This window comes from Paenibacillus sp. P5_B5 (assembly GCF_056400365.1).
Window position 1 is genome coordinate 173,014 of the sequence record NZ_JBFULK010000002.1, and the last position, 57,671, is coordinate 230,684.

A 57,671-nucleotide genomic window follows, 5' to 3' on the forward strand; every position below is an offset into this window, starting at 1 on the left:
TTCGCAAGGCGTATAGTTAATTTTGATTAATAAAAGTAAATAATATTAAACACTGTCATGGTAGCACTAGGATGTAAACACTATAAAGTAAAAGAATAATAAACGAATCATGATCCTAATAATTTTATTACCCTATTGGAACCGTTACCATATAAACAGGAACACAAAAGGTCAACTAGGGGGAACGAAAAAGATGAAAAAGAAATTTTCTATGCTTCTGATTGTTATGCTCGTCATGTCAATCGCTTTAATCGGCTGCGGTAAGAAAGAAACCGAATCTGCTGATTCCACTGATAAAACAGGCAAAGCGACCACCGTTACACTCGGCTTCTGGGGAACGGCTCAGGATTTGAAAATTTATCAACAAGCAGCAAAAGACATCAAGGATGTGTATCCAAATATAAATCTTGAAATCAAGCAGTACCCAAGCAGTGAGCAGTTCTGGAGTACGCTTCCGGGTGAGATCGCAGCTGGCGTGGCGCCAGATTTAATCAAAACTACTAACGAAGGCGCACCAGAATATATTAATAAAGGCTTATTTGCTCCGATGGATGATTTGATTGAGCCTGCTGGCGTTGATTTGTCACTATATAATGGGCTTGACATCTATAAAGTAGACGGAAAGCAATACGGTCTGCCAATCAGTACAACACCGGCGATGTTCCTGATCAATGAGGGCAAGTGGAAAGAAGCGGGGCTTGGCGAGTATCCAAAAACATGGGAAGACGTTCAAGTTGCTGCGAAGAAATTGACATCAAAAGATCAACACGGCATTGTAATTAACCTTGATGCGTTTCATATTACCAACTATGTGAAGAGTTATGGCGGCGGTTGGGGTTATGGTAAAACGATCAACTCCCCAGAAAACGTCCAGGCACTAGAAAAGATTTTAGAAATGTATAAAGATGGTTCAGCTGTCACTCCGAAGTCGCTTGGATTTGGCTGGGACGGTGAAGTATTTGCCAACAAACAAGCTGCAATGAGTACAGGCGGTTTTTGGTACAAAGGTTATTTGAAAGATGCAAATCCGGATCTGAAATATGTAGCTGTCCCTGTTCCTGAAGGAAACGGTCATCATGGCAGCACAATGTCCTCTGAGGCTTATGTCATCCTAAAAGATGCGAAGAACAAAACAGAGACGATGCAAGCGATTTATTACTTGGCAGGGGAAAAAGTATTATCCGAATTTATGAAGGTAGGTTTCAACCCAGCTCTAAAATCGTTGACTCCTAAATACTTTGATGAGAACCCAGAGTTTAAAGCTGTTGAGCCTGCACTTGAGTACAGTACAGCTTTTGAATATCCGATTGAAACCAAGAAATTCACGGATGAGTTGGTGAAGCAGCTAGAAGATTCGGTTCTTGGCGGAAATAACAAATCGGCTCAGGAAATTCTTGACGGTCTTCAAGAGCAGTTCAAATAGTCTTTTTTGAGACAAGCTGTTTTCGCTTTGGATAAAGCGGAAACAGCTTTAAAAAACCCTATAATTATTATGTTTTGGGTACTTGAGGAGGGGTAACATGTCTAATTCCTTAAATGACAGCGCGTCTTTACAAGCAGATCGTCATAAGAAACAATCTTGGTTCCGATCTATTACTGATTCAGATAATAAGTTGGGATGGCTGTTCGTCCTGCCTTTTTTAATTTTGTGGGTATGGTGGTTTTTCATTCCTTTTATTGAGTCCTTTATTAGAAGCTTCCAGGACATGAACTTTGCAGCAATGGATCAGGCAAAATTTATTGGACTGGAAAACTATACACAGATTTTGCAAGATAAAGATTTTTTTCAGGCAGTTCTTCATTCTTTGGAAATTGTACTTATCGCCGTACCTGTTCAGACCATTCTGGGTCTCTTGATGGCTATGCTGGTAAATCAGAATCTCAAAGGAAAGGGCATATTCAGAACCATTTTCTTTATCCCGTATATTACTTCGCAAATTGCCATAACTACAGTATTTATGATGCTGTTTAAAAAAGGAACATTTGTGACGGAGTTTTTCGGTCTTTTTGGTTTCGGGAACGTAACTTGGTATGCTGACACACACTATGCTTTGATGTTTGTCATCATTTTGTTTATTTTCCAACAAGCCGGCTTCACTATGATCGTATACTTATCCGCACTTCAAGAAGTGCCTAAGGATTTATACGAAGCTGGTGATATTGACGGAGCCTCCAAATGGGCTAAATTCCGTTACATTACAGTACCATACTTGAAGCCGATTTCATTTTTCATCATATCTGTCTCAACAATTCTCGGATTTCAAATTTATGACCAAATTGCCGCAATCTCCAGATATGGTGCGCTAGGTTCACCTGCTGGAGCGACAAGCACAGTGGTCACCTACTTCTATCAGCACGGGATTCGTTACATGAACATCGGTTACGGAAGTGCGGCCGTCGTCATCTTCTTTTTCATTATCATGTTCATTACGTTCTTGCAAAAAAAATTCCTAGACGATAAGGAGTGAAAACCGTGAAAGCCAAAAAAAGCTTAACACTGTTCGTTAATTACACCATTATTATCGTGCTGGGTTGCATATTTATTCTTCCTTTTCTATATACCTTGTACACGTCGTTTGTGCCTATGAGTGGCGTAAATAAGTTGATCAGCATTTCCGACTGGACATTTGATAATTACAGAACGTACTTTACAAATGATGCTTATAACGTTCCGAGATGGTTTATAAATACCGTTATTATGACTGGGGCAGTCATTATCGGTAACATGATTATTAACCCATTAACCGGCTTTGCATTAGCAAAGCTAAATTTTAAAGGGAAAAAGCTGGTCTATTGGATCGTCGTCGCATCGATGATGGTTCCTTATCACATGATATTAATACCCGTTTATGTAAATATGGCTAAACTGGGATGGCTTAATACCTTTTGGGCCTTAACCATTCCGTTTCTATACCAGAGCTTGTATATTTTCATGCTTAGACAATTTTTCGTTTCCGTTCCCAATGATTTTATTGAAGCAGCCCGAATAGATGGCTTGTCGAAAATGGGTGCCTTCTGGCGAATTGTTTATCCTTTGGCACGTTCTCCATTAATTACCGTGTCCATTCTAACTTTTGCAGGAACCTGGAACAGCTACCTGATTCCAAGTACACTGGCGAATACACCTAAAATGTATGTCCTTGTTGTTGGTCTAAACAGTGTAAAAGATGCCGTTTTTGAGAATACACCGCTTATTATGGCAGGGGTTGTGTTATCTACTTTACCGATTCTCGTTTTCTTCTTCTTATTCCAGAAGCAATATATTGAAGGAATATCGAGTTCCGGTATTAAAGGATAAGGAGATGATGATATGGAGTGTGTAAATATAAGACAAGATTATCCAAGACCGCAATTTGAAAGATCCTCTTGGATCAATCTGAATGGTGAATGGGATTTTGCATTCGGCGATCAGGTGGCAGCATCTGGAGAACAAATGGGTCATGATTCGTTCACACACAAAATTCATGTGCCGTTTGCTTACCAAGCGGCTCTGAGCGGAATTGGTGAAACGCAATTTCATAACATCGTTTGGTATCGCAGAACGTTCGATTTTACTGAACAGATGGTGAATAAAAGAACCATTTTACATTTTGGTGCGGTCGATTATCGGGCTTGGGTATGGGTTAACGGTAAATGGGCTGGTTATCATGAAGGCGGGCATACGCCATTCAGTCTGGAGATTACTGGGCTGCTGAACCGTGAAAGTAACACGATTGTAGTTAAAGTGGAAGACTTCAATGAAGATATGTCGTTGCCTCGAGGCAAGCAATATTGGAAGCCGCAATCCGAGCATATTTTCTATACCGCAACTACAGGAATTTGGCAATCTGTATGGCTTGAATGCGTATCTTCAACTTATTTAAAGAATGTTAAATATACACCTGATATCGATCAGGATGAAATTCACATAGCATTAGATGTCGATGGGCTGGATGACAGTAAAGAGACGTCTGTTCAAGTTCACATTTCTTTTAACGGACGGAAGGTTTCCCAAGATATTTTCTTTATCAACAGCAGGGAAGAAGCAAGAAGCATTAAGCTGAGAAATATCAACAGTACTGAAGAAGGTATTTTATGGAGTCCAGAAAATCCTAATCTATACGATGTGGAATATGTCGTGTATGTAGATGGACAAGAAGTAGATCGGGTAAGCAGCTATTTTGGCATGCGGAAAATCTCTATTGAGAATGGACAGATTTTGCTGAATAACCGTCCGTATTATATGAAAATGGTGCTCGATCAAGGGTATTTTCCTGGAGGACTTCTTACGGCTCCGTCTGACGATATGCTACGGCGGGATGTTGAGCTTACCAAATCGATGGGCTTTAATGGTGCTCGCAAGCATCAGAAAATTGAGGATCCTCGCTATCTATATTGGTGTGATCGTTTGGGACTGCTTGTTTGGGGGGAAATGGCGAGCTCTTTCCAGTACTCCAATAACTATGTACGTCAAATGACACAAGAATGGCAGGAAGCGATTGAAAGAGATTATAACCATCCATGTATTGTTGCTTGGGTGCCGCTTAATGAAAGTTGGGGTTTTAGAAACATTAACGTCGATGCCAAACAGCAAGCACATTCTTTGACGATGTATCATTTAACCAAATCGCTTGATTCCACCCGTTTAGTAATGTCGAACGATGGCTGGGAGCATACTTGTTCGGATATTTGTACGATTCATGATTATGAGTATGATGAACAGGTATTGAATGACAGGTATGCAAATACGAAAGTAACAGAGCAAGCTCCTGCGACACGAACCGTTTACGCTACGGGCTTCGCTTATCATAATGAACCCATTATCGTTTCTGAGTTTGGTGGTATAGCTTTCAAGACACATGCTCAAGAAGGCTGGGGATACTCAGGGGCAGACAGCGAGGAAGATTTCTTGCGGCGAATAACAGCCGTTATTCGACCGCTCTTGCAATCGCCTGTTGTTCAGGGATATTGTTATACTCAATTTACAGATGTCGAGCAGGAAGTTAACGGCTTGCTTACTTATGATCGCCAGCCTAAAGTCCCGATCGAAGTGATTAAGGCAATCAATGAAGGACGGTTTTCCTGATTTGAGCATGAAGAAAGATAGATGATATGCGACGACCGTTTCTCGGTATTCTACCGGGGAGCGGTCGTTTTATTTAGTGATATAGAATTTATAACATTCGTCTAATAAATTCTAAGTATCACCTTAAGAAACGCTCCGTCTTTTAAAGACGGCGAAACCGTTTCTTCTTGGTCTTTATTCAAATTATTGTTTAACGCATAATATTTATTGACAAACGATAAATAAATCTCTAATATAAGGTATGAAATTACTATCCATGAAAGTTGAGGTTCCCAAAATGAATAGAAATGTGAGTGCCAAAGTAATTAACATCCTCGTAATAGCTGGTATAGCTATCACCCTGTTAGGGCTCTTAGCTACACCACTCGTGCTGACGGCTTTTCTTAAAAGTGCGTTCTTCATATTAGATCAAGGATTGGTAACGGCTATAACAAGTTGTATCTATCTATGCGCAGTTCCGTATCTGATTGCTTTATTTAATTTAAAGAAGATCTGCAGAATTGTTGTGAGAAACAATCCTTTTACATTTGATACAGCCAAGGCTTTAAAAATCATATCGATCTGCGCCTTTAGTGAGATCGTACTGTTTAATGGATGTTCCATTTACTTGGTGTACGCTCATGATGTGTTCTTATATGCGATGACTATTATGCCTATGATAATCGTTACCTTTATCTCTCTGGCTATTGGCTTTTTAGGCTTGACTTTATCGCAATTGTTTGAGCAAGCAACAAGAATTAAAGAGGAAAATGACCAAACTATATAATGAGGGATGATGGATGTGGCAATTATAGTAAATCTGGATGTGATGATGGCCAAAAGAAAGATTAGCTCCACTGAGCTATCGAATAGATTAGGCATAACGATGGCTAACCTGTCCATCTTGAAAACGAATAAAGCCAAAGCGATTCGTTTCTCAACCCTTGAAGCTGTGTGTCAAATCTTGAAATGTCAGCCTGGAGATATTTTAGAATATGTAGAAGATGAAGAAGATGAAGAAGATGAAAAAGATGAAAAAGATGAGGAGAAAGGTTAATAGCTTGAGCATATTGCATAAGTCATTGCGGAATTCTAGATAGTTCACTATAATATATGCACAACTTCATAAACTGGATGAAGGATACGGGAGACAGACGGCAGTCTGGCCGAAGGGGCAAAACTCTCAGGCGTTTGCATCAATTCTAAAAGAGTAGAATGCAAGCAGGACCGTATACGGACAGAACTCTGGAGAGACTCCGCTTGAAGCGGGGCACCGAAGGGGCAAGACGTGTCAAACGCACGTCCAAACTCTCAGGTAAAAGGACAGGGATTGCAGATGTGATGTATCATGATTCGTATTCGTGATATCTATTATTTGTGTTCTGCAAAAACGTCCCCAGAGTCAAATCCATCGATTTGACTCTTTTTTTGTCGCAATACGCACCAAGATGAAGCAGAAATGGGGAATAGGAAATGAATGTGTTGGAACAATGGTTAAAAAGTGTGGATCAATTTGTATGGGGGCCGCCGCTCCTTGTGTTGCTCGTGGGAACGGGAATCTATTTCACGATCCGTCTCGGTTTACTTCAAGTGATACGTTTACCGCTGGCCCTCAAACTCATATTCACCGCCAAGAACGAAGGGAAAGGTGATGTTACCAGCTTCGGCGCACTCGCAACGGCTCTGGCCGCAACAATTGGAACGGGAAACATCGTAGGCGTAGCGACCGCGATTCAAATGGGTGGACCGGGAGCTTTGTTCTGGATGTGGCTGGCTGCTTTCTTTGGCATGGCGACCAAATACGCCGAAGGGGTGCTGGCCGTAAAATACCGGAAGCTGGACGCGAATGGACAAGTAACCGGAGGCCCGATGATATATATTGAACAAGGTTTGGGCAAGAAGTTTAAACCGCTGGCTGTATTTTTTGCTGTAAGCGGGGTGTTGGTCGCATTATTCGGAATCGGCACTTTCCCGCAAGTCAACGCCATTGCATCATCCGCTAAGTCCAGTTTGGGCATTCCGGCTGCGGTAACTGCCATTGTGTTGACCGTGTTGACGGCATTGGTGACCCTAGGAGGGCTTAAAAATATCACAAGGGTGACGACGAAAATAGTTCCTATCATGGCTATCGTCTATGTATTAGCTACTGGTTTCGTTCTAATAGTCTTCGCTGACCAGATTCCGTCTGCATTGGCGCTCGTATTGCAGAGCGCGTTCACCCCGGCTGCGGCGGGCGGCGGTTTTCTCGGCGCTACGGTTATGATGGCCATCCGTAACGGCATTGCAAGAGGCGTCTTTTCCAATGAATCCGGACTAGGCAGCGCGCCCATTGCAGCAGCCGCGGCTAAGGTCAAATGGCCTGCGGAGCAAGGTCTGGTATCCATGACGGGTACGTTTATAGATACGATTGTGGTATGCACATTGACCGGCCTGACTCTGATTGTAACCGGTACGTGGAACGGAACCGCGGTTGGAGCGGAGATGACGCAAGCCGCTTTTGATGCGGCGATGCCTTTTGGATCCCTGATCCTGATGATCTGTCTCTCGTTGTTTGCATTCACTACAATTCTGGGCTGGAATTATTACGGCGAACGCTGCATTGTCTACTTGTTCGGCGTCCGATCCATTCTTCCTTACCGCATCGTGTTTCTCGTCCTGGTAGGGCTCGGCGCATTCATCCAACTGGAAGCGATCTGGCTTCTTGCGGATATCGTGAATGGACTGATGGCACTGCCAAACTTGATTGCCTTACTTGGTTTGTCAGGAGTCGTGGTGGCGGAAACGCGTCTATATTTAGCGCATTTGAAACAAAGTTAGTTGCACATATAAAGGGATATCATGTGACGAGCGAAATATTCGTCAATGATATCCCTTTTTGTGCCTTGTGATATCCAAGATAGCGACAAACCGTTATCAAGTCCAACGCCATTGTTATTAGTGTTGGGTTTTTATCTTATGGTTCTTCTGGACAGTCTATTTAACATGTAGTTAAATATATAGGGTAAGAAAGCTGGCAACAAGAAAGGACATGATGATGAAAAAACGATGTATAGACATTCTTACGATTATGGTCGGAGCGTTGATCTTTGCCTTGGCCATCAATCTGTTTGTTATTCCAAATGAGTTTGGCGAAGGCGGGGTTACAGGGATTACCATCATTTCTTACTACCTTTTTGGATGGTCGCCAGGACTCATAAGCCTGATTTTGAATTCCATTTTATTAATTATCGGTTATAAATTTTTGGACAAGACAACGACGGTGTATACGATTATTGCGGTTGTATTCAATTCGCTTTTTTTATACTTAACAGAGGGCTGGCATATTGCCTCCGATGAACTTATGATCAACGCCGTATTCGGAGGAGTATTTACGGGCGTAGGTATCGGTTTGATTATACGCGTTGGCGGAACGACGGCAGGAACGACCATTTTAGCTCGAATTATGAATAAGTTTTTGGACTGGAATATAAGCTATGCACTCCTGTTTTTTGACTTGATTGTTGCTTTCTCCTCTTATTTCGTCATTGGTGCGCAAAGTCTGATGTTTACAATCGTAATGCTCTACATAGGAACCAAAGTGATGGATTTCATTATTGAGGGAATTAGCTCTAAAAAAGCCGTTACGATCATATCCAAAGAGCAGGATATAATTGCCGAACAAGTCAATGTGGCCATGGATCGCGGTGTTACAGTATTGTATGGACATGGGCATTATACAAAAACGCCTAAAGAAATTCTGTATATTGTGATTAGCAAACAGGAAGTGAGCACGCTTAAGAAAATTGTCAGATCGATCGACAAAGAGGCATTCATCACCATTCATGATGTACGTGATGTATTCGGAGAAGGGTTCGTGGATATTTCTAAGTAAGTACGAGCCAGAAGAACCTCATTAACATGAGCATTAACGGCATGCTCCGTTTTCTGTATGATAAACTATGCTCGCACTTAACGAGAGAGGTTCATAGCTGATACCCTCTATAAAAAACTATGGATGAATGATGATTATCCATGTCCATAATGGCATGGATTTTTTTATTTTTATTTTTATCCTTTTAGTTTATCTCGGCATGACGGGTGCTAGCGGAGGCAAGGTCTTATTCGATAATATTAAAGCAGATGGTCTTATTACAGCTACGTTTTTATACTCACCGACAATGGTTGCTGACGCAGTAAAAATTGCTGCAATTATTGTATTTCCTCTTTTCTATAGAGGAGGGATAACGACATGTCTACGAATCCTTTCATGACGATGTGCAACATTGAGAAATCATTTAATGGTGTGCCTGTATTAAAGAATGTTACTTGTCACAAAACTGAACCCGATCTCGTTACATGTGCAAACGGGATAAGGAGAGGTTCAGATGGAGGAGTTAACTTGTGTAGTAGTTGGTGGAGGATATGCAGGCATTAATGCTGTTAAAGCAATTCGCAAAGCTTTTTCAGGGGAGTCAAGCACACGGCTGCGGCTTATTCTAATCGATAAGAACACTTATCACCTTCGCAAGGTACTGTTGTTTAAGCCAGCGACCAGGGATGAAGATATCACGATTCCTTTCACGAGCTTATTTTCCGAAGGGGTTGAATTCATACAGGCTGCGGTAACGAAGATCGAATCAGTAGAGCGAAAGCTGATCTATCAGGACACGGAAGGCAATGAGTATTCGATGAACTACGATGTTCTCGTCTTGGGAGCGGGGAGTATCGTACGACGGCCTGACCCTGCCCAAGGGGGGGTGGCTCTGGAAAGCTTGGACGCTGCAGTGAAAATCCGAGAAGCATGGCGCACGAATTTAATGAAAGCCGTTATAGAAACGAATGCACAAGAGCGACAGAGATTAATGACGATTGCTGTTGCTGGCGCAGGAATAAGCGGCATCGAGACATCAGCCGAGCTTGCCTATATCGTTCGCGAAGATGCTAGCGAATTTGGACTTGATCCGAATGCTGTGACAATATGTCTATTGAACTCCCATGCCAGGCTTTTTCAAGAGGGTCCTGTTAAGGTGGGGCATAAGCTGGAACGTTCACTTGCTCAATGTGGAGTCACAGTCTTGCATGGAAGAAAGGTATTACAAGAGAAAGATGGAATCTTAATCATGTCGGGTGGTGAAACGATGCCCGTAGGCCTATGTATCTGGACACTGGGGTTATTGCCCAGTCCAATGCTCCAGAGCATCGGGTTGCCGCTCACTCCCGAAGGACAGGTAATTGTAGATGCCAGTTATCGAGTTCAAGGTGCTCAGGGCGTGTACAGTATCGGTGATTGTGCGCGAATCGTAGATCCTGCAACCGGACGAACAGACGGGAAGACGTGTAAGGAAGCAAGTGCCCAAGCAGCAAGACTCGGAAAGATTATTTTGGCTGATTTATCAGGCAGTTCTGCGCCTTCGCACAAGGGTTATATGGATTTCTTCTGTTTTGGTTTAGGCCCAGAGCAAGGAATGGTATGGACTCGTCAGTGGGGATTAGACATCATTTTAACGGGGAAGTTGGGCTGGCGAATACGAAAAATGACATGGGATATAGCGAGTTTGTTAAAATGATTAATAGATAAGCAGCGGAAGAGGAAGTGGAGTAAATACATGCAAGAATTATACGAGCAGTATAAAGGACTGTTGTTTACACTTGCCTATCAACTGACTGGATCAACCTCTGACGCAGAGGATGCGGTGCAGGATGTATTCTTGAAAGTTTACGACATAAACTTGGACCGTTTGGTTGAGCCAAAAGCCTATTTGTGTAAAATGGTAACCAATCGATGTCTCGATTTGCTCAAATCGGCGCGCAAGAAGAGAGAGCAGTATTTTGGAACATGGCTCCCTGAGCCCATCCTGACTCCGAATGATGAGCCATATGAAACCGTTGTTCGTGGAGAACTGTTGTCGTATGCGATGCTCGTCCTGCTTGAAAAGCTGTCTCCTGCAGAGCGGGCTGTGTTCGTCCTTCGTGAGGCATTCTGCTTCGAATATTCCGTTATTGCTGAATTAGTTGATAAAAGCGAAGCCAATTGTCGCAAGCTAAACAGCCGGGCAAGAGGAAAAATGGGGATTTCTCCCGAAGAACCGATACATGCCGAAAAGGTGGGCGAAGGGTGGGTTCGTCGATTTCTGTCAGCTTTGGAACAAGGCAATGTGGATTCCGTCATGTCGCTTCTTGCTGAAGATGTTGTGTTGATCTCTGATGGAGGAGGCAAAGCAATTGCAGCTGTTCGACCGATTGAATCAAGTAATAGCGTCGCTCGATTCCTTCTCGGTCTTATCCAAAAAGCTCAACTCGAAGGAGGCTTTCAGATCGAGATGAAGGATATGAATGGCCAAAAGGGGCTTGTTGTCCATTCAAGTGAGGGCATTGATACTGCAGTACTCATGCATGTTGAGGATAATTTGGTTCGCAATCTTTACTTTGTTCGAAATCCGGATAAATTGAAGCTTCAAAGCTTTTAATATGAGGGCACCTGAGGGCATCTTTTCAGGTGCCCTTTAATTTCATAAACTTTGCGCAAATCCTAATCTCCACAAAAACTAACATTTTTGTGTTGTTTAAAGATCGCCTTCACCCCTTATCCAACTCCAAAGGCAAGAAAGCATATTTCCCATCTCTAACAATCTCACATTTACGAACTAGAATTGGATTCTTGAAAATTGGACCATCTACTACTGTAGTATGAAACTCTCCGCCTTCTCCGCAGGGATCAATACCTCGGGCTTCAAGCTCCTCCACGTATTCATGAGTTAAGGTTCGTCCTAAATCTTCTTCTCTCATTCCTAATGATAAGTTTACAGTTACGATGATCGTGGTAAATCCCAGGTTGATGAATTCTTCAACAACTTCACGATGATCCATTTCCCATAGAGGCATCCCGAGCTTCAACCCAGCATTTTGGGTCACCCGATCATGCCAGCAACCATGTGCAGGTACATCCAGATCTCCAGTTACCAGCACTTCTGCTCCCTGATTTTTAGCTTGTTCTAGAAGACGCATAAAGTTTTCTTCATAATCCGTCCAGCTTGTCGCTGCTGTATATACAGGTAAACCTATCGACTCCGCTTGGGCTTGTATGAGATCTGGAGTCATTCCATGGGATCTGGAACGCTTGCCTTCCTCTTCCAGCATCACGATTAATCCAACTGCTTCTCCAACTTTCATCGCTTTATATAATGCTAAAGTGCTATCCTTACCTCCGCTAAAAGAAGCTATAAATTTATGTCCACGCGCGCCATTCTTCCAATCCATATTTTCGGTCATGAAAAGCTGTCTCCCTCGTGAATTAAATTAGTATTTATTTTATTATTAAAAAGACAGGAGAAATACGCTTTAGTCTGTTTTAGGTTTTGTTATGTTTGGTATTAAGCAGAACTCGCTGTTCTTTACATCATTTTATATGGATATTTCTAGGAAAATAAATGGTTGTTTATGTTGTGACTTTTATCACATCTTGTCGAAGTGGAAGTGAGTATGATGAGATTGATGTTCTATATTTTTCCATTTACTAAATGAAGGAGATTTGGAATGAAAGCAGACATGGATACGATCTACCAATCGGCCTTAAGTCGTGGAATTACCCGTCGTGATTTTCTGAAAATGTGTGCATCTCTAGCAGCTGCTGTTGGACTGGATTATTCGCAAACGGCGACTGTTGTTCAAGCGATGGAAACCAAACCAAGAGTCCCTGTGATCTGGCTTCAGCTTCAAGATTGCACAGGCTGCTCAGAGTCATTTATTCGATCTTCCCATCCCAAAATTGAAAGCGTTCTCTTCGATATGATCTCGCTAGAATATACGGAAGCATTGTCTGCAGCATCAGGTCATCAGATTGAAGAGGCACGAAAACATGTAATCGAGAACTATCCCGGCGAATATATTTTGGCCGTTGAGGGCAGCATCCCGATGCATGACGAATACCTGATGGTAGGCGGAGTCTCCGCTAAGCAAACCTTACTCGAATCAGCCAAACATGCTAAAGCCATCTTGGCTTATGGAAGTTGTTCCTCTTGGGGAGGCATTCCCGCTGCTTATCCGAATCCGACGAATTCTAAGCCGATTACTGACATTATTAAAGATAAACCAATTATCCGTGTGCCGGGATGTCCTCCCATCGCGGAAGTGATGACGGGTGTAATCACGCACTTGATTACTTTTGGTACGGTTCCCGAACTGGATCATCACAGCCGTCCGAAAGCCTTCTATCGTCACCGGATTCATGATAAATGTAATCGCCGTGCATATTTCGATTCGGGGCTTTTTGCTGAGTCATTCGATGATGAAGGGGCAAAGCAGGGCTACTGCTTGTATAAGGTTGGCTGTAAGGGACCTACCACCTATAATTCTTGCGCCGAGATGCGTTGGAATGGCGGCGTGAGCTATCCTATTCAGTCGGGCAACCCTTGTATTGGGTGTTCCGAAGCTAATTTTTGGGATAACGGGCCGTTCTATACAAGGTTGGCGGAAATTCCAGGTACACAAACCACGATTAATCCAGAGCTAGTGGGAATGGCTGTTGTAGGAGCGGCAGCTGCAGGTATTGCCATTCATGCTGGTGTGACTGCAGTTAACAAGCATAAAGCGAAGAGCAAAGAAGGAGACGAATAAATGGCTGAACGTATAGTAATAGACCCGGTAACAAGAATTGAAGGACATCTGCGCATCGAAGCAGACATGGATAACGGAGTTATCAAAAACGCCCACAGCTCAGGTACCGCCATCCGCGGACTGGAGCTTATTGTTCAGGATCGTGACCCGCGGGATGTATGGGCATATGTCCAACGTATATGCGGCGTATGCACTTCCACGCATGCATTGGCGGCCATCCGCTCTGTAGAGGACGCACTCGGAATCAAAGTTCCAAGAAATGCGCACCTCATCCGTGATATTATGAACGCCGCAGTTATGCTGCATGACCATGTTGTGCATTTTTATCATTTGCATGCATTTGACTGGGTTGATGTACTAAATGCACTGGAAGCAGATCCGGCCAAAACAAGCAAGATTGCTCAGTCAATCTCGGATTGGCCTAAATCATCGCCAGGTTATTTTAAAGAAGTACAGATGAAGGTTAAGAAGATTGTGGACAGTGGTCAGCTAGGAATTTTTGCGAACGGATATTGGGGACATAAAATATATAAATTACCGCCAGAAGTGAATTTGCTTGCCGTCACGCATTACTTGGAGGCGCTGGATTGGCAGAAAGATATTGTGAAAATTCAAACCATTTTTGGAGGTAAAAATCCTCATCCGCACTATGTGGTTGGGGGCATGGCCACGCCTTTGGATATTAACAGCGATAACGGTATTCACGCAGAACGATTGTCTCATGTGTCGCAATTGATTGATGAAGCAATGGAATTTATCAACAAAGTCTATATTCCTGATGTCTTGGCGATTGCATCCTATTATAAGGATTGGACCTATGGAGGCGGCTTGAATAATTATTTGAGCTACGGGGACTTCTCGACCGGAGATATTTCAGATGTGGACATGTACCGGATGCCTCGTGGTGTTATTTTGAACGGCGATCTGAATCATATTTTGGATGTCAATCCCAAGGACCCTGAGCAGGTTAAAGAGTTTATCGATCACTCCTGGTATACGTACGATGGACAGGCTGCGGGCGGCAAGCACCCATGGGAGGGTGAAACGAACCTGAATTATACAGGACCTAAAGGCTCATATACAACGCTCGATACGGATCAGAAATACAGCTGGATTAAAGCGCCGAGATGGAAAGAACAGCCGATGGAAACAGGACCTCTAGCACGTATGATCATCGGATATGCAGCTAAGAAGGAAGAGTACGTGACATCGGTCGATAGCGCTCTGAACAAGCTGGGACTTCCGTTCTCGGCACTGCAATCCGCTTTAGGTCGCACACTAGCGCGCGCATTGGAAGCGGGTCTTGTGATTAAATGGATGCGAGATGATATGAATTCGTTGCTTAATAATATTAAGAATGGCGATCAGGTGACCTTCAACAAAACCAAATGGGAGCCCTCCACATGGCCTCAAAAATCGAAGGGCGTAGGCTGGATCGAAGCTCCACGCGGTGCGCTCGGACATTGGATTCGAATCGAAGATGGCAAGACCAAGAATTATCAAGCCGTCGTGCCGACAACCTGGAATGCTTCACCGCGTGATCATAAGAATCAAATCGGACCTTACGAAGCGGCATTAAGGGGAACGCCGATCGCAGATCCTAAGCACCCACTGGAAATTTTGCGGATTGTACATTCGTTTGACCCATGCTTAGCTTGTGCAGTGCATTTGACCGACTTGGAAAACGAACAAATGACTGAAATACGGATTGGTTAGGAGCTAACCTATGTCGATCTCTACTGAAAATAAACCACAAATGAAGGCGCATCCCAAATCCAAAATTGCTACGAAGGTAAGACGCCCGACTCTGGTTTACAATGATCAGAAAGCCTATGTCAAAGTGTATGTATGGGAGTTACCTGTTCGGGTGTTCCATTGGATTAATGCGGCCTTAATTATGCTGCTCATGATAACGGGTATTTATATAGGCAATCCTTTTCTAGGTTCATTGATTCAAGAAGAAGCTTATTATTCCTTCGTTATGGGCTGGGTACGGTACATTCATTTTTTTGCAGCTTTCGCGTTTACAGCCAATTTGCTTGTTCGTTGGTACTGGGTATTTAAAGGTAATCGGTACGCAACTTCCAACCCGGCCCAAGTACAGTTCTGGGTGGAAACCTGGGAAACGATGAAATATTATATGTTCATGAAAAATAATAAGCCGCACTATACGGGACATAATCCACTCGCCCAACTAAGCTATTGGATTTTTATTGGTGTAGGTTCCATACTTGCCATGATTACAGGATATTACTTACTGTTTGAGCCCCAGCCTGAATCGCTGCTTGGAAAATTATTTTCCTGGGTTCCTCTTATTTTTGGTAACAGCTTCACGATCCGCTCTTGGCATCATCTAGTTGCATGGGGGTTTATGGTTTTTATCGTCGTGCACATTTATATGGCTTTCCGGGAAGATTGGCTGGAACGAAACGGGACTATGAGTTCTATTTTTACGGGTTACAAATCAGAAAAGAAGAATACGGTGGAGACAGATGAAAAACATACAGATGGAAAACAATCAGATGAATGACACTAATCTAAGAACGGTTCCTAGGGCAGTTCCAATCACCATTCTAGGTATTGGAAATACGCTTTACAGCGATGAGGGCGTTGGGGTTCATGTGCTATCCCTGCTTGAGGAACGACTGAAATCATATGAGAATGTTGAGATATTCGAAGGGGCGACCGACGGAATGCGACTACTCGGACCCGTGGAAGATACCGACCATTTGTTAATTGTTGATGCGATGAATGGGGGCAAGGCGCCAGGAACGATTTATTCGGTCAAAAATGAAGCGATCCCAGCCTATTACGGGGTCAAAATGTCTGTCCATCAGGTTGGGTTTCAAGAGGTGCTTTTTGCTGCTAGAATCCGTGAGAGACTTCCGCGTCACATGGTTATGATTGGTGTTCAGCCAGCATCGCTGGAATTTGGCGTCGGGTTATCAGGGACAGTGGAGTCCTCGCTTGAGGAGCTCATGGACCAGATCGAGGCTCAAGTACGTGATTGGATGAAGGGCAATGAATAGACGGGATTTCTTCAAGGAAATGGGGGGCTCATTGTCCGAAACCTTCAAAGAGATCATTTCCCCCTTTATTGAACGGGATATCAAGAAGTTGGATCGAATTGCTGAAACGTTCAGCGATTATAAGTTCTATCCAGTAACTTACACAAGAGGGCAGGCTCTCTTTCAGGAGGTTATCGTTCAGTCGGAGCCTGTTATTCTGGTTCAGAACGATGATCAGCTTCTTGCGCTTAGTAAAAAATGTCCGGCATGTAGTCATTTGCTGCATTATCTAGGTTACCAGCCCGTGTTTAAATGTTTTAACTGCGATCAGGAGTACAATCTGGCATCACACCAAGCGTTCACGGTGTTTTCAACGAAGATGAAAGATGGGGTTTTGCATATTGGCATTCCTCGAGCAGGTGAGAAGTATGCATGAACTGGCACTCATGGGCGATATTTTGACGATCGTAGAAAATGACGCGAGGCAAAGAGATTTTCAAGCTATATCGAGTATTTCGTTAGTTGTCGGCAGATTCAGTGGTGCGATGCCGGATGCGCTTTCGATGGCTTTTGATATTTTCAAAGCGCAGCGCAGTACGATGCTGTTAGATGAGGCTACACTTACGATCTTGGAGGAAGAAGCTGTCGCACTCTGCCCTTTTTGCGAGATTACTTATGAACCGACACAACGAATTGCGGTATGTCCGCATTGCTCGATGCCGGGTGGGCAGCTCATTACGGGCCAGACATTCCAAGTACAGTCTTATGACGGGAGTTAATACAGATGCAAATTACATTGAATGAAGAAGTGTTAAAAGATAATAATACGGCGGCAGCGCATAACCGGGCACATTTTCAAAAGAATGGCACGCTCGTTATTAATATGATGAGTTCTCCTGGAGCCGGGAAAACAACGCTGCTGGAAGCTACTGTGAGAGGGCTGTCGGATCGCTACAGAATTGGTGTGATTGAAGGCGATCTAGCAACGGAGATGGATGCAGACCGGATCAGAGCAGTAGGCGCGCAGGCCGTACAAATCAATACGCATGGCGGATGCCATCTGGATGCACGCATGGTCGCTAAGACGCTTCCAGAGTTTCATTTGGATGAGCTAGATATTTTATTTATTGAAAATGTCGGGAATCTCGTATGCCCATCCGGTTACGATCTAGGTCAGCACCATAAGATTGCGGTATTAAGCATCCCGGAAGGTAACGATAAAATTCCGAAGTATCCAAATATGTTCATTCGGACGGAGCTTGTTCTGTTGAACAAAATCGATCTGCTGCCATACTTGGATTTCAGTGTTGAACAAGCAGTTACCGATTTGCAGGCTATCCATCCGGAGTCCGCTCTGCTGCAGCTATCAGCTAGAACGAACGAAGGAGTGGAGCAGTGGTTTAAGTGGATCGACGACGCCTATCAAGCCATGGAGAAACCATATTAATTGTTATCAGAGGCAGAGTCCAAGGCGTTGGATTCCGCCCTTTTCTGTTTCATTTGGCGAAGGAGTACGGCATCAAGGGAACTGTGCAAAACAATCGGGATGGTGTTAGGGTTATTGCCGAGAATGAAGCGGCTTCGAACCTGGAGCAATTTGTACAAGCGATACCTCTGCGTGCGCCTGAACTAGCCAAAATAGTAGAGCTAACGGTAACTTCGCTTCCGTTTACCCGGTATTCGAAGTTTGAAATTATAGAGACGCAGCAAAGCGGAGCTTCAGCCTCGATCGATCTACCGCCGGATTATGCGGTATGTGAGGAATGTCTGAAGGAAATGGCCGACCCACAGAATCGCAGGTATCGGTACCCGTTTATCAATTGTACGCAATGTGGTCCCAGATACAGTATTATCCGTGATCTGCCTTATGACCGAGCACTAACCACGATGAGCACATTTGCAATGTGCGAATGCTGTCAGCACGATTATGACAATGTCCACGATCGCCGCTTTCACGCACAGCCGACTGCTTGCGAGAAGTGCGGGCCTACGCTTAAGTTAACCGATATGAGCGGGCAGGAGCTGGCGAGCCAGGAGGCCGCAGTCGTTCTTACTAAGCAGTTGCTTAAAGATGGAGCTATCGTTGCGGTGAAAGGCATCGGCGGGTATCATTTGGCGTGCGATGCGCGAAATAGCGAGACTGTTAGCCGACTAAGACAAAGGAAAAGACGTCCGAAGCGCCCGTTCGCTGTTATGGCACGCTCGCTTGATAGTTGCGAGGAGGTCGGTATCCTTTCATCGGAAGAAAAGATGCTGCTGACTGCACCGGAAAGGCCTATCGTGGTGGTGCGTCAACGAGGCGCAAGCGACTTGGCTTCGGGGGTTGCACCAGATACGCGTACGGTTGGAGTGGCTTCGGACATAACACTAGATGTACGTACGAACTTCTTGGCTGCAGATATAGCGCCAGATATGTGCACGATCGGCTTAATGCTCCCCTATACACCGCTGCATCATTTGCTACTAGAGGACGAGGAGCTTGACTTTGTGGTCATGACTAGCGCGAATCCCTCTGGGCATCCCATTCTGTATCGGGATGATGAAGTGTTGACCTATTTGGCATCCGTAGCGGATTATATCTTAACCCATGACAGAGAGATCGTTCATCCCATCGAGGATTCCGTTGTACAGTGGAAGGATGGCGAGCTCGACTTTCTTCGTCGTGGGCGAGGGTATGTGCCTGATCCATATGAAACGCTGCATGATGTGGAAGGGATCGTCGCACTTGGCAGTCAGCAAAAAAATACGGTGACGTTCGGTCGTGGGAAACAGATGTTTGTAGGACCGCCGAATGGTGATTTGACCAATCTGGATATTGAGCGGCATGGACAGGAGGAATACGGACAGTTTGTAAAGCTGCTCGGGGTTTCCCCGCATACCGCTGCTATAGATATGCATCCCGGTTATACGACACGGGAGCTGGTGTCAGATGCAGAGGATATTCAATTCGTTTCGATTCAGCATCATCATGCACATCACGTGTCTTGCATGGAGGATAACGGCTTAACGGAGAATTGCTACGGATTGATTCTCGATGGGACGGGATACGGAACGGACAGAAGTATATGGGGCTTTGAGCTCTTGTACGGGAATGCCGTGGAGGTTGACCGGCTAGGGCATCTGAAGTATACGCCGCTTCCGGGCGGCGAAATATGCGTGAAGCAACCGTGGCGTAGTGCTGTTGCTATGGTGTTGTCACTGCTGCCTCAAAACGGTGATGCTTGGCTTCGGAGGCTGTACCCTGGAAAGGATCATGAAATCGACCTGATTCGGACGATGATAGAGAAGCAAATCAATGCCCCACTGGCAGGCACCTGCGGAAGATTGTTCGACGCGGTCAGTTCGCTGCTCGGACTGTGCCATGTATCCACCTATGACGGGGAGGCGGCGATTGTGTTGTCTGAACTTGCTTCCTTTTATAAGGGGGATGAGGTTCTTGTCTATCCTTATTCCATCAATAAAGTTGGAAGCCTGTTCGAAATCAATTGTTCTCGAATGCTGGAGGAGATTATCCAGAGCATCACCCAGGGGGTTGCCGCTTCAGAAATCGCCTTGCGGTTTCATGAAACGGTTGCGGATGCGGCTGTGAATCTGCTGCTGCATGCCCATGAAGAACAATTAGGTAGTAGTAAAGGGATAGTACCACTAAATAGTAGCAAAGAAGTGGTACTGTCAGGAGGCAGCTTCCACAATCGTTACCTGTCAGCGAAGATTAAAGCGAAGCTAGAACGAGAAGGCTTTGCGGTATTTGTACATAAAAGGGTGCCTTGCAGCGATAGTGGGATATCGCAAGGGCAGCTTATCATTGCCGCACAGCAGAAGAATAGAGATCAAAACTTGGGGAGTGAAGACCAGTGTGTGTAGGCGTGCCCGCGCAAGTCATTGAAATCAACGAATATTCCGCAATTGTGGATGTGATGGGATCGCAAATGAGTATTGGCATTATATTTGTTCCTGAGGTTCAGATCGGGGAATTCGTTATCGTCCACGCCGGACAAGCGATGTCCATCATTGAAGAATCGTTCGCACACGAAAGCTTGGAAGAATGGAGGAAGCTTGTTCATGCTAGAGATGTTGAAGGAGCTTCATAGCCCAAAGTTAAGCCAAGCGATTCTCGGTGAAGTAATCAAACTCTCCGAAGCGTTTCAAACGAAATATGGTCGTAAGCCTGTGTTCATGGAGGTGTGCGGCTCCCATACGATGGCGTTAGCCCGCACGGGATTGAAAAAAAGACTCCAAGAGTACGTCGGGCTCGTCTCTGGACCCGGATGCCCGGTATGTGTGACGGATCAGCAGTCCATTGACAGCATGATTGCGCTTGCCGAAGGTGATAACCGGATTATTTGTACATTTGGCGATATGATGCGGGTTCCTGGCAGCCGCAAGACGTTGATGGATGCGAAGACAGAAGGCAAAGATGTTCGTGTCGTTTATTCTCCGACAGATGCTATTGGTATCGCCTTACAGCATCCGGACCGTGAGGTTATTTTTCTAGGAATTGGCTTCGAGACGACGATTCCTATTTTGGCTATCGTTCTAAAAGAAGCTCAGGACAAGAAACTGACCAATTTCTCGATGTGGGTGACTACGAAGCTGATCGAGCCGATTATGCGCCATTTGCTGGATAGCGGGGAAGTGAAGTTAGACGGCTTCTTGCTCCCTGGGCATGTATCGATGGTGCTTGGTGCTGAAAGTTTTCACTATTTGCCCGAGGAGTATGGCATCTCTGGGGTTATCAGCGGCTTTGAGCCGGTACAGATGGCGAGCAGCATTTATCGTCTACTTGAGCTGACGCTCAAAGAGGAATCCGCTATTATCAATGATCTTACCAGTATTGTGGGCGATAAAGGGAATGCCGTAGCTCAGAGCTATATCGAAACGTACTTTACGAAGTGTGATGAGGAATGGAGAGGGATTGGGAGCATCCCAAACAGTGGTTTAGCTATTAGGGACGAATACCGCCATTTGGATGCCAAAACAAAGTTTGAAATTCCATTCATTGAAGTGCGCAAAACCAAATGTCGCTGCGGTGAAGTGATACGAGGTGTGATTAGCCCACCAGAATGCCGCTTATTTGGGTTAGCTTGTACACCTGTGCAGCCTATCGGCCCCTGCATGGTTTCTACAGAAGGCACATGTGCTGCTTATTACGCTTTTACGATGGAGGACTAACTCATGAAAGGCAGAATTACACTAGCCCATGGAGACGGCGGCGAGCTTGCGCATCGCTTGATCCAGGATATCTTTTTAACTGCTTTTGGGAGTGGCTCCGCACCGCTGATGGATGCTTCCATTCAAAGCATGTCCGCCCCTAAGCTTGCAATGACAACCGATAGTTTTGTGGTGAAGCCTATCTTCTTCCCTGGCGGCAATATCGGTAAGCTATCAGTTGCAGGAACGGTGAACGACTTGATCGTGAGCGGAGCAAGGCCTTTATATTTGACTTGCGGTTTTATTATTGAAGAAGGGTTTTCTCTGAAGGATTTGAAAATCATTGTGCAATCGATGGCTGAGGAAGCGGCAAAGTCGCAAGTTAAGATTATTGCTGGAGATACGAAGGTCGTGGAGCGGGGTGCATGTGATGGTATTTTCATCAATACCACAGGTATTGGCGCTGTCTATGAGGATGGGCAGCCGTCGCCAGATGACATGAAGGAAGGAGACAGCGTGATCGTCACGGGAAGCATAGGCGATCATGGTATCTCTATTCTCACAGCGAGGAATGAGCTGGGCTTGCGGACGGAAGTACTGTCCGACTGTGCTTCTCTGAGTGGCATGCTGGGAGACGCGCTGAGCGGCACGAAGGGTATCCGCATCATGAGGGATCCTACTCGTGGCGGCTTGGCGACTTCGCTGGTGGAGATTTGTGAGGATTTCAAAGTGACAATTGAATTGGACGAAGAGGAAATCCCTGTGCGTCCGGAAGTTCAAGGGGCTTGCGAGCTGCTAGGCTTTGAGCCGATCTATCTAGCTAATGAGGGAAAAGCGATCATTATCGTAGGCAAGGAAGAGGAAGCTCAATTGTTGGAACTGCTCCGTCGTCATCCCGAAGGAGTGAATGCGGCAGTCATTGGGCGTGTGACAGACACACGCAAGGGTCAGCTGCAACTAAGAACCGTATTTGGTTCAGCCCGGAGGCTGAATCGGTTATCGGGCATGCTGTTGCCGAGAATTTGTTAATCATCAATTAAGCCAATGCGGCTCGTTAGAGCGCAGCGTTGGCTTTTTTATTTACAGATATCTCGAAAGGGTTGTTAGCACAATTCAGTTATAATTAGGCTGCCTACTAAATAATACGCAGAATAACTCTTGAAGTGTACATACGTCACATGAAGGTTTGGTTTTTTTGTTTATAATACAAGATATTGACAAATATTATAGGCAGTTCCAATACAATTGTCGTATTTAGTGGAATCATTGCTGGATATCCAATATACTTGTCAGGGAACTTTCAATAACGAATGGAGGACATGAAATAATGTCTAATTTACCAAATTGCCCAAAATGTAATTCAGAATATACTTATGAAGATGGAGCGCTTTTGGTTTGCCCAGAATGTGGCCATGAGTGGGCTCTAGAATCAGATACCGACAATGGTGAAGATAACAAGGTTGTCAAAGATGCCAATGGGAATGTTTTAAACGATGGTGATACTGTAACAGTGATCAAAGATCTCAAAGTAAAAGGAAGCTCATCGACGCTGAAAATAGGTACAAAAGTAAAAAATATACGTTTGGTTGATGGAGATCATGATATTGATTGTAAAATTGATGGTTTTGGCGCTATGAAATTAAAATCGGAATTTGTTAAAAAGGTTTAAATGCGGTTTTAGTTGGGCAAAACCCAATACCTTCTATAATCAACATGTATGGATTAAGCTAGGCATTATGGCTAGCTTTTTTACTTATCCAGAATTAATTATCTGATTATTTAAATTACTAATTTGTTTGATTATAGTAAGATATAGACGACTATATATCGACAATAAGGAATGAAATAGATGAAATTTAAATATGAAACAACAAGGAATCTTGTTTTTTATACAATATTGCTAATCGTGGTTGTTTCGGCGGCAGTGATTTGGAACAGTTCTCATGAGAATATGGCATTTGATAGTGAAGCTGTTTATGAAATGAATGAGGGCTGGCAATACAGGGATAAGGATGGAACCGTAAGGACAGCTAATTTACCTACCGTGTTAGAAGCAGGTACCAATCAAAGTGTATCTATTTCTTATCAATTGCCGGATATAGACGGACTTAGGACATTAAGTATACGTACAAGCCTACAAAGCATTCAGGTTTATGTAGAGCGTGATTTGATTTATTCTTTTGGTATAGATGAAGAGAAAAGAATGTTTGGGCAGAACAGCGGCACGGCATGGAATATCATTGAACTCCCAGAGCATGCAGCGGGAAAACAAATCACCATCCAAATTACATCGCCCTATCAGTATATTGTTGGAATACTTCGCGAGGTATACGGGGGAACGAAATCCTCCATCCTCTTTCATATTATGAAACAACACGGAATTAGCTTACTGGCTGCAGGCATCATTCTTATCATTGGAGTCATACTGTTAGCTCTATATATCATCTTTAGAAAAGTCCTTGTTCGCGAAAAAGGAATCAAGTATTTGGGATGGTTCGCGATATTAATCGCGATCTGGTTGATTGGAGAAAGTAAGACGACGCAATTTTTCATTGGAAATCAGATGCTGGTTCTTTATATGAATTATGTAAGTCTGACGTTGTTTCCGATCCCCATTGTACAATATATTTGTTCGTTTCAAAACTTTAGATATAAGATACTGATGGAATGCTTCAATTGGATATTGTGTACCAATGCTATGGTGGTGATGCTACTACAGTTATTCAATGTGGTGGACTTCTTTTATACTGCTTTTGTGACTCATTTCTTACTTGTGAGTTGGTGTGTTGTGATTATGACGACGCTTATATTAGAACTGTTTAAGTATCATAATCATGAGGTCCGCTATTTCGCTATTTCGTTTGGAGGAATATGTGTTTCCTTCTTTTTGGAACTAATCTATTATTATTACTTAGGAGATGCTGCGATCGGGAAATTCTTCCTAGTGGGCATCCTATTCTTTATGCTGATTTTATCGGTACATGTGCTTAAAAAAGCGATACATATTATAGATCTCAGCAAACATGCAGATCATTATCGACGTTTGGCTAACACGGACTTGATGACGCATTGTAAGAATAGAACGGCTTATACGACCGATCTAAATGGTATTACGGATGGACAGGGAATGACCATTATTCTAGCCGATATAAATAATCTTAAGAAGATCAATGATATTCATGGACATCATTTGGGTGATGAGGCAATTATTAGCGCGGGTAAGTGCCTGCAGAAGGCGTTTCATCAGAACAGCACTTGTTATCGCATCGGTGGGGATGAATTTATTTGTATCCTGCATCATTGGGAGCAGTCAGCCGTGAAAGAAGGAATAGTAAGCTTTATTGAAGCATGTGAAGAAGAGAATGAACGCTTGGCTTTTGAATTCCAGGTAGCTGCTGGATATGCTATGTATGATGGTGACCAAGATGAACAGATTACCGATACGATCAAACGCGCGGATAAAAATATGTATTCTACAAAAGACGAAATGAAGGAATAGCCTGCTATAACTGATTTTAGTGTTGAGCCATAATTAGCTTGAATTAAGGAAGTAACCGAAAATATTTGGGGGATGAAGCATAATGACGAAATCGATCGTAGAAAAGCTGAAATTAGACAAGTACAAACAAGTAGCTATATTGAATGAACCTGAAGGAACAGATTATGTGGCAGAATTGACAGGCTATGATACTACGCTGAGCGATGGTGCGTATGATCTTATATTTGCTTTTGTGTTAGATATGGAATCATTAAAGGAACTGGTTAATCGTGTAATAGAACATCAACATCTGAATAAGAATGGCTATGTCTTTGCGGCGTACCCGAAAAAAGGAAACAAAGTTTACCCAACATTTATTCATCGGGATGACTTGCTAGGGGGTCTAGGCAGCGATGAGGATGGGTATATCGGGACAAGCAATATTAAATTTGCACGTATGGTAGGACTGGATGATGTCTTTACAGTTGTCGGGTTTAAAGAGGACGCTGCGGGTAAGAACAAGACTTCTTCCAAACCAAGTCAATGTGTAGATGATTATATTTCCCTCATTCCAAGTGTCGAGAAGGATTTGGAAGATGCGCCAGAGCTGCTAACCATTTACCAATCACTTACCCCTGGTTATCGCAAGGATTGGGCACGTTATGTCTATAGTGCTAAACAAGAGGAAACAAGAACCAAGCGTCGAGAAGAAATGAAGATGATTCTTCAGGCGGGTTATAAGAGTCGTGAGCTGTATCGCCAAGCTCAGACCTAGGGAGAACATAGGGTTAATGCAGGTTGTGAAGCTAAGTAAAAATGTTGACAACTGGATTATTTTAGCATAAGATAGCTGAAATTAGTTGAGTACATGCATATATTCTATTATTACTTAAAAGGAATACTGGGAGAGACGCTGAGAAACCCTGAACTCTGACAAGTGAAGGGTTTCTCAGTGTCTTTTTTATATGAATGTAGATAAAAATCCATATTAATAGTTTTATAATTTTGAAATATAAATATATTTTCTAATTAAATAAGTAAAGAAATAGTGGGGTAGAGCCGTGTCCAAAACCAAAAAAACAGTGTTCAAAGACAAGCTATTAGCAGCTCAGTGGGGCATAAGGCTTGCGTGGAAAATTGATAAGAAAATGTTTCTGATCTGGATGGTGCTTAGTATCGGTCTTGCTGTGTTACCTGCAGTGGCACTGGCATATAATCGAGACGTTATCGCGAATCTATCTGGATTTATCTCCTCGGGAACAGGTACATTCTCATCGGTGATACCTGATATTGTGGTGCTCGGAATTATTCTCACCGTGTCGGGACTTTCGACAAGACTGAATGACGACCTTTTGTACATGATGATGTATGATTCCTACTATTTGGGTCTGGAAGAGGTGATGATGGACAGCGCACAACGTGTTGATCTCACCGAGCTTGTGAAGAAAGAGGTCAACGATGACTACTACGCAGCTATTTCCCGCTGTGGCTCTCTCACCGACTTAACCAGTTCAGGTTGTGCACTTCTCGCGAGGCTCGCTTCTATCATTTCCCTTATGGTGGTGGCGTTCATCACTTCCAAATTCATATTCCTCATGACAGCGATCTATATTGTTGTGGTCATTTGCCTGAACTCCGCTTTCTCGAATAAGGCACGTGTGGTATGGAAAGAGCTGAGGGAAATGCTTCGCAAAGCGGACTATTTTGAGAAGCTTGCTCAGAACGGTGATACAGCCAAGGAAACGAGAATTTTTAATAGTGCGGAGCGAATTAAACAGGATTGGGAGAATGCTTATAACCAGATCGAGGGGAGTCAGGTGAGACGTGCTTATGGCATTGCTCAGCTAACCTTTTTCAGCAAAATAGGCTTCTATGTATTTATGGTATTGATGATCCTGTATTCCCTGTTTCAAGTATCTAATGGCAAGATGGGCCCTGATGTCCTTCTAATGATTTATATTCTTTGCACCAGTATTGCTGATGCGGTTTCGACTATACCCAAAAGCTATCAACAGCTGGATTATGGTCTCTATGGCCTCGACATTCAGCGACGTTTCTTTGAAAATACTCCGGTGGTAGATCCCGAAGAGGAAGAACATAAGGCAAATACGGCACTTGATGAGGAAATTTGCTTTGAAGTGAACCGTATGTCTTTTGCCTACAACAAAGAAAAGCCTATTCTTAAGGATCTTAGTTTTAAAATTAAGCGTGGAGAAACCGTAGCATTAGTTGGCAGTAACGGCTGCGGCAAAACGACTCTCGTTAAAATTCTGCTAGGCTTATATGTTCCGACTGAGGGAGAAGTGAAATTTGGGGGCAGGCCCTATTCGGATTACAGCAAGGCGTATATGAATGAGAAAATGGGTGCTTTTTTTCAAGATTTTTACTTATTCCATCTGACGCTTGGAGAGAACGTGGGCATCGGGAATGTGAAAGAAATCGAGAACGAAACGATGATTCTAGATGCTATTCATAAGGGTGGAGCAAGTAAAGTGTTCCAGAAGCTGAAGCAAGGGATGAACCACCTTCTCGGTAAGCAAGTTTATAAGGACGGTGCTGTGCTGTCTGGTGGAGAGGGACAACGTGTGGCTGTTTCTCGGGCTCATATGAGCGACAAGGAAGTTATGATATTTGATGAACCAGCTTCAATGCTAGATCCGATCGCAGAGATGGAGCAGTTCTTTCACATCAAGCAAAAATTAGGGGGAAGGACTTCTATTCTAGTTTCCCACCGTATTGGTTTCGCTCGTTTGGCAGACCGTATTCTGGTGATAGATGGCGGTAGAATTGTTGAGGACGGTGCTCATGAAGAGTTAATGAAAAAGGGAGGCGTTTATGCTAACTTTTTTCACGAGCAGGCGCAATGGTACGATCAGGAGATTAGTGACAAGGTAAAGACTAGTGGATAAATCTCAACTTGTTAGACGAGGAGGTGAGGTGAATGGAACAAAAGGAGCTTAATGAAAAGCTTGGTACCCGTGTGGTTCTAAGCGTTGCGTGGAAGGCTTTACAAGTAAGCTATCGTACCAAAAGTAAATTATCTCTATTCGTAAATCTATTAGGTTTTGCTGTAGCCTTTGTGCCTGTGTGGATTTCAATCACGTTAAGACAGTTTACAGACCAAGTGCAATTGATGTCTCAGGGGCAGGAAAAGCTAATGAATGCGCTCCTTATCTTTCTTCTCCTTATCGTGCTTTATGTGATACAGGCAGGTTACACGTTTGCTCATGACTATTATGCAGAGGTGGATCGGCAGCGTACGACTAAGTATATCAAGAAGACCGTTATTGATTGTGCGAGTCGAGTGGAATACAAGTACATCGAGAATGAAGGTGATTTTCGCGAAAAGCTGGAATTTGCTAAGATGTTCGGAGGCGCACAGGTGGCGCAGAGTATGCAGCAGACCATTGTAGTACTCCAGCAACTGATTACTTTTGTCAGTATTATTACAGTGTTACTGGATATTAGTGTGTGGATTGTCGTCATCCTGCTCGTAACTTGCATTCCCGCTGTTGTACTCTCGATTCTGCAAAAAGATGAGGATGACAAAAACAAGACCAAGAACATGAAAGATGGTGCCATGTCCGTACATTTATTTTATATGGCATCGGGTGCGAATGAAAATTGTAAGTCTATGAATGATGTTAGATTTAATGGGATCTATCCGTGGATTAAGGAGCGGTGGCGTACCGTATCTTTACGTTACCTAGAGAAAAAGAACAGCTTAACTCGCAAGCATGTCCTCTATAATTCAATTGCGGATATTCTACGTAACTGCGTGTATATTGGAATCCTACTGCTAGTTGCTAAGGAGATTTATGATAACCCCGCTATAGGGCTAGGAATCTTTATGCTAGTGTCTACTCTCGCTGTACAGCTGCAAACCGCTACGACTAAAGTATTTGTGGGTGCGGCACGATTCTTTGGTAATATTAAATTCATGCATGATTTTTTTCAACTGGAAGCTACGCCAAAAGAAAAATTAGAAGATAACCCGCAGGTACTAGAACGCGCAGATATTGTGTTTGACGATGTGAGCTTCACCTATCCTTATTCGGCCACACAGGCGTTAAAAAACTTGAATATAACCATCAGGCAAGGTGAAAAAATAGCAATTGTTGGCGAAAATGGTTCAGGAAAATCAACTTTTGCTAATCTCCTATGCGGCATGCATCAGCCTACCTCAGGCGAGATTACAGTCAGTGGATTGAATATTAAGGATCATCTGTTGACTGTACGTAATGCCATCTCTGTCGTGTTTCAAAATTTCGGGAGATACGAGACTTCTTTACGTGGTAATATCACCATTGCGGATAAGGACCGCCATGTAACAGACGAGGAACTCATGCTGCTCACTAAAAAGACGGACGCCTATACTTTCATTCAGACACAGCCTAACAGTTTGGATGAATTGGTTGGTAGCTTTAGTGAGAGTGGCAATAATCTATCTGGTGGGCAGTGGCAGAAGGTTGCCATCACTCGCGCGATGTATCGTGACAAGGCGAGAATCATGGTGCTAGACGAACCTACGTCTGCGCTTGATCCTGTTGCTGAGGCGCAGCTATATCGCGATTTTGCCCAGATTACAGGTGACAAAACCACCATCTTAATTTCCCATCGTTTGGGTATTACCTCAATCGTAGATCGAATATTAGTGTTCGCAGACGGAAGAATCATCGAAGAAGGCAATCATGAAGAACTATTGGCCAAAGGCGGTCAATATGCCGCAATGTATCGTGCCCAGGCGCAATGGTATAATTCCATATGAAGCATGGAATGCAAAACCCTTTGAATTTTTAGCTAGATTAGAGTAGTCAGGGAAAATCTACTGCTAGTATCCTATAGATCAACATATAAAAGGCTATCAAGCGATAGCCTTTTATATGTTATAACTCCAAAAATATACTTCTCGTAATCTATTCTTATATGAAAATTACGTCTCTTCTTGAAAATACTAAACAAGACAATGAATTAACTGCAAAGCTCACCAGGATGTAACTTAGGTCATAGATTTATGTGCCATCGGTGTTAAATTGAATCTAACTGGTTATTTATAGGAGGTGGATTGTTAATGAAACAACGAATGTATTTTGTGCTCCTAATATTAAGCTGTGTCATGTTGTTTAGTTCATGTGGAAAAAGTAGTTATATGACCTATAAGTCATTTGGAAATCAAACCAATACGTCTTGGGATATGTCGTACGAAAAATTCAATGGGAGCAAAGCTAAAACAGTCACTCTTAAAGAAGGACAGAAGTGCGATTTTTTAATTAATATCGTTTCTGATGCTGGAGAGTTGGATTTTTCTATAGTAGATGATCAGGGTATATCCTACTATACAGGAAGCGATATTCCTACATCTAACTTTACGATTTCAGTAGACAAAGGCGGTAAGTACGAAATGAAATTTGAGGCTAAGAAGCATAAGGGTAGTTTTTCTGTTTCTTGGAAAATTTCAGATTTGAGTTAATTACAGAGGAGGAGCACTGTTGTTCATCATAGCTGGTTTAATCGTTTGGTGTCTTTTTTATGGAAGCTATTTCTTGAAAATGTTGATGCAAAAAAAGAAGGGTATATCTACAGATCGAATGGGTAAGGGTCAAAAGGACAAGAGGACATTTTTAATAGAAGTTATTTTAAAAACAATGACCTATTTATTAGCTGCTGCACAATTGATCAGCATCGTATTTGATACCCATGTATACTCCAATCCTTTTGTTCGCTTTGCAGGTATTGGCATTTCATTAGCAGGGACAATTGTATTCATCATTGCAATGGGAACAATGAAAAGCAGTTGGCGAGCAGGAGTAGATGAAACTCAGAACACAAGCATGGTTACAACGGGAATCTATCAGTATAGTCGTAATCCGGCGTTTTTAGGATTTGATTTGCTATACATAGGCATAGCTATAGCATTTGCTAATATTGCTCTTGTACTAATCTCTTTGATTGCGGTGGTTATCCTTCATTTTCAGATACTGGAGGAAGAAAAATTTTTAGCCAGGGTATTTGGGAATGAGTATTTGGATTATAAAAAGAAAGCAGGACGCTATATCGGTTAATCGGTTAGCGATAGCAAAACAGCCCCTCCTCGTGTAAATCACAAGCAGGGGCTGTTTACTTATTTCACTTTAAATTGAGAAGCGGATTGCGCAAGCTCCTTCGTCAGATTGTCGATCGATTCGATCATCCCCGCCAGTTGCTGAACCATCGCGGATTGCTCTTGAACTGTAGCAGTAACTTCCTCTATTGAAGCCGAGACCTCTTCTCCAGAAGCAGATAAGCTCTGTGCGGACTCCAGCACCTCTTCTTTATCTTTTTCAATGCTTGCCACTTCGGCAGCCATCGACTTGATTTGCTCGGTGATGTCCATAATATGATCGTGAATCACTTGGTACGCCTGCTGTGTTTTCCCTACATGTTTATCCTGAATGGCGGCGATAGCCTGGATTTCGCTAACACTTTTGTTGTTCTCATCGACATGTTTGAGTGTCTGTTGAATGATCGCGTTAATTTCACTTGACTGCTTGGAGCTTTGTTCGGCAAGCTTACGAATTTCACCTGCTACCACGCTGAATCCCCGTCCATGTTCGCCTGCTCTTGCTGCTTCAATCGAGGCATTTAACGCAAGAAGATTGGTCTGGTTGGCAATATTTGAGATCGCTCCTGTAATCGCACGGATATGATTGGAACTTTCCGCCAGGAACCCGGTTATCGAAGATATTTTTTGAACTTCTTGCTCGTTTTGGTTGTTAATTTCAATCAGATTGTCAATCACTTCATTATTACTGTGGAAGATTTCAATAATCGTTTGAGAGCGTTCATGAACCATTTGAGTTCGGCTGTTGATGTGGTCAATTTTATCACCCAAACCAATAAACTTGCCTACAATGTGTTCCGTATCGTTCGATTGGGACTCCATTGCTTTGGCAATTTCTCCGGCAGTTACCGATGTTTCCTGAATAGAAAGGGCGGTGCTTTTCGATGACTGCTCTAATTGATGCGTACTGTTGTTCAACACATCGATAGAATTATTCATATGTTGGATTAGTGCTTTGTTCTGCCCAACCATAACATTAAAGCTGTCAGCCAAGTGCTTGAACTCGCTTTCGTATTTCCCGTCCGCCATTACAGTCAGATCTCCGGAAGACAACTTCTTGAATAGGTTTGTAATTTTAATAATTGGAGATGTAACGATTCTGGAAAGTATGATGCCGACGCCAATCGCTATCGCAATAGCAATCAATGTAGCGATCATCATATTATTTAATAAAGTGTCCAGTGGTTTCTTTATATCTTGATAGCTATCCTCAACGACAACTGTCCAATCTGCCACCGGTATTTTTGAATAACGGATATATTTATCTGGGTGCTCGACTTCTCCCTGCAAGATTTCGTCTGTCGCCTTCTCCTGCATAATTCCCGCAAGTTCCGGAGCACCCGTTGGCTTTCCGATCTGAGTTGAATCTAAGGAATGGTATACGGTGGTACCCGATCGACTGAGAATTGTGATAACTCCTTCATCGTTAATTTTAATATTCTGTAGCATATTGATAAAGGATTTCGTATTTATCGTACTGCTGTATACTCCCAATACATTACCGGAATCGTCTTTAATCGGCTCAGCCAATACGACTACTTGAGAGCTCGTACTTCTGGATTCCAGTACATCACTAACAAAAAAACGGTTTTGCATGCCTTCCTTGAAATAAACCCGATCAGAACGATCGGTGCCGACCGCATCCGGGTTACTGCTTGCTACAATCGTCCCCTTGGCATCAATTAACGATAAGGATTCCTTATCACCGGCTCCCGAGAGACTTTGCAAGAGGACGGCATTAGCTTTTATTTGCAATTTGTTCTGGGACGAGAAAAATTGTTGATCTGTCATGGAATTCTCGTTTCTTAATTGGAGAAGTTCCTTAAATGTGTTATGAACGGATCCGAGGTAAGTCGTTTGTTTTTCTAATTGCATCAAAGAAAACAGATTTTCTCCGATACGATCGGCGTTCGCCTGCATTTCATCCTTGCTCTTATCAAGGAGCAAACTTGAACCAAATTGGTACATAAATATGCTTGTGACGATTAATATGCACGTAACCAATAGACTGATTAGCATCGGCAGCTTGTAACGCAAAGACATTTGGGAATAAAGTTTGAGCGGATTTTTTACTTTTGATGGCATCATGATGTCTCCTCTTTTTTAAGGCGGTTTAATTATGTCAGATCAATTATAACTAAACCCTCGCCGCAAGCAAGACGCAATTCAGTTTGACACTGATTTGTCATATATATGGAGCATCATATAAATATTTTCCAGTGCTACGAGAGATAAATAATGCAACGCTAAAACGAGATAAAAATTATTTTCTAAATTTACGTTAAAATAGAAAATCATTTTCTGAAAGCATTTACATTATTCTGGTTTTCTGTTAATCTACATACAAGAAATCATCATACATCATTACCAGAAGGAGTGAAGATGGATATGGAGAGTATGCAAAGGTACGACGTTGTCATAATGGGCGGAGGTATTTCCGGGGCGATGGCAGCGGTTGCGGCATCGAGCTTAGGGGCGAGGACGTTGATTGTTGAATCCCACGGTTTCCTAGGTGGGACGCTTACTGCGAACGGCGTCGGTCCGATGATGACTTTTCATGCGGGTGAAAAGCTGGCAATACAGGGTTATACAAATCAGTTGATTGAGCGTTTGAAGAAGCTGGGTAAATCACCAGGACATATTTTTGATACAGTCGGATTTACATATTCGGTAACGCCATTTGATGCTGAGGCTATGAAACACGAACTTGAACTGATGGTGACCGAGAGTGGTGGAGAGATTTTGTACCACACGATGCTAGCAGGTGTGAAGACAGAGAATGGTCGGATTGTTAGCATAACGGTATGTAACAAGTCAGGGTTGAGTGAAATTCAAGGATCCGTGTTTATCGACGGTACAGGTGATGGAGACTTATCTGTTGGAGCAGGTGCGGAGTTTACGAAGGGCAGAGAGTCCGATGGAGCGATGCAACCGATGACTTTGAAGATGAAAATGTACAATGTGGACATTCCGAAGGTTAAGGAATACATTCATAGTCATCCAGATGATTTCCCACTGTACAAAGGAGATACATCGATCATTGAGAAAGCACCGAGACTATCGGTTGGCGGGTTTGACAGCCTGTTCAAGGAAGCTAAGGCGAAAGGTGAAATATCTATTCCTAGAGAAAATATTCTTTTCTTCGAGACGAATAATCCAGGTGAAGTCATCATGAATACGACCCGTATATTGGGTCATGATGCAACGGATGCACTGAGTCTGAGCCGAGCGGAAATGGTAGGGCGCAAACAATGCCGGGAGCTTGAGCTGTTTGTTCGTAAATATATTCCAGGCTTTGAGAACGCTATTGTGGAGTCGACTGGTCCGAGTATCGGAGTCCGCAGCTCTCGGCAGATTAAGGGAATGTACACGTTGACAGTCGAAGATCTGATGGAGCAACGGTTGTTCGAAGATACCATAGCACATTCTGGCTACCCTGTTGATATTCATAGTCCAGATGGGGAAGGGACGAAGCACCAGAAGCTAGAGTGGGGCGGAATGTACAGCATTCCTTACTCCTGCATGATAACAGAATCCGTAAGGAACCTAATCGTAATCGGACGCTGTATTTCAACTACATTTGAAGCGCAGTCTGCAATGAGAACAACACCGACAACAGGTGCTATCGGCCAAGCTGGGGGTGTAGCAGCAGCGATTTCTGCCAAGCGTGGTATTGATGTACAGGATGTCAATATCAAGGAAGTGCAGCAGAGTCTTAAAGAGCAGGGTGCTTATCTGGAAATATAGTGAAACTTATTTTAAGCTGTAACCATATCGAGAGGGGAAATTAAATTGACAACAGTAATGTGGTTTCAAGCCATCGGTATTTTACTCGTCTTCCTAATCTTTGTTGGATTGATGATGACTCGGAAACTTCCAACGATTCTGGCTTTACCTTTAATGGCTATATTGTTTGCGATTATTGCGGGTGTTCCCTTTATTTCAAAAGATCCGAAAACAGTTACAATAGCCAAAACAATTTTGTCCGACGGCTCTATGAGATTGTCTGGTGCGATTGCAGGCCTCATATTTGGTGCTTGGTTCGGACAGATTTTGAACAAAGTGGGTATTACCAAATCCATTATTCGAAAAGCAGCTGAACTTGCCGGTGACAAACCAATTCTGATCGGTCTTCTGTTCTTTGCGACCGCATCCGTTATTTTCTCCGCAGCAGGTGGACTGGGTATGGTCATTCTCGTTGGTACGATTGTTATTCCGATCATGCTTACCGCAGGTATTTCTCAGTTTGTCGCTTCAATTGTAGTTCTTTCGGCTGTCGGGGTGGGGGCATTGTTTAACGTCTCAAACTGGGCTGTGTATAAGGACGTTCTTGGTCTCTCTGTTGCAGAGATTGCGGATTACACACTCGTAGCAGCCTTGCCTCTTATCATTATTGCGATAGCGATGATTGTTTTCTACATTAAAAGGGACGGCAAAGGCCGCAAGGCATGGGCTATGCCAAACGCTACTGGTGGAGAAGGAAAGAAAGTTCCGACCATCGCATTGATCAGCCCGATTGTACCGGTTGTTCTCGTATTTGCCTTTAAGCTCGATATCGTACCGGCGGTTATTATCGGTGCTCTGGTAACCATTTTACTTACACTACCTAAACGTCCAATTCACATTCTGTCCAGCGCTTTAGTGGAAGGGATTCAGGACGTAGCAGGTGCGATGGCACTGATGATCGGTATCGGTATTCTCCTGAACTCAGTTATGGCACCGCAGGTGTCGGCGATCATTTCGCCTCTGATTGAAGCGGTTCTGCCGACGAGCCCGATCGCGTACATTATCTTCTTTACTCTGTTATCACCACTGGCTATTTATCGTGGACCCCTGAACGTATGGGGACTTGGAAGTGGTATTGCTGCTTTGTTTGTAACAGCTGGTATGACTCCAATTGCTGCGATGCTGGCATTACGTGTAGTAAGTAATGTGCAGGCTGTCTCTGACCCAACGAACTCGCATAACGTTTGGGTTGCAGACTTTACGAAGAGTGACATTAATGAAATTTTGAAAAAGACACTTCCTTGGATGATGGTTTCAGTACTTATATCGATGCTGATCGGAGCATTCATGGTCTTTTAAATCCAGCACATAAACTCGGGCGGGGTATTGCATAGTATGTGCGAACCCCGCTTTTTACTTCAGGAGGGAAATTATGGAGAGAAAAAAGGTAAGGGTAGGTATTGATGTCGGCGGCACGTTTACAGACGCAGCTGTTATTGATAATGAAACTTATGAAGTTATAGAGAAAATGAAAATTCCGACCACTCATCACGATGAAGACGGCGTGGCAAAAGGGATCGTACAGATATTAAATAAAATTTTGGCAAGCAGAGGAATCCTGCCAGAAGATGTAACATTTATCGCTCACGGAACAACGCAAGCAACGAATGCGTTGCTGGAAGGGGATGTTGCATCCGTTGGTATTATTGGAATGGGATCAGGTCTTGATGGCCTCAGCGCCCGTTCGGAATCCAATCCAGGTGATATCGAACTCGCCCCAGGGAAGTATTTGAAGACATTTCATACGTATCTGGACTCTAAGCAATTAGCGGATGACCAGATCGAAGCAGCAATTGATGATCTTGTAAAGCAGGGAGCGGAAGTAATTGTCGCTTCTGAGGCTTACAGTGTAGACGACCCTAGGAACGAGCTGCGCGTTGTGGAAATTGCCAACCGCAAAGGGATTTTTGCCACCGGTGGACACGAAATTTCTCAGCTTTACGGGCTGAAGACTCGAACAAGAACAGCAGTCATCAACGCTTCGCTCATACCGAAAATGATGGAGACAGCAAATATGACGGAGAAATCTGTCAAAAACGCCAACATCAAATCACAGCTCATGATTATGCGTTGTGACGGCGGGGTTATGAGCATCGATGAGGTACGCAAGAGACCTATTCTGACGATGTTGTCTGGGCTGGCAGCTGGAGTGGCTGGTGCGCTTATGTACGAAAAAATATCAGATGGAATTTTCTTTGAAGTCGGCGGTACGAGTGTTGATATTTCCGTTATCAAAAACGGTAAAGTCATGATCAAAAACGCCGAAGTTGGTGGTCACCGTACATACCTTCAGTCGCTTGATGTACGTACGCTTGGTATAGCCGGGGGGAGTATGATCAAGGTAGCTGGCGGCAAGATTACCGATGTCGGTCCACGAAGCGCGCATATTGCAGGCAAGGCTTATGAGGCATTTGCGAAGAGTGAGGATATTATCAATCCTAAAGTGAAGTTTGTCAGTCCACGCCAGGGTGACCCGGCAGAATACATTATTCTTGAAAGCGGAAATGGCAAGGAATACTCTTATACCTTAGCTGGCGCAGCTAATATTCTCGGCTATATTCCTGAAGGCGATTATGCACAAGGGAATAAAGAAGCAGCGATAAAAGCTTGGGAAGCGCTCGCTACCCATGTCGGACTGAGTGTGGAAGAGGCTGCCAGACAGGTTATGAACATTGCAATCGATAAAACGATGAAGACGGTTAATGAAATGATTGAGGACTATGAATTGGATCGATCGTTTGTTACGCTGGTAGGCGGTGGAGGCAGCGGTGCGGTTCTCGTTCCAGCGATGGCAGAGCGGGAGAAAATGAAGAGCCAAATTGCAAACAACGCTCCGTACGTATCTACGATCGGCGTTGCACTAGCAATGGTGAAGGAACAGATGGAACGGACTGTTGTGAATCCAACGGAAGAAGAAATTAAGCGGATTCGGTCCGAAATTGTGGAGCGTATCGTTAAATCGGGGGCAAGTGAAGCTACGGTTGAGGTTACGATCGAGATTGATAGCCAAAAAAATATATTGCGTGCTATCGCAACAGGTTCAACCGAGCTCCGTTCGAAAGATTTAGGGAAACAATCGATGTCAGATACTGAGTTGACGGCCGTCGCAGCCGAATCCGTTGATCAGCCGCCCGAATCGATGAAGCTTATGGCGAGAAGCGGACGCTGGAGTCTTTTTGCAAGTGAGAATGTGAAGAAGTCGTTCTTCGGATTGATTAAGAAGAAGTCCAATGCGGTAAGTGTTCTCGACCGGGAAGGCGTTGTGCGGTTCAAGAAGGCCAATGTGCAGTATACAATGCTTACCAAGTCTCAGTCCCAGACTGCACTTGGTGAGTTTTTGGATGATAACACGATATACTCGGATGCGAATGCAACGATTCCAAAGGTGTTTGTATTCTATAAGGAAAAAATGCTGGATTTGACAGGAATGCAGACCAAAGAGCAACTCATGTCGATCCTGGAGATCGAGACAGAAATGCTGGATGGGGCAGATGAAATGATCGTAATTGCTTATCAGTAAGAAGGAGGGGAGTGAGATGGATCGAGAAGTAATGCAGTCTCTTTCTGACGAGATAATGGCATGTGCAGAGCTGGAGCAGGATCCTCTTTTTCATAAAATACCAAAGGATAAGATACCGTATTATGTATCCATGTCGCTTGCCAGAGGTAAAGAGGCAGCAACGCAGTATATCGGAAGGAATGTCCGGGAGATCATTCAGGCCGAAGGGCTTCATTATGAAATAACGAACCGTTCAGGGACTTTCCATAAAGTATCGTTCCGAGCACAGATCGATTTTGCCAAGAAGACACCGGAAATTATTGTTTACTCTGCATCCTTGGCCGGGATGAAACAAACCTATCAGGAGCTGCTGAGCACGGATGATGATGGTACGGAGCTGGATCGACTAATCGATATCCATCTCGCGCACGAGTTTTATCACTACCTGGAATATCAATCAGGGAAATCCACAAATGAAGAGCTGGAGCCAATTGAGGTATTCAGACTGGGGCAATTTTTTGTAAAGCGCTCAAGTGTTGTAAAGACCAGTGAGATTGCGGCGCACGCTTTTTGCAAAGAAATAATAGGGCTTCCCTGCCTGCCGAATTTGCTTGATTATATCTATCTGATTCAAAATAATACGCTCTCCGAAGGACAATTCGAGCAGCAGGTGATCTCTTGGAAATCTTGGTTGTAACTGTAACTTTCTCAATACCTTACTCAGTGTGATATAATGGATCTAGTTTCCATAGGTAGATCAGTAGGAGGTATGCATGTCTTCACAGGTTCCAGCTGTCATAGCAAAAATTTTATCGCAAACACAAAAATTAACATATGGGGAAAATCAAATTGCTAACTTTGTCATCCACAACCCTGAATTTATTACACGCAATACCATTACCTCCATTGCAAATGAGATTGGTGTATCGGAGACAAGCATCAATCGCTTTTGTAAAAAGGTAGGGTTTAAGGGGTTTAATGATTTCAAAATTGCTTTTGCCCAGGAAGCATTCTACCGGGATATGCAGGCGAAGAAAAAAGAGAGACGGGAGATTAACGTGATTGATGCCCTGGCTCTGGATTATAATGAACTGATCATCAACACATCCGCGCTCATAACAGAAGAACAGCTTAATAAAGTGGTAGAGCTGTTAAAAGATGCGCAGAGGATTTTTTTGGTCGGCCTGTTTGATTCCTTTTTGGCGGCTATTGCTTTAAAGAACCGCCTGGCGATTATTGGAATTATATCCGAAGCTATTAGCGATAGCAGAGCTATGAAGATTGCTGCTTCTCAGTGTAATTCAAATGATGTGATGATTGGGTTTTCACGTTCAGGATCAACGAAGGAGATTGTCGACGCCATATCTATCGCCCAGGTCAATCAGGCTAAGACGATTGCAATTACATGTTACGATTCGTCGCCGATTACGGAGAATGCAGTCGTCGACATTATTGTGCCGGATAAGATCTCGGTCAGTAACAGTGCGCTAATGTCCAACCATATCACGTTCCTGTTTGTTGTGGATCTGATTATGAATATATTTATTTCCTCAGACAAGAAGTATTTGAAGAGGAAGCTGGATAGCGAAGCGATTCTTGTGAGCGACCAATCGATTACGAATTATTTCTTATAAATTGTGTAAGGTGCTCTCCATGCCAGGCCATCTTGATGCCGGTCGGGGAGCACCTTTTATACGTTTGGTAGTATTTATGTCACTTGACTTGTATCAAAAATAAATAAATCGGAGGGTATAAGAGCCGTTACCGTATTTGCTCCAAAACATCAAATAACGCCTCGTTAAACTTCTCTTTCTGGTCAAGCATGGTAATATGTCCCGCATCTGGAATGGAATAAAACTGTTTGATTGGCGCTTCTATTTTTGAGAAAAACTCCTTTGCCAGCGGATAGGGTGTCTGCCAGTCTCGTTCTCCATGGATATAAAAGACAGGTATTTCATAGGTTGTACCCAAAGACGGTAAATCGAACGATTCCATCAAATATTTCATAATATGACGCTGTCCGTCTCCAACTGCCCCAGTTCTGGGGAAATAGCTCAAATCCCTTAGGGTATAAAATGGTGAACATAGCCCGCTTACAAATAAATCAATTGTAAAACCAGCCGATAATTTATATTTGCTCTGATATCGTCGAACCTTTGTAAGTCTTTTGGGCATTTCATCATTGAATTCTAACGGTGGATATGGCTTTAAACGAAGAAGAGCTTCATAATCTTTATTGTTTCCTGCTGCTTTCGCAGATTCTAGTACTTTTTCAAAGCCAATACGCTCATTGTCTATCAGATTCACTACCTGCCCAACGCCAATATAAGCCTGGACAAGCTCCGGATATTTTTTGACAAACAAGCTGCCTAGCACCGAACCCCATGAATGTCCCATAATGATAATCTTTTTCTGATATTTACCTTTTAGATATTCTACTACTTCATATGTATCCTGAATAACTTGCTCGATAGTGGTAGTTGGCGTAATTTGTTTCGGATCATTTTTGAAATAGGTTTTCCCGCTGTTCCTTTGCTCCCAGTGTACGATTGTCACGTGCTTCTCCCATAGGGTCTGGAACTCTTGAGCGAACGGCAGCATAGGTGACCCCGGTCCACCATGTAAAAACAACATCACAGGATTATTAACGTCCTCGCCCCGATGATGCAAATATTGTGCAATACCACCAATCGTTACAAATTCTCTGCAATCAATTCCATTACTCGCTGAAGTAATCTGAATTTGTTTTGCAAGCTTCTTTTTCTTGTATTGCACAAACAGGCTTAAACAAACAATCAACATAAGGATTACGCCTAAGAACATGAATATAATAAGCATTTGTACGCTCATTTCTTTGTGCCTCCCGCCATGTAATCGGCAATGGAATGGACGAGCATATCCAGTGCCTCTTGCCTTCCTTGCTCTCCGAAAGATTTATTTTCCGACCCAACAAAATGGAGTGCATTCATTAAATGTGTCAGCACATGAATATCGCACTTGGTTACATCAATACCGCAAAGCGATAAAGTCCTGCTGAAATAGTCGTTAGATTTGGACTCCCAATCCTTCGCTGTATCCGGAAGCTTGCGAAGCAGATACTCAATATCTGATGGTGAAACATAAAAAACAATGCTGTCCGCTGCCAAATAGATTTCCTTTAAAGCTTTTATCAATTTCTCTTTTGCTTCCATGTTCTCGGAAAGAATGGCTTCCACTCTCTCAAACATTGTATTCTCAAACTTTTTTATGATCACAAGGAGAAGTTCTTCTTTGGACTTGTAGTAAGAGTAAAAGGATCCCTTGCCGATATTAGTCGCAATTGTTATATCCTCTACAGTGACTCGCTTCACACCCTTTTTCCGTATCAACTGAATTCCTTTGACATACATGGCTTCCCGAACCATCTCTTTTTCGTGTTCACTTACAATCTTGGGCATTCATTCTACTCCTTTATATTGACTGAAATTATAATTTATAGTCAATAATAAAATAATAATCTTATTTCTTGTTTTTTTCAATAGATTATCGGAGTGGTCATTTGACGTTAGGTTAGAAACTCTATATTATATGAAATTGAGATACCCGTACTTGAACGGGAGAGGTTCATAGCTGATACCCTCTATAAAAAACTATGGATACATGACAATATGCCATGTCCATACCGGACGTGGCTTTTTTTAGTGATATAGAATTTATAACTTTCGTGTCATAAATTCTAAGTATCACCTTAAGAAACGCATCCGTCTTTATAAAGACGGCGAAGCCGTTTCTTCTTGTGTGTATATCCCTTTAGTTGAAATTTAGAATGGTGGAGCAGATCTCTCTTGACAAAGTGTTGGGATACATTTTACAAGGAGGTTTTTTGATGTCTGGAAGAAGCCATGAAGAGGGTTTAAAGGATTTAACGTTATTGGGTAATCAACACACACAATATTCTTTCGAATATGCACCTGAGGTACTGGAGGCCGTCGATAATCTTCACTCGAATCGCGACTATTTTGTGAAGTTTAATTGTCCGGAATTCACTAGTTTATGCCCTATGACTCGTCAGCCTGATTTTGCAACGATGTACATTTCGTATATCCCTGATCAAAAACTTGTCGAGAGTAAATCACTAAAACTATATCTTTTTAGTTTCAGGAACCATGGAGATTTCCATGAGGATTGCGTCAATATTATTATGAACGATTTAATTAAATTGCTTGATCCAAGGTACATTGAGGTTTGGGGGAAATTCACACCGCGTGGAGGACTTTCTATTGATCCATGGTGCAATTATGGGAAACCTGGTACGAAGTATGAAGAGTTGGCCTACTCCCGATTGATGAATCATGACCTTTACCCTGAAAAAGTCGATAATCGATAAAGGAAGGAATAAAGGGATGATATTATATTTAAATGGAATATTTGTTGGACTGTTAATACTAGCAAACATTGTAGCAGTTAAACTTTTTAGCATTGGAGATTGGATTATACTTCCCGCTGCCGTAATAATCTATATATTTACTTATCCTATTATTGATGTAATTGTTGAGGTTTATGGGAAGAAAGAAGCACAGAGAACGGTGAATTCTGGATTGATTATGCAAATTCTTGCCCTAATATTCATCGCCATTACGATACACTTGCCTGCAGCACCTATATTTAATGACCAGGAGTCGTTCCAGACCATTCTGAACGGAAGTTTCCGGGTTATTCTTGCTAGTTTAATTTCATATGCGGTAAGTCAAAACTTGGATGTTTTTGTGTTCAATAAACTAAAAGCTATCCATGGGCCCAAAAAACTATGGTTACGTAATAATGCTTCGACCATGCTGAGCCAATTGATAGACACAACCATTTTCATTACTATTGCATTCTATGGTACGGTGCCAATTGCTGTGTTGGGTAGCTTGATTCTAACTCAATATGTCTTTAAATTTGTTGCATCAATATCGACTACTCCAATTGTCTATTTACTCGTCAACTTAATAAGAAGACAGCAAAGAGCTGGTTAATTGCCAACAGAAGCAGTTATGAAGTAAATAGAAAGATAGTTAAATTTAGAATGGCTGAGAATATACAACGAGCAGAGGCCAAATTGAAGAAGAAATGATATCTCTATAAGTACGCATACAATTGTAAAAATGTTATGGAGCCGCGCATTGCGCGGCTTTTGTATTTAGCTTGATGGATATCTTATACATATACTTTACTTTATTTCTAATATGTATTATTATATCTATAGCGACTTACTTTATATAAGTTAATTTCATTTAATTATAAATGTATATATAAATATCCATCAGGAACCAAATGTGATTGTCAGATACTGAATAATAATGTTCAATAATCGAGCATCATAAGAAGGGTCCGCATATATGCATTTTGTTTAAATGAGATTGACCTAATGTGATGGGTCGTGAATGAAATGGAATCTAATAACAAAGTTATTTTGAAAATCAACCAATTAGGGGGAAAATACAATGTCAAAATTAAATATCGGTATTATTCTAGGAAGTACTCGTCAAGGTCGTGTTAGTCCACAAGTCGGAGAATGGGTAAAAAGTATCGCTGATAAACGTGGTGATGCTAATTATGAGATCGTAGATATCGCAGATTTCAAGCTTCCACTACTAGGAGAAGCGGATGCTACAGAACAAGCGACAGCTTGGAATGTAAAGCTAGCTAGCTTGGACGGCTTCGTATTTATCGTTCAAGAATACAACCACAGCATATCAGCATCATTGAAAAATGCACTTGATTATGCGCGTGATGCATGGAACAATAAAGCAGCTGGTATCGTAAGTTATGGTTCAGTTGGCGGCGCTCGTGCAGCTGAGCATTTACGTGGAATATTGGGAGAATTGTCCGTAGCGGATGTTCGTGTACACCCAGCGTTGTCACTATTCACTGATTTTGAGAACGGAACTGTTTTCAAACCAGCTGATCTGCATCTTACAAATGTTAATGGCATGCTTGACCAAGTGATTGCTTGGAGCGGTGCATTAAAAACTTTGAGATAATATTAAATCGCAACTAAATGTGATATTCCATAATTCGTTGGAACCATCCGCTTATTCATGGAATTGAATAAAAATTCAAAAGCCAAAATACCCTTGTTCTTAAAGAGTATTCTGGCTTTTTCCCTTGATATACAAGAGTACATCCTTGATTCCGAACTCATAATTGTACATGATCAAGATGTACGCTAAATCAGCTTAATTAAGGAGGATTAACATGTTAGCTGTCATAGAACAAATGCAGAATGGTTATACCGCTCGTTTTGATCGTCATTTAAAGCATTCTGTCCAAAATGTATGGTCTTATTTAACAGAGAATGACAAGCTGGTGCAGTGGTTTTCCGAGCTCCAGATCGAAGATCTCCGTGCAGGCGGGATTATCAAGTTTGATATGCAGAATGGTACGTTTCTAGATATTGAAATCATCGAGGTTGAACCTTATTCGGTTTTGGAATTTACATGGGATGAAGACAGTGTTCGTTTTGAGCTTCATCCGGAGACGGATGGATGTCACCTGGTCTTAATAGAAAAGCTGAATAAGATGACGGATCATACCCCGAGGGATCTGGCGGGTTGGCATGTATGTTTGGATGTCATCAGCGCCTTATTGGAGGGAACGACTCTGGAGTCGCGTCAAGAGGAATGGAAGAGATGGTATGAGCAATATTCACAGCTCACAGCGAGCTTTGGTAATTAATCCTTAACCAAATTGAACCAAAGGACAGCATTCGAGCTGTCCTTAATTGCCACTACACTAATTGTTAAGATCCATTAACGTCTGTCTCACATCCATTAAGGCAAATCCTAATAAATTTTGACCTTTCCAGAGCATTGGATTCTCAATCGATTCATGATCGCTCGACATGCCGACTCCCCATATTGTATCCACGGGACTGGCTTCGACGAGTACTCTGTTCTTGGTATCTAATAGGAAGCTTGCAAGCTGCTTGTTCTGCGAGAATTTGGCTAGATTGCCGCGCGTTACAATGTTATAACAGTTAGAAGCCCAGATGTCTTGATTAAATCGGGCGACCTTTCTTCCCAAGGCCTTGGCTTGTTTGGGATGATTGGAAGCTAATATTTGCTCTAGCATTTCATGATCATGGAATAGCCGGGCTTTTTCAGCCATCATATATTGTTCTGCACTGTTATAAGTTATTTCATCAATTGTAAAATGACATTGCCACCACTGGCTCAAACAACTCTTGGTAATACTACCATCGGCAGCTGCTTGATGGCCCCAAAAGAATAGATACTTTAGCTTTTTTCCTATTTGAAAATCACGCTGTAACTCATCAAGTAAATACATTTATCATTTCCCCTTATCGACTATCCCCATAATAATTACTATAAGGTGTGAAGTTAACTAATACTTCGTCCACTTTACGGATTCGCTCTTCGAGGCTGCCTCGTAACGTAATATAGGGAATGCGTCGTTCTTTTAAATCTGCAATAATCTGTTTATGAAAAACATGGCGCTTCTGATCTCCGCTCCGGTCCCAAGTATCATCGTAGGGAATATCATCGTCACATAAGAAAAATAAGTCATACCGCTGTGCATTCTCCAGTGCAAGTCGTGTTAGCAACTCAGGCGCCTTCCCGTGATAATCCTGTGCAAACATATAGGTTGTGATCGCATTGGTGTCTACGAACAGATATTTATTTGCTTCAAGCAGAGCCTTCTCTTCGCGCTCGATATGTCCTATTGCAATCTCATCAAATGCCGCGAGATCAATTCTTCTATCAACTTGATGCTCAGTCCAATAATCTCGACCATACTCGCTTGCGAATGTAGTCTGATACCGCTCAGCCAAGGCTTCCGTTAGGGTAGACTTGCCCGTTGACATTGCGCCCACGAATACGACCTTCGTAATTAAATCACGGTACACGATATCGCTAATATATCTTCGATGCTCATATGGATTTGAACGGATCATGGTTGCTGAGATCGGGACCAGCTTGCGATCCTCATCTACGCGCCTGTCCACTGCCCCTAAAGCTAGGCTCATATGTTCACCATAAAACTCACTAGAGTAAAAATGAGTAACCTGTTCACCTTTTAACAAACCAAGGATATATTGTTCTTCCTGTATTTCATGCTCCCGCTCATTCGAATATCCATCTGGGCCATCCCAAGCCTCTATCACCCTTACAGACGGGTACAGCTTACGAATCCAATTTGCCCGAATATGGAGTGGAATCGTCATTACCTCAGTATCGTAAATTACAACGATCAGTTCATCGACTTCTTGCAAAGCGGTTTCAAACATCAGTTGATGTCCCTTGTGTAAGGGGGCGAATTTGCCCAAGGTTAATCCTAATGTTTTCATTGTATAGCCGCCTCCTTAGCACCTTTGTTCCAAGTGTAGTATCCATAGATTGCGTTTATTAAATAAGCACTCCACATGACAATCATCAGCACACCATCCGGACTGCCATCGATTGTTCTAATTACCCAGAGCAGTACCGTAAATATATTAAGGACGATATATACGAGCCATTGTTCTTTAAATCGTTTCACCATCAAGAAGGTCGCGATGATCGATAGGATCGTCGTGGTTGCATCAATATACGGTGAGTTCTGTGTAGGAATGAGGGACAGACTATAACCAAGTGCCGTACTACCTAATATACAAGCGACCGCTACTAGGGTTAAGCCTTTCAGATTCATTTGTCTCATAACTAGCTTGTCGCCATGCCGATGTCGCTTCCACATGAAGAATCCAATCACATTCATAGGGACGAAGAATAATAGATTCAGCATGACTTCACCAAAAAGTCCGTTACTATACGATAAATAAGCATAGCCAAATGTGTTGTACATTCCAAAAACATACGTCATCAAATTCCCTTTAGCTGCAAGGACTACACAACATACTCCAGTGAAAAAAACCGTGAATCCAAACAAGGTATCCTTCATGATTACCGTCAACACAATAGCGATACTGGAAAAGATGCCAAGCCATGCTAACTCGTATATGCTCCAACCTCTCCAAGCTTTACTCATCCTAATCCCTCCATATTCCGTCTGAATAATCGTGAAGGCCTATGTCCTGCACGCTCTGTAAATTGATCTGTTTCTATGACCAGACCTGCGATTTTCCGTCTAAAATTTGCCTTTAACAGTTCTTTATCTAGGATAATCTCATATACCTGTTGAAGCTCCGTTAGTGTAAAAAGGCTGGGCATTAAATGAAAGGCAATACTCGTATATTCAACCTTGCCACGAAGTCTTTCGATTGCGTAAGCAATGATCTTGGCATGATCAAAAGCAATATTGTTTGAGGAAGCTACGGTATAATCAGTTGTGATGGTATTTTCAGAAACAACCTTAGTGCATACAATTTCTGCTTCAAGTAGAATGTCGTTGTAAGAAAGAGATAATTTCCATGTCGATTCCTTCACACTACCAGTTGGTACAATATTTTTCGCTTCACGTAACAGCTTATATTCCACATGAAACCAAGCGACATCTGCAGCATCATCACCTGCTTGAAGCGAGAGTTTATCACTATCCACAAGTGACAAATAAGCGCATGAGATAACCCAAGTTCGAGGGTCACGACCAGGATCGCTGAACGTATAGAGCTGTTCCAAATATACATCCGCAGCGCCAGTTTCTTCCGTAAGTTCACGCTTGGCAGCTTGCTCTGTCGTTTCATTAGGTCTCACAAATCCTCCTGCCAAAGCCCATTGTCCAATAAAAGGATGCTCACCACGTTTAATCATGAGCAGCTTTAAACTTTTATCAGCGAGTTTCCGATAATTATCTTTATCCTCACTTGAAACTGTAAACACCGCCATGTCAGTTGCAATGGATGGACGCTCATAATTTCCTGCATCATACTGCAGTAGAAATTCGTTTTCAGTTAATCCATCTTTATTTCTAAGCTCCATGTTAAGCACCTCAACTTAGCTTTAATTAGATAGTATCAATTTGATAATATCAGTTTGTTAATAACAACAATACCACAATTTTGTAATAATTCAAGTAGTATTTGAAGCTTTTTTATTATTATTTTTCGGTCTGGTTTGATCATAAGGATATAATTGGAAGTGTTACTATCCCACAAACGAATAGAGGTAGAGTAATGGACAAACAGAGTAACGATAATGAAATAGTGGAAATCCCTTTTGAAGAATTAGATTTCTCGAACTTCTGGAATGATAGCGACTACGCAGTGAAAAATTATGTTTCCAAACCACCTACAGATGAATTGATTGCTTCAATAGAGCAAGAGCTGGGCTACAAGTTGCCAGCTTCCTACATTGCGATGATGAAATTACATAATGGAGGTAAACCCAAGAACACTTGTTTTCCGACAGAGGAAGCAACCTCTTGGGCAGAAGACCATATTGCTATTTCGGGTATTACGGGTATCGGACGTGAGAAGAGTTATTCGCTATGCGGAGATTTAGGCAGCCAGTTTATGATTGAAGAATGGGGCTATCCAGACATTGGTGTGGTAATTTGTAACTGTCCTTCTGCAGGCCATGATGTGGTGATGTTGGATTATCGGAAATGTGGCAGGGATGGCGAGCCTGAGGTTATTCATGTTGACCAAGAGGACGATTATGAGATTACGTTTTTGGCCAAAGACTTTGAGACCTTTATTCGAGGGTTGGTGAATGATGAAGTTTATGATACCTCTGAGGCGGATAAGCAGGAGGCTTTGCAGACAGTTTCCAGTGGAGAATTTTCTACCTTACTATCGGAACTTTGTAAGAATGTAACAGAGGTAGACCATATTGAGGGGATAATTCGTACCGTCTGTACCGAAATCGTAGAACAAAAGGGTCATTTTTCTTTTCATGCAGACGAGCTCTCCACCTTGATGTATGATGTGCAATTTTGGCTATACATAAAGTCTTACCCGAATACGAATCGGGAAGCGTATCTGGAAACCTATGACAGAATGATTGCTTTTGGCGATAGAGAATTTAGTCAAAGGGGATATGCTCCTGGTTGGATCACGGACTGGCTGGACGATCGAATAGAGCAAGGAATGATTGTAGAGAAAGACGGTGAACTTAGGTTTACGGATCAAGCAACGGAAAAATTGGTTGAGAAGCTGAAACTGGTAGTAAATAGACATCTTACATTTTGACCCAGAAGCCGATATGTTCTGCACTTATTCTGATAATAGAGAGGGTTATATATGTTAATTGTTTGGAATGAATTAAATTACATAGCTATTATCGTTGGTGGATTATTGTATATGATATATGGAGCAATTTATTATTCGATTTTACTATCAGAGAAAAAAGGGAAGAACCGTAATGGCGATACGATTGGAAATCAAAACAGTGGGCCACTAAAGTATGTTGTGTCAGTTATAATCGCATTTATCAGCTCTTTTATTATGTCGATACTTGTCCAAGCAATGGGAGCTGAAGGTATTATAGAAGGTTTAGCAGTAGGTTTCATGGTTGGTTTCGTCATTGTTCTTGTATATTTAAAAAACACATTGTTTGGCCTTATAAATAAAAAATCATTTAGGATTGCAATTGGAGATCACCTTATTATTTTTACACTTCTAGGGGGATTACATGGCTTATTGATGTAATTATAGATGCTTTGTATTCGGAGACCTAACACAACGAAGGCGACTTTTATAAGTCGCCTTTGATAATTTGGGGGAAGAAATGTAGTAAGCTACGTCCTCTTTCACCGGAAATCACCTCTATTAGCGGTTTATATTAAACTCTTATAATCTTCAAACGAGGGCGCAAGATCTAATTCTCTTTCAAGCTCTTCTCCAAATAGAATAATATCTTCCTTATTTGCAAACATGGTAATAAGTGTCCCCAAGTCATCAATAATTAATAAATACGAATCAGAACTATATTCATGAACCCATCTTATTTCAAAAGGTCGATCAAAATGTGAAAAGCGTTCATTGTATTTTTCAATGGGAAAATTTTTAAGTAAATCTATGAACAATCGAAGTGTAATGTTGGTCCAGCCAAATTCATTTGTTCGAATAATGTTTGATTCATCTCTGAAAATCACTTTAAGTCTACTTCCTTCATCAGCTTCAGGAATATGGTATGTATAGGATATCTCCATATATTTAATAGATAACTTATCGTTGCCTTTTAAAATTGCCATACAATTCGCTCCTTCTTGGTAATGATTCAGTTCTTATACAAGCCCTTCCTCATAAATCTCCCTATTTCCTATAAGGATTCTGCCGAATCATCTGAATGAAATTCATTGTGGAAGAGGGTAAGTGTTCATTCTTGCGAGTACAGATGGCAATTGTATTGGTTAGATGAATCCCTTCCACGTAAACTCGGCATAACTCTCCACGTTCTACATATTCTCGTACAACGAGTGATGAGACGAAGTTCGCACCATATCCGGCAATAACAGCTGTGATCGCTTCATGCAGCCCATTGAACTGCAAAGAGATTGTAGGCGCAGGTGTATTGTAGGTACGACACAAAGATAATAATCGCTCTCGAGTTGAACTACCCTCCTCACGCATGACAAAAGGTTGCTTCATCATTTCGGGCAATGTAACCTGTTGATTCGCATAACAGTGATTAGGTGCAACGACAAACCATAGCTCGTCCTGAAACAACTCTTCTGTCTGAACCGTATCCGGATATTCCTCTGAGATTCCTCCGTAAATAGCTATATCCACATCCACATCCAAAAGCTGATGAAGTGCATCGCTTGAATTGGTCGTCGTAATAATCATTTCCACTTGTTCGAATTGTTGTTTGAACTTGGCGATCCAGGTTGGTATTAGAAAATGAGCAGGTAAATACGTCGCAGCTAATCGAATACATCCGTTCGTGCCATTTCGGTAATTTAGAGCGAACTGTTCGATTTGCTGTTCGACGGCGAAGAGTCGTTTAGCAAGTATAGCGAGCTCTTTACCCGCATCTGTTAAAGCTATCCCTCTGCCTTGTGGCCTCAGTAGGGGGAGAAGTAATTCTTTTTCAAACTTTTTTATCTGAGCGGTAATGGCAGGCTGACTAATATTTAACAATTCTGAGGCACGTGTTACACTTCCGGTTGATGCAATTATATGGAATAATCGCAATGCATGTAAATTCATATTACTCCCTCTTTTTACATGAAATTTATATATAAATTATATGAATTGTTATAAAACATATATTATATCTATTATTATAACTAATTTATACTAACAATATAATTATAAATATTAAGAAAGAGTGATAATCATGAGCGCAAAAAACACATGGGATAAGGTAGATCAATATATTACAGAGCGTCTAATTCCACAGGATGCTGTTCTGGAACAAGTACTGTGTGCCAATCAACAGGCAGGGTTACCACCATATGATGTTTCGCCTAATCAAGGCAAATTGTTAAATCTATTCGTCCAAATGCAAGGAGCTAAGCGAATTCTGGAGATCGGCACACTTGGTGGATACAGTACAATTTGGCTAGCGAGAGCACTGCCATCTGACGGACATTTAGTTACTCTAGAACTAGATCCGCTCCATGCACAGGTGGCACAGGCTAATATATCTCTTGCTCAGCTGGATGATATTGTAGAACTTCGAGTAGGGGATGCTTTAGATCAATTAGCTCAGATGAACCAAGAGGGCGTTGCACTATTCGATTTCATATTTATCGATGCCGATAAGCCTAATAATCCAAACTATCTGGAGTGGGCACTTCAGTTCTCCCATCCTGGGACTGTTATTATTGGAGATAATGTCATTCGCGAAGGCGAGGTCATTAATGAGAGTAACGAAGATCCTCGTGTACAGGGTGTAAGGAAATTTTATGACCTGCTCGCTGAAGAATCTAGGATCTCGGCTACTGCCATTCAGACAGTCGGGAGTAAGGGTTATGATGGTTTTGTACTCGGGATTGTGAATAGCTAACACAATCACCTTCATGTAAATATGCCGTTCGCATCTTCATTGCGGACGGCATATTTAGTGTAATAAGGACAAACTCATGTTAGTTTGACGTGAGCCTTTTCTTTTTCCAAGGCTTGATTACAGAAACTCCTATGATGAAGAGCGTAAGTATGATTTGGATGAATACCGCGTATTGTCTTAATTCGTGATTCTGAATAAACACCGGATTGGTTAAGGCCATGGCTTGTTCAGTTTCAAGGAGATTCATGTTAGCGACCATTAATTTGTCGACGATGAATATACCGATCAATGTTTGGAGGATGAATAGTATCCATTTCACCGTAAGCCAGCGATGCTTGAAAAACCCCCAATTCGTAAAGATGCCATACACAAATCCGACGAGTAAAGTACCTACTGCACCAATACGAACGATCTGATCGCTAACCAGTACCATAGCTCTATACGATTCTAAGGTATCTTCATACACGGTTAGGTTCATCCCGTAGTTGATTGATACAGAGCTCATGATACCCCCGAAGAATAACATGACTAGAATAATATGAATGATTTTGAGCCATTTCATGGCGGCTGGGTTCCATTTTTTCAATTTAATTGCCTCCTAATTGTTAAACTGCTGCTTGTACATACAAGGGTTCGAGTTCGGATGATTACGCTTGTTGTATTCAGCATATCGCACAAATGTTGTGAACTTATGACGATCGTTTACGTTATCTGTGAAATGTTAGTTTTTTCATATAAATCACTTAGAGCTGTGGCATAATGTTGGAGAAGGAAGTGATGATATGGCGCATAAACTATTAATTGTGGATGATGAACAAAAGGTACTAGACTTCATGAAGCCGTTCTTAGAAGACGAAGGCTATATGGTATGGACTGCGTCCAATGGAGCGGAAGCTATGCGTATCGTTCAAGAGAATAAACCAAGTCTGGTTGTTCTGGATTGGATGATGCCGCAGATGAATGGAATCGAGGTATGTACTGCACTCCGCAGGTTCAGTGATGTCGGTATTATTATGGTGACGGCTCGAACGGAAGAATCGGATAAGCTGGTCGGTTTAGAGGTCGGTGCGGATGATTATATAACGAAGCCGTTTTCATTAAGAGAATTAGCCGCACGAATTCGTTCGGTATTAAGACGTATAGATAAGCATCAAGGAGACGAAACGGAGCAATTGCTTCAACGAGGGGAGATAAGAATCTCTCATGCGGAATACCGTGTTTGGAAAAGTGGTCAGGAATTGCAGTTGACGCCTACTGAATTTATGTTACTAACGACTTTAGCCGAAAAACCTGGCGTGGTGTACAGCAGATTACAGCTTCTACAATTGGCCTTGCCAGATGATCTGCTCAATGATGAGCGAACTGTGGATGCTCACATTAGTCGCTTGCGCAAAAAGGTGGAGGATGACCCAAGCAAGCCCAATTACATTCAAACGGTATATGGATTCGGTTACCGATTTGCGGTGAAGGAAGCGAATTCTGTATGAACGTTGCCCGCAAAATATTTATAGGCTACTCTGCTCTGATCATTCTTGTAGTCAGTTTACTCTTAATTGGCACTTATACGATGGTGAATCAGCTCATCAAGCAAATGGCTGAAGTGACGCAAGAGGAGACACTCGATGAGGTCAGTAACGAATTGATATCCTTATATTCTTTGTCCTCAGGATGGGATGCGCTGTATGAGAAGGATGTACCGTTAATTAATCGTGACGGAAGCTTACTTATCAAGGATACGGATCAACAAATCGTGGCAAATAGGGGTCAAATGGAGATTCTGTTGATTGAAAAGTTCGGAGTGGAAAGATCGATTGTTACCAATGACGGTAAGGTGTGGACGCTGTATTATGTCAACTCGGTATTCTACTTTGTAGGCTTGTTTCGCTATGCGTTCAGGGATTCCCTTGTTATTCTGCTGAGCATTGCAATGGTTGTGTTTGGTGCGATTAGCATTGTGATTTCATATTATTTGGCTAAACATTTGACTGCACCTCTTCGGAAAATAATCTCAGTTATCGATCAGTTATCCAAAGGGAATCTGCATATTAAGGCTCCTGTTACCTCATCGGATGAGTATGGAAGAATCGCTTCCTCCTTAAATAACATGTCATCTGAACTGGAACAGTCCATTCAAGTAAGGAAGAACCTTACTGCAGATATCGCACATGAGCTTCGAACGCCTCTCGCGATTGTATCAGGCAAACTAGAATACTTGCAGCAGCGCAATAAATCCGTCGCACCAGAAGAGCTGCTTCCACTTCAAGATGAACTCATACGACTTAATCGTATGGTGACGGATCTACGGGAATTATCACAAGCTGAAGCGGGGCAATTGACTCTTCACAAGGAATGTATAGATGTAGTCGCGCTACTTAATCGTATTGTAGATAAGGTCTCTTTCGAAGCCGAGGAGAGGGGAGTTTTGGTTCACATGGATGAAACGATAGAGAAAATACAATGTATGGTGGACAAGAATCGGATGACGCAGGTTTTCTTGAATTTAATCATGAATAGTATCCGATATACACCTCCAGGCGGTGAAATTCGGGTTGAGATCGGAATAGAGGGCAAGCATATCCTGATTAAGATCGCGGACAATGGAATCGGTATTGAACAGGAGCATTTACCGTATTTGTTTCAGCGATTTTACCGGACAGACCAAGCTAGAGATCGAGACAGTGGGGGTACGGGCCTCGGACTAGCAATCACGGCGGAATTTATACGAGCTCATGAAGGGGACATTACGGTAGAGAGTGAGAAGGATCGTGGAACAACATTTAGGGTGCGAATTCCGTTACATGTCAGCAAATTCGGCACATTAAAATGAGTGCAGTTGGACACGGTATTCCCACATCGATTCCATATCCAGTTAAGTCCTTTACGGATAAATTTTATCAATACATGACTTTCGCTACACTTTGTTTACGTTCCGCCATATAGCAGGCCGTTCCAAGGATTAGACCAAGCCCTACAAGAACTGCGCCGACCCATGGAAGAGCTGTAATACCAAGCTGAGTAATGACCCATCCACCAATGAAGGCCCCCGTTGCATTACCCAGATTACCGGCTGAATGACTGGAGGTAGAGGCAAGTGCTGGCGCAGCCTGTGCTAGGCTCATAATCCGTACTTGCAGTCCTGGCATAACCGCGAAGGAAGCGACACCCCATAGAAAAATAGTCACTACGGCAGCTAGTGGACTATGTACTGTAAAGGTAAAGATCGTAAGAATGACACATACCGCCAAATAAAGTCCCAGAATGGAAGGCATTAGCTTCCAGTCTGCAAGCTTCCCACCGAGGATATTTCCAATCGTCACACCACAGCCGAATAGGACCAGAATCCAAGTTACACTATGCTCGGCATAACCGGTTACTTGCTGTAGTAAAGGTGCAATATACGTAAATACGGTGAACAGACTGGCGTTACCTAGAGCTCCGATTAGTAAGTATAGTAGCAGCTTGGGCTGAACCAGAGCGGATATCTGTTGTACTAAGCTGACTGGTTTGTCCTTCTTAATATGTGGGATGAAGATCAGAATGCCGATGAGTGCCACAACGCCCATAATCGCAATCGCGCCAAATGAAGCACGCCACCCCATATGCTGTCCGATGAATGTACCCAGCGGAACACCAACAATATTCGCAATGGTTAAGCCAGCCATCATAATGGACACAGCCCCAGCTCGCTTATTCGGTTGTACCAGATTGGAGGCGATAACCGCTCCAACTCCGAAGAAGGTTCCGTGAGTTAATGCTGTAATCATGCGAGCTACCATTAGAACGGAATAGTTCGGAGCGAATACTGAGATTCCGTTGCCAAGAATGAATAGAACCATGAGCAGACATAGTAACATTTTTTGCGGGATTCGCCCGGTGAGAATCGTTAGAATGGGAGCGCCGACGGCTACCCCTAGAGCGTACATCGTAATGAGCTGTCCTGCGGTTGAAATGCTGACCTGTAAATCATTAGCCACATTGGGCAATAGCCCCATAATCACAAATTCAGTCATTCCGATTGCAAAAGCGCCCACAGTAAGAGATATGATGGAGATGGGGAAAGGTTCTTTAAGTGCTTGTTTCTTGTTGATACTGGGAGTTAAATGCATGATGTAGATGTCGACCTTTCTTCTATCTAATAGGAAGCTCCATCTCTTGATGATGTAGTTCCGGCTAATAAGTCCTGTTTAACATTATTTAGTTTTATGAAAATATTTTCAAGAGGAAATTATTCTTCTTAATTATGGCAATATTGAAATTATATAAGGGCGAACCCGTAAATAACGGCTTGACCTACTAATAGATAGACAATGGTTGTATACTGAGAGTTGTGATTGTATTTACATTGATATAGAAAGAGGAAGTGATCGATAGTGATTAACATAACCATTCCAACTCCGGATGTTACGATTACCAAGCAGCATGCTCCTGTGCTAAGTAATATTTACGGGTTTACTGATTTTCACCTGATTCCTAGAGATAAGGGTGGGATCTTCATGTTTTACAACGATAAGAAGGAACTCTTATTCGTCGGCAAAGCGAGAAAGCTGAGACCAAGAATCAAGAAACATTTTGAAGATACGGTATCCGATATCAAATTGCATAGAGATGAAGTAACTAAAATCGAGGTTTGTGTAATCGAGGACCCTGTCCATAGAGAAATCTATGAAACGTATATTATTAATGAGTTTATGGCTAAATACAATGTTGATAAAGTGTACTATAAGTAAATATATCAATGAATAAGAAGCAATAAGTGTGGTCAACTAAGACTGCGTTTATTGCTTTTTTTGCGTTTGAATATATTTGGATGGACAGCCCGATATTCTTCTTGTTTCCGTTAATAGAACACCTTGTTACGCAGCACATCCAGCGCATGTTCGATTTCCTTTAATTCGTCCGTAGAAGCCCCTTGGATTCGCTCTTGGAAACGGGCTTCTATGTGCTTAAAAGCCTCGTCCATCATGGCTTGCCCTTCCTCAGTAAGTCGAATGAATTGTTTTCTTCGATCTTCCTCCACACCAAATTTTTCACATAAATTTTTGTCGCTTAATTTTCGGATCTCGCGACTCGTATTTGGCATGGATATATGCTGACACTCACTAATTTGACTCAGAGTAACAGGCGGGCTAACAGCTAAAT

The 57,671-nt window shown here is 42.6% G+C and carries 57 protein-coding genes, 1 pseudogene and 3 riboswitches (2 of these 61 only partly in view); of the genes and pseudogenes, 45 read left to right on the plus strand and 13 right to left on the minus strand.

The window, feature by feature from the left end; all coding sequences use genetic code 11:
* The 12 genes from AC1DOK_RS03420 to AC1DOK_RS03475 all read left to right on the plus strand — a co-directional run.
* A protein-coding gene (locus tag AC1DOK_RS03420) for a response regulator transcription factor (RefSeq protein WP_477552825.1) crosses the window boundary here: on the plus strand, window positions 1-20 show its end. 1,507 nt of this gene lie to the left of the window's left edge; only the last 20 of its 1,527 coding nucleotides appear in the window; its start codon lies off the left edge, out of view; its stop codon occupies window positions 18-20.
* Window positions 21-193: 173 nt separating this feature from the next.
* Window positions 194-1,423 carry an ABC transporter substrate-binding protein gene (locus AC1DOK_RS03425; RefSeq protein ID WP_477552826.1) on the plus strand — a complete coding sequence of 410 codons (1,230 nt, stop codon included), beginning with the start codon at window positions 194-196 and terminating at the stop codon, window positions 1,421-1,423.
* A gap of 97 nt (window positions 1,424-1,520) precedes the next feature.
* Complete coding sequence (locus AC1DOK_RS03430) at window positions 1,521-2,468, plus strand: carbohydrate ABC transporter permease (protein ID WP_477552827.1); 948 nt, start codon at window positions 1,521-1,523, stop codon at window positions 2,466-2,468.
* 5 nt (window positions 2,469-2,473) lie between these two features.
* Complete coding sequence (locus tag AC1DOK_RS03435) at window positions 2,474-3,298, plus strand: carbohydrate ABC transporter permease (RefSeq protein ID WP_477552828.1); 825 nt, start codon at window positions 2,474-2,476, stop codon at window positions 3,296-3,298.
* Between the two features lie 12 nt (window positions 3,299-3,310).
* Entirely contained in the window at window positions 3,311-5,065 is a 1,755-nt protein-coding gene (locus AC1DOK_RS03440) for a glycoside hydrolase family 2 protein (RefSeq protein WP_477552829.1), read from the plus strand.
* Window positions 5,066-5,342: 277 nt separating this feature from the next.
* On the plus strand, window positions 5,343-5,831 hold the full coding sequence (locus tag AC1DOK_RS03445; protein WP_477552830.1) for a DUF2975 domain-containing protein: 489 nt from the start codon (window positions 5,343-5,345) through the stop codon (window positions 5,829-5,831).
* Between the two features lie 6 nt (window positions 5,832-5,837).
* Window positions 5,838-6,101, plus strand: coding sequence for a helix-turn-helix domain-containing protein (locus AC1DOK_RS03450; RefSeq protein WP_477552831.1), 264 nt, complete (start codon window positions 5,838-5,840; stop codon window positions 6,099-6,101).
* Window positions 6,102-6,279: 178 nt separating this feature from the next.
* A riboswitch (glycine riboswitch) is annotated at window positions 6,280-6,381 on the plus strand.
* Window positions 6,382-6,517: 136 nt separating this feature from the next.
* Window positions 6,518-7,861: an alanine/glycine:cation symporter family protein gene (locus AC1DOK_RS03455; RefSeq protein WP_477552832.1), complete on the plus strand. Its 1,344-nt coding sequence runs from the start codon at window positions 6,518-6,520 to the stop codon at window positions 7,859-7,861.
* 217 nt (window positions 7,862-8,078) lie between these two features.
* Window positions 8,079-8,915, plus strand: a complete 837-nt coding sequence (locus tag AC1DOK_RS03460; RefSeq protein WP_477552833.1) for a YitT family protein — start codon at window positions 8,079-8,081, stop codon at window positions 8,913-8,915.
* A gap of 80 nt (window positions 8,916-8,995) precedes the next feature.
* A riboswitch (PreQ1 riboswitch) is annotated at window positions 8,996-9,042 on the plus strand.
* A gap of 27 nt (window positions 9,043-9,069) precedes the next feature.
* Window positions 9,070-9,294: a hypothetical protein gene (locus tag AC1DOK_RS03465; RefSeq protein ID WP_477552834.1), complete on the plus strand. Its 225-nt coding sequence runs from the start codon at window positions 9,070-9,072 to the stop codon at window positions 9,292-9,294.
* A 114-nt stretch (window positions 9,295-9,408) separates the two neighbouring features.
* Entirely contained in the window at window positions 9,409-10,590 is a 1,182-nt protein-coding gene (locus AC1DOK_RS03470) for an NAD(P)/FAD-dependent oxidoreductase (protein WP_477552835.1), read from the plus strand.
* Between the two features lie 39 nt (window positions 10,591-10,629).
* A complete protein-coding gene (locus tag AC1DOK_RS03475) occupies window positions 10,630-11,490 on the plus strand; it encodes an RNA polymerase sigma-70 factor (RefSeq protein ID WP_477552836.1) in 861 nt (286 codons plus the stop codon).
* A gap of 109 nt (window positions 11,491-11,599) precedes the next feature.
* Here AC1DOK_RS03475 and AC1DOK_RS03480 read toward each other — a convergent pair whose 3' ends face one another.
* Window positions 11,600-12,292 (minus strand): Dph6-related ATP pyrophosphatase, encoded by a 693-nt coding sequence (locus tag AC1DOK_RS03480; RefSeq protein ID WP_477552837.1) that lies wholly within the window; start codon window positions 12,290-12,292, stop codon window positions 11,600-11,602.
* 264 nt (window positions 12,293-12,556) lie between these two features.
* Between AC1DOK_RS03480 and AC1DOK_RS03485 the strand changes: the two genes are divergently transcribed.
* The 18 genes from AC1DOK_RS03485 (at window position 12,557) to AC1DOK_RS03570 (ending at window position 31,335) form a co-directional block, all read left to right on the plus strand.
* Window positions 12,557-13,636, plus strand: coding sequence for a hydrogenase small subunit (locus tag AC1DOK_RS03485; protein WP_477552838.1), 1,080 nt, complete (start codon window positions 12,557-12,559; stop codon window positions 13,634-13,636).
* Window positions 13,637-15,352, plus strand: a complete 1,716-nt coding sequence (locus AC1DOK_RS03490) for a nickel-dependent hydrogenase large subunit (RefSeq protein WP_477552839.1) — start codon at window positions 13,637-13,639, stop codon at window positions 15,350-15,352. It begins immediately after the preceding gene.
* Between the two features lie 10 nt (window positions 15,353-15,362).
* Window positions 15,363-16,166 carry a Ni/Fe-hydrogenase, b-type cytochrome subunit gene (gene cybH, locus AC1DOK_RS03495; RefSeq protein WP_477552840.1) on the plus strand — a complete coding sequence of 268 codons (804 nt, stop codon included), beginning with the start codon at window positions 15,363-15,365 and terminating at the stop codon, window positions 16,164-16,166.
* Window positions 16,159-16,665: a HyaD/HybD family hydrogenase maturation endopeptidase gene (locus tag AC1DOK_RS03500; RefSeq protein WP_477553095.1), complete on the plus strand. Its 507-nt coding sequence runs from the start codon at window positions 16,159-16,161 to the stop codon at window positions 16,663-16,665. Before cybH ends, AC1DOK_RS03500 begins: the two co-directional genes overlap by 8 nt.
* Window positions 16,658-17,080: a hypothetical protein gene (locus AC1DOK_RS03505; RefSeq protein ID WP_477552841.1), complete on the plus strand. Its 423-nt coding sequence runs from the start codon at window positions 16,658-16,660 to the stop codon at window positions 17,078-17,080. Before AC1DOK_RS03500 ends, AC1DOK_RS03505 begins: the two co-directional genes overlap by 8 nt.
* On the plus strand, window positions 17,073-17,423 hold the full coding sequence (locus tag AC1DOK_RS03510) for a hydrogenase maturation nickel metallochaperone HypA/HybF (RefSeq protein WP_477552842.1): 351 nt from the start codon (window positions 17,073-17,075) through the stop codon (window positions 17,421-17,423). The genes AC1DOK_RS03505 and AC1DOK_RS03510 overlap by 8 nt, the downstream gene beginning before the upstream one ends.
* 5 nt (window positions 17,424-17,428) lie before the next feature.
* A complete protein-coding gene (gene hypB, locus AC1DOK_RS03515; protein WP_477552843.1) occupies window positions 17,429-18,091 on the plus strand; it encodes a hydrogenase nickel incorporation protein HypB in 663 nt (220 codons plus the stop codon).
* Window positions 18,049-20,508: a carbamoyltransferase HypF gene (locus AC1DOK_RS03520; RefSeq protein ID WP_477552844.1), complete on the plus strand. Its 2,460-nt coding sequence runs from the start codon at window positions 18,049-18,051 to the stop codon at window positions 20,506-20,508. The genes hypB and AC1DOK_RS03520 overlap by 43 nt, the downstream gene beginning before the upstream one ends.
* Window positions 20,499-20,735, plus strand: coding sequence for a HypC/HybG/HupF family hydrogenase formation chaperone (locus tag AC1DOK_RS03525; protein ID WP_477552845.1), 237 nt, complete (start codon window positions 20,499-20,501; stop codon window positions 20,733-20,735). The genes AC1DOK_RS03520 and AC1DOK_RS03525 overlap by 10 nt, the downstream gene beginning before the upstream one ends.
* Entirely contained in the window at window positions 20,707-21,816 is a 1,110-nt protein-coding gene (gene hypD / locus AC1DOK_RS03530; RefSeq protein WP_477552846.1) for a hydrogenase formation protein HypD, read from the plus strand. Before AC1DOK_RS03525 ends, hypD begins: the two co-directional genes overlap by 29 nt.
* Window positions 21,817-21,819: 3 nt before the next feature.
* The gene (gene hypE, locus AC1DOK_RS03535; RefSeq protein WP_477552847.1) at window positions 21,820-22,824 is read left to right on the plus strand and encodes a hydrogenase expression/formation protein HypE; all 1,005 of its coding nucleotides are present in this window, start codon (window positions 21,820-21,822) and stop codon (window positions 22,822-22,824) included.
* Window positions 22,825-23,122: 298 nt separating this feature from the next.
* The gene (locus AC1DOK_RS03540; RefSeq protein ID WP_477552848.1) at window positions 23,123-23,464 is read left to right on the plus strand and encodes a zinc ribbon domain-containing protein YjdM; all 342 of its coding nucleotides are present in this window, start codon (window positions 23,123-23,125) and stop codon (window positions 23,462-23,464) included.
* A gap of 180 nt (window positions 23,465-23,644) precedes the next feature.
* Window positions 23,645-25,294, plus strand: coding sequence for a GGDEF domain-containing protein (locus tag AC1DOK_RS03545; protein ID WP_477552849.1), 1,650 nt, complete (start codon window positions 23,645-23,647; stop codon window positions 25,292-25,294).
* A gap of 82 nt (window positions 25,295-25,376) precedes the next feature.
* Window positions 25,377-26,048, plus strand: coding sequence for a YdeI/OmpD-associated family protein (locus tag AC1DOK_RS03550; RefSeq protein ID WP_477552850.1), 672 nt, complete (start codon window positions 25,377-25,379; stop codon window positions 26,046-26,048).
* A 286-nt stretch (window positions 26,049-26,334) separates the two neighbouring features.
* Window positions 26,335-28,182 carry an ABC transporter ATP-binding protein gene (locus tag AC1DOK_RS03555; RefSeq protein ID WP_477552851.1) on the plus strand — a complete coding sequence of 616 codons (1,848 nt, stop codon included), beginning with the start codon at window positions 26,335-26,337 and terminating at the stop codon, window positions 28,180-28,182.
* A gap of 32 nt (window positions 28,183-28,214) precedes the next feature.
* Window positions 28,215-30,041, plus strand: a complete 1,827-nt coding sequence (locus tag AC1DOK_RS03560; RefSeq protein WP_477552852.1) for an ABC transporter ATP-binding protein — start codon at window positions 28,215-28,217, stop codon at window positions 30,039-30,041.
* A gap of 303 nt (window positions 30,042-30,344) precedes the next feature.
* Window positions 30,345-30,743 carry a hypothetical protein gene (locus AC1DOK_RS03565; RefSeq protein WP_477552853.1) on the plus strand — a complete coding sequence of 133 codons (399 nt, stop codon included), beginning with the start codon at window positions 30,345-30,347 and terminating at the stop codon, window positions 30,741-30,743.
* A 19-nt stretch (window positions 30,744-30,762) separates the two neighbouring features.
* Window positions 30,763-31,335, plus strand: a complete 573-nt coding sequence (locus AC1DOK_RS03570) for a methyltransferase family protein (protein ID WP_477552854.1) — start codon at window positions 30,763-30,765, stop codon at window positions 31,333-31,335.
* Between the two features lie 59 nt (window positions 31,336-31,394).
* On the opposite strand, the gene AC1DOK_RS03575 is transcribed toward AC1DOK_RS03570, so the two are convergent.
* On the minus strand, window positions 31,395-33,458 hold the full coding sequence (locus tag AC1DOK_RS03575; protein WP_477552855.1) for a methyl-accepting chemotaxis protein: 2,064 nt from the start codon (window positions 33,456-33,458) through the stop codon (window positions 31,395-31,397).
* A 303-nt stretch (window positions 33,459-33,761) separates the two neighbouring features.
* Here AC1DOK_RS03575 and AC1DOK_RS03580 point away from each other — a divergent pair, with 303 nt between their 5' ends.
* The 5 genes from AC1DOK_RS03580 to AC1DOK_RS03600 all read left to right on the plus strand — a co-directional run bounded on the left by AC1DOK_RS03580 (window position 33,762) and on the right by AC1DOK_RS03600 (window position 40,292).
* Window positions 33,762-35,120: an FAD-dependent oxidoreductase gene (locus tag AC1DOK_RS03580; protein WP_477552856.1), complete on the plus strand. Its 1,359-nt coding sequence runs from the start codon at window positions 33,762-33,764 to the stop codon at window positions 35,118-35,120.
* Between the two features lie 45 nt (window positions 35,121-35,165).
* Window positions 35,166-36,458 (plus strand): citrate transporter, encoded by a 1,293-nt coding sequence (locus tag AC1DOK_RS03585; RefSeq protein ID WP_477552857.1) that lies wholly within the window; start codon window positions 35,166-35,168, stop codon window positions 36,456-36,458.
* A gap of 73 nt (window positions 36,459-36,531) precedes the next feature.
* On the plus strand, window positions 36,532-38,679 hold the full coding sequence (locus tag AC1DOK_RS03590) for a hydantoinase/oxoprolinase family protein (protein WP_477552858.1): 2,148 nt from the start codon (window positions 36,532-36,534) through the stop codon (window positions 38,677-38,679).
* 16 nt (window positions 38,680-38,695) lie between these two features.
* Entirely contained in the window at window positions 38,696-39,355 is a 660-nt protein-coding gene (locus tag AC1DOK_RS03595) for a hypothetical protein (RefSeq protein WP_477552859.1), read from the plus strand.
* 76 nt (window positions 39,356-39,431) lie between these two features.
* Window positions 39,432-40,292 (plus strand): MurR/RpiR family transcriptional regulator, encoded by an 861-nt coding sequence (locus AC1DOK_RS03600; protein ID WP_477552860.1) that lies wholly within the window; start codon window positions 39,432-39,434, stop codon window positions 40,290-40,292.
* A 127-nt stretch (window positions 40,293-40,419) separates the two neighbouring features.
* Here AC1DOK_RS03600 and AC1DOK_RS03605 read toward each other — a convergent pair whose 3' ends face one another.
* Together AC1DOK_RS03605 and AC1DOK_RS03610 are read right to left on the minus strand one after the other, a co-directional pair.
* The gene (locus AC1DOK_RS03605; protein ID WP_477552861.1) at window positions 40,420-41,508 is read right to left on the minus strand and encodes an alpha/beta fold hydrolase; all 1,089 of its coding nucleotides are present in this window, start codon (window positions 41,506-41,508) and stop codon (window positions 40,420-40,422) included.
* Complete coding sequence (locus AC1DOK_RS03610) at window positions 41,505-42,095, minus strand: TetR/AcrR family transcriptional regulator (protein ID WP_477552862.1); 591 nt, start codon at window positions 42,093-42,095, stop codon at window positions 41,505-41,507. The genes AC1DOK_RS03605 and AC1DOK_RS03610 overlap by 4 nt, the downstream gene beginning before the upstream one ends.
* 155 nt (window positions 42,096-42,250) lie before the next feature.
* Window positions 42,251-42,297, plus strand: a riboswitch (PreQ1 riboswitch).
* 226 nt (window positions 42,298-42,523) lie between these two features.
* Between AC1DOK_RS03610 and queF the strand changes: the two genes are divergently transcribed.
* The 4 genes from queF (at window position 42,524) to AC1DOK_RS03630 (ending at window position 45,357) form a co-directional block, all read left to right on the plus strand.
* Window positions 42,524-43,024, plus strand: a complete 501-nt coding sequence (queF, locus tag AC1DOK_RS03615) for a preQ(1) synthase (RefSeq protein WP_477552863.1) — start codon at window positions 42,524-42,526, stop codon at window positions 43,022-43,024.
* 16 nt (window positions 43,025-43,040) lie between these two features.
* The gene (locus AC1DOK_RS03620; protein WP_477552864.1) at window positions 43,041-43,655 is read left to right on the plus strand and encodes a queuosine precursor transporter; all 615 of its coding nucleotides are present in this window, start codon (window positions 43,041-43,043) and stop codon (window positions 43,653-43,655) included.
* A 468-nt stretch (window positions 43,656-44,123) separates the two neighbouring features.
* Window positions 44,124-44,663 (plus strand): NADPH-dependent FMN reductase, encoded by a 540-nt coding sequence (locus tag AC1DOK_RS03625; protein WP_477552865.1) that lies wholly within the window; start codon window positions 44,124-44,126, stop codon window positions 44,661-44,663.
* 214 nt (window positions 44,664-44,877) lie between these two features.
* Window positions 44,878-45,357 (plus strand): SRPBCC family protein, encoded by a 480-nt coding sequence (locus tag AC1DOK_RS03630; protein WP_477552866.1) that lies wholly within the window; start codon window positions 44,878-44,880, stop codon window positions 45,355-45,357.
* 57 nt (window positions 45,358-45,414) lie between these two features.
* On the opposite strand, the gene AC1DOK_RS03635 is transcribed toward AC1DOK_RS03630, so the two are convergent.
* The 4 genes from AC1DOK_RS03635 to AC1DOK_RS03650 are packed head-to-tail and all read right to left on the minus strand — an operon-like array spanning window position 45,415 to window position 48,557.
* A complete protein-coding gene (locus AC1DOK_RS03635; protein WP_477552867.1) occupies window positions 45,415-45,969 on the minus strand; it encodes an NADAR family protein in 555 nt (184 codons plus the stop codon).
* A gap of 13 nt (window positions 45,970-45,982) precedes the next feature.
* Entirely contained in the window at window positions 45,983-46,990 is a 1,008-nt protein-coding gene (locus AC1DOK_RS03640) for an AAA family ATPase (RefSeq protein ID WP_477552868.1), read from the minus strand.
* A complete protein-coding gene (gene pnuC, locus AC1DOK_RS03645) occupies window positions 46,987-47,667 on the minus strand; it encodes a nicotinamide riboside transporter PnuC (RefSeq protein ID WP_477552869.1) in 681 nt (226 codons plus the stop codon). Before pnuC ends, AC1DOK_RS03640 begins: the two co-directional genes overlap by 4 nt.
* Window positions 47,664-48,557: an NUDIX hydrolase gene (locus AC1DOK_RS03650; RefSeq protein WP_477552870.1), complete on the minus strand. Its 894-nt coding sequence runs from the start codon at window positions 48,555-48,557 to the stop codon at window positions 47,664-47,666. The genes pnuC and AC1DOK_RS03650 overlap by 4 nt, the downstream gene beginning before the upstream one ends.
* 227 nt (window positions 48,558-48,784) lie before the next feature.
* Between AC1DOK_RS03650 and AC1DOK_RS03655 the strand changes: the two are divergent.
* Window positions 48,785-49,768 (plus strand): annotated as a pseudogene (locus tag AC1DOK_RS03655) (SMI1/KNR4 family protein); the annotation flags it as partial.
* Window positions 49,769-49,819: 51 nt separating this feature from the next.
* A complete protein-coding gene (locus AC1DOK_RS03660) occupies window positions 49,820-50,227 on the plus strand; it encodes a DUF1761 domain-containing protein (RefSeq protein ID WP_477552871.1) in 408 nt (135 codons plus the stop codon).
* A 128-nt stretch (window positions 50,228-50,355) separates the two neighbouring features.
* Here AC1DOK_RS03660 and AC1DOK_RS03665 read toward each other — a convergent pair whose 3' ends face one another.
* Both AC1DOK_RS03665 and AC1DOK_RS03670 read right to left on the minus strand, forming a co-directional pair.
* Entirely contained in the window at window positions 50,356-50,772 is a 417-nt protein-coding gene (locus AC1DOK_RS03665) for a hypothetical protein (protein WP_477552872.1), read from the minus strand.
* Window positions 50,773-50,833: 61 nt separating this feature from the next.
* Window positions 50,834-51,730 carry a LysR family transcriptional regulator gene (locus tag AC1DOK_RS03670; protein ID WP_477552873.1) on the minus strand — a complete coding sequence of 299 codons (897 nt, stop codon included), beginning with the start codon at window positions 51,728-51,730 and terminating at the stop codon, window positions 50,834-50,836.
* 130 nt (window positions 51,731-51,860) lie between these two features.
* On the opposite strand from AC1DOK_RS03670, the gene AC1DOK_RS03675 reads away from it, so the two are divergent.
* Window positions 51,861-52,532, plus strand: coding sequence for an O-methyltransferase (locus AC1DOK_RS03675; protein WP_477552874.1), 672 nt, complete (start codon window positions 51,861-51,863; stop codon window positions 52,530-52,532).
* A gap of 79 nt (window positions 52,533-52,611) precedes the next feature.
* Here the strand turns inward: AC1DOK_RS03675 and AC1DOK_RS03680 are convergent, their stop codons facing one another.
* Window positions 52,612-53,118 (minus strand): DUF2269 family protein, encoded by a 507-nt coding sequence (locus AC1DOK_RS03680; RefSeq protein ID WP_477552875.1) that lies wholly within the window; start codon window positions 53,116-53,118, stop codon window positions 52,612-52,614.
* A gap of 196 nt (window positions 53,119-53,314) precedes the next feature.
* Here AC1DOK_RS03680 and AC1DOK_RS03685 point away from each other — a divergent pair, with 196 nt between their 5' ends.
* The gene (locus AC1DOK_RS03685) at window positions 53,315-54,019 is read left to right on the plus strand and encodes a response regulator (protein WP_477552876.1); all 705 of its coding nucleotides are present in this window, start codon (window positions 53,315-53,317) and stop codon (window positions 54,017-54,019) included.
* Window positions 54,016-55,359 carry a sensor histidine kinase gene (locus tag AC1DOK_RS03690; RefSeq protein ID WP_477552877.1) on the plus strand — a complete coding sequence of 448 codons (1,344 nt, stop codon included), beginning with the start codon at window positions 54,016-54,018 and terminating at the stop codon, window positions 55,357-55,359. Before AC1DOK_RS03685 ends, AC1DOK_RS03690 begins: the two co-directional genes overlap by 4 nt.
* A gap of 67 nt (window positions 55,360-55,426) precedes the next feature.
* Here the strand turns inward: AC1DOK_RS03690 and AC1DOK_RS03695 are convergent, their stop codons facing one another.
* Window positions 55,427-56,638: an MFS transporter gene (locus AC1DOK_RS03695; RefSeq protein ID WP_477552878.1), complete on the minus strand. Its 1,212-nt coding sequence runs from the start codon at window positions 56,636-56,638 to the stop codon at window positions 55,427-55,429.
* Between the two features lie 264 nt (window positions 56,639-56,902).
* Between AC1DOK_RS03695 and AC1DOK_RS03700 the strand changes: the two genes are divergently transcribed.
* Window positions 56,903-57,259: a nucleotide excision repair endonuclease gene (locus AC1DOK_RS03700; RefSeq protein WP_477552879.1), complete on the plus strand. Its 357-nt coding sequence runs from the start codon at window positions 56,903-56,905 to the stop codon at window positions 57,257-57,259.
* Between the two features lie 110 nt (window positions 57,260-57,369).
* Here AC1DOK_RS03700 and AC1DOK_RS03705 read toward each other — a convergent pair whose 3' ends face one another.
* Window positions 57,370-57,671, minus strand: partial view of a MarR family winged helix-turn-helix transcriptional regulator gene (locus tag AC1DOK_RS03705; RefSeq protein ID WP_477552880.1) — the 3' portion only. The gene runs 127 nt beyond the window's last position; the window shows 302 of its 429 coding nt (coding positions 128-429); the start codon falls outside the window, past its right edge; its stop codon occupies window positions 57,370-57,372.

What these genes read in the sequence shown, in the direction of transcription:
- AC1DOK_RS03640 (WP_477552868.1), bottom strand. Translation starts at nt 46,990, where the DNA reads ATGAAAACATTAGGATTAACCTTGGGCAAATTCGCCCCCTTACACAAG.
- AC1DOK_RS03480 (WP_477552837.1), bottom strand. Translation starts at nt 12,292, where the DNA reads ATGACCGAAAATATGGATTGGAAGAATGGCGCGCGTGGACATAAATTT.
- AC1DOK_RS03545 (WP_477552849.1), top strand. Translation starts at nt 23,645, where the DNA reads ATGAAATTTAAATATGAAACAACAAGGAATCTTGTTTTTTATACAATA.
- AC1DOK_RS03695 (WP_477552878.1), bottom strand. Translation starts at nt 56,638, where the DNA reads ATGCATTTAACTCCCAGTATCAACAAGAAACAAGCACTTAAAGAACCT.
- AC1DOK_RS03630 (WP_477552866.1), top strand. Translation starts at nt 44,878, where the DNA reads ATGTTAGCTGTCATAGAACAAATGCAGAATGGTTATACCGCTCGTTTT.
- AC1DOK_RS03610 (WP_477552862.1), bottom strand. Translation starts at nt 42,095, where the DNA reads ATGCCCAAGATTGTAAGTGAACACGAAAAAGAGATGGTTCGGGAAGCC.
- AC1DOK_RS03510 (WP_477552842.1), top strand. Translation starts at nt 17,073, where the DNA reads ATGCATGAACTGGCACTCATGGGCGATATTTTGACGATCGTAGAAAAT.
- AC1DOK_RS03650 (WP_477552870.1), bottom strand. Translation starts at nt 48,557, where the DNA reads ATGGAGCTTAGAAATAAAGATGGATTAACTGAAAACGAATTTCTACTG.
- AC1DOK_RS03575 (WP_477552855.1), bottom strand. Translation starts at nt 33,458, where the DNA reads ATGCCATCAAAAGTAAAAAATCCGCTCAAACTTTATTCCCAAATGTCT.
- hypD (WP_477552846.1), top strand. Translation starts at nt 20,707, where the DNA reads ATGCTAGAGATGTTGAAGGAGCTTCATAGCCCAAAGTTAAGCCAAGCG.
- AC1DOK_RS03470 (WP_477552835.1), top strand. Translation starts at nt 9,409, where the DNA reads ATGGAGGAGTTAACTTGTGTAGTAGTTGGTGGAGGATATGCAGGCATT.
- AC1DOK_RS03455 (WP_477552832.1), top strand. Translation starts at nt 6,518, where the DNA reads ATGAATGTGTTGGAACAATGGTTAAAAAGTGTGGATCAATTTGTATGG.
- pnuC (WP_477552869.1), bottom strand. Translation starts at nt 47,667, where the DNA reads ATGAGTAAAGCTTGGAGAGGTTGGAGCATATACGAGTTAGCATGGCTT.
- AC1DOK_RS03605 (WP_477552861.1), bottom strand. Translation starts at nt 41,508, where the DNA reads ATGAGCGTACAAATGCTTATTATATTCATGTTCTTAGGCGTAATCCTT.
- AC1DOK_RS03460 (WP_477552833.1), top strand. Translation starts at nt 8,079, where the DNA reads ATGAAAAAACGATGTATAGACATTCTTACGATTATGGTCGGAGCGTTG.
- AC1DOK_RS03500 (WP_477553095.1), top strand. Translation starts at nt 16,159, where the DNA reads ATGAATGACACTAATCTAAGAACGGTTCCTAGGGCAGTTCCAATCACC.
- queF (WP_477552863.1), top strand. Translation starts at nt 42,524, where the DNA reads ATGTCTGGAAGAAGCCATGAAGAGGGTTTAAAGGATTTAACGTTATTG.
- cybH (WP_477552840.1), top strand. Translation starts at nt 15,363, where the DNA reads ATGTCGATCTCTACTGAAAATAAACCACAAATGAAGGCGCATCCCAAA.
- AC1DOK_RS03540 (WP_477552848.1), top strand. Translation starts at nt 23,123, where the DNA reads ATGTCTAATTTACCAAATTGCCCAAAATGTAATTCAGAATATACTTAT.
- AC1DOK_RS03665 (WP_477552872.1), bottom strand. Translation starts at nt 50,772, where the DNA reads ATGGCAATTTTAAAAGGCAACGATAAGTTATCTATTAAATATATGGAG.
- AC1DOK_RS03600 (WP_477552860.1), top strand. Translation starts at nt 39,432, where the DNA reads ATGTCTTCACAGGTTCCAGCTGTCATAGCAAAAATTTTATCGCAAACA.
- AC1DOK_RS03465 (WP_477552834.1), top strand. Translation starts at nt 9,070, where the DNA reads ATGGATTTTTTTATTTTTATTTTTATCCTTTTAGTTTATCTCGGCATG.
- AC1DOK_RS03635 (WP_477552867.1), bottom strand. Translation starts at nt 45,969, where the DNA reads ATGTATTTACTTGATGAGTTACAGCGTGATTTTCAAATAGGAAAAAAG.
- AC1DOK_RS03675 (WP_477552874.1), top strand. Translation starts at nt 51,861, where the DNA reads ATGAGCGCAAAAAACACATGGGATAAGGTAGATCAATATATTACAGAG.
- AC1DOK_RS03430 (WP_477552827.1), top strand. Translation starts at nt 1,521, where the DNA reads ATGTCTAATTCCTTAAATGACAGCGCGTCTTTACAAGCAGATCGTCAT.
- AC1DOK_RS03445 (WP_477552830.1), top strand. Translation starts at nt 5,343, where the DNA reads ATGAATAGAAATGTGAGTGCCAAAGTAATTAACATCCTCGTAATAGCT.
- AC1DOK_RS03595 (WP_477552859.1), top strand. Translation starts at nt 38,696, where the DNA reads ATGGATCGAGAAGTAATGCAGTCTCTTTCTGACGAGATAATGGCATGT.
- AC1DOK_RS03580 (WP_477552856.1), top strand. Translation starts at nt 33,762, where the DNA reads ATGGAGAGTATGCAAAGGTACGACGTTGTCATAATGGGCGGAGGTATT.
- AC1DOK_RS03425 (WP_477552826.1), top strand. Translation starts at nt 194, where the DNA reads ATGAAAAAGAAATTTTCTATGCTTCTGATTGTTATGCTCGTCATGTCA.
- AC1DOK_RS03440 (WP_477552829.1), top strand. Translation starts at nt 3,311, where the DNA reads ATGGAGTGTGTAAATATAAGACAAGATTATCCAAGACCGCAATTTGAA.
- AC1DOK_RS03590 (WP_477552858.1), top strand. Translation starts at nt 36,532, where the DNA reads ATGGAGAGAAAAAAGGTAAGGGTAGGTATTGATGTCGGCGGCACGTTT.
- AC1DOK_RS03620 (WP_477552864.1), top strand. Translation starts at nt 43,041, where the DNA reads ATGATATTATATTTAAATGGAATATTTGTTGGACTGTTAATACTAGCA.
- AC1DOK_RS03550 (WP_477552850.1), top strand. Translation starts at nt 25,377, where the DNA reads ATGACGAAATCGATCGTAGAAAAGCTGAAATTAGACAAGTACAAACAA.
- AC1DOK_RS03475 (WP_477552836.1), top strand. Translation starts at nt 10,630, where the DNA reads ATGCAAGAATTATACGAGCAGTATAAAGGACTGTTGTTTACACTTGCC.
- hypB (WP_477552843.1), top strand. Translation starts at nt 17,429, where the DNA reads ATGCAAATTACATTGAATGAAGAAGTGTTAAAAGATAATAATACGGCG.
- AC1DOK_RS03485 (WP_477552838.1), top strand. Translation starts at nt 12,557, where the DNA reads ATGAAAGCAGACATGGATACGATCTACCAATCGGCCTTAAGTCGTGGA.
- AC1DOK_RS03450 (WP_477552831.1), top strand. Translation starts at nt 5,838, where the DNA reads ATGATGGATGTGGCAATTATAGTAAATCTGGATGTGATGATGGCCAAA.
- AC1DOK_RS03670 (WP_477552873.1), bottom strand. Translation starts at nt 51,730, where the DNA reads ATGAATTTACATGCATTGCGATTATTCCATATAATTGCATCAACCGGA.
- AC1DOK_RS03625 (WP_477552865.1), top strand. Translation starts at nt 44,124, where the DNA reads ATGTCAAAATTAAATATCGGTATTATTCTAGGAAGTACTCGTCAAGGT.
- AC1DOK_RS03685 (WP_477552876.1), top strand. Translation starts at nt 53,315, where the DNA reads ATGGCGCATAAACTATTAATTGTGGATGATGAACAAAAGGTACTAGAC.
- AC1DOK_RS03490 (WP_477552839.1), top strand. Translation starts at nt 13,637, where the DNA reads ATGGCTGAACGTATAGTAATAGACCCGGTAACAAGAATTGAAGGACAT.
- hypE (WP_477552847.1), top strand. Translation starts at nt 21,820, where the DNA reads ATGAAAGGCAGAATTACACTAGCCCATGGAGACGGCGGCGAGCTTGCG.
- AC1DOK_RS03690 (WP_477552877.1), top strand. Translation starts at nt 54,016, where the DNA reads ATGAACGTTGCCCGCAAAATATTTATAGGCTACTCTGCTCTGATCATT.
- AC1DOK_RS03505 (WP_477552841.1), top strand. Translation starts at nt 16,658, where the DNA reads ATGAATAGACGGGATTTCTTCAAGGAAATGGGGGGCTCATTGTCCGAA.
- AC1DOK_RS03565 (WP_477552853.1), top strand. Translation starts at nt 30,345, where the DNA reads ATGAAACAACGAATGTATTTTGTGCTCCTAATATTAAGCTGTGTCATG.
- AC1DOK_RS03660 (WP_477552871.1), top strand. Translation starts at nt 49,820, where the DNA reads ATGTTAATTGTTTGGAATGAATTAAATTACATAGCTATTATCGTTGGT.
- AC1DOK_RS03560 (WP_477552852.1), top strand. Translation starts at nt 28,215, where the DNA reads ATGGAACAAAAGGAGCTTAATGAAAAGCTTGGTACCCGTGTGGTTCTA.